Origin of the sequence: Veronia pacifica, assembly GCF_001707825.1 — a bacterium.
In the GTDB taxonomy this organism is placed as follows: domain Bacteria; phylum Pseudomonadota; class Gammaproteobacteria; order Enterobacterales; family Vibrionaceae; genus Veronia; species Veronia pacifica.
The window spans coordinates 1-57671 of record NZ_LYBM01000021.1; the positions used below are offsets into that span (position 1 = coordinate 1).

47 protein-coding genes and 3 pseudogenes (1 of these 50 running past the window's edge) are annotated in these 57671 nt (G+C 46.9%); 22 read left to right on the forward strand and 28 right to left on the reverse strand.

Going from position 1 to position 57671, the window contains the following annotated elements:
* Positions 1-304: 304 nt before the first annotated feature.
* On the reverse strand, positions 305-1057 hold the full coding sequence (locus A8L45_RS12215) for a metallophosphoesterase (protein ID WP_068902642.1): 753 nt from the start codon (positions 1055-1057) through the stop codon (positions 305-307).
* Positions 1058-1216: 159 nt separating this feature from the next.
* Here A8L45_RS12215 and A8L45_RS12220 point away from each other — a divergent pair, with 159 nt between their 5' ends.
* On the forward strand, positions 1217-1528 hold the full coding sequence (locus A8L45_RS12220; protein ID WP_068902644.1) for a hypothetical protein: 312 nt from the start codon (positions 1217-1219) through the stop codon (positions 1526-1528).
* A gap of 54 nt (positions 1529-1582) precedes the next feature.
* Here the strand turns inward: A8L45_RS12220 and dapD are convergent, their stop codons facing one another.
* Positions 1583-2614, reverse strand: a complete 1032-nt coding sequence (dapD, locus tag A8L45_RS12225; RefSeq protein ID WP_068902646.1) for a 2,3,4,5-tetrahydropyridine-2,6-dicarboxylate N-succinyltransferase — start codon at positions 2612-2614, stop codon at positions 1583-1585.
* 236 nt (positions 2615-2850) lie between these two features.
* Positions 2851-3156, reverse strand: a complete 306-nt coding sequence (locus A8L45_RS12230; RefSeq protein ID WP_068902648.1) for a YebG family protein — start codon at positions 3154-3156, stop codon at positions 2851-2853.
* 80 nt (positions 3157-3236) lie between these two features.
* Between A8L45_RS12230 and A8L45_RS12235 the strand changes: the two genes are divergently transcribed.
* The gene (locus tag A8L45_RS12235) at positions 3237-3923 is read left to right on the forward strand and encodes a DNA-3-methyladenine glycosylase I (protein ID WP_068902651.1); all 687 of its coding nucleotides are present in this window, start codon (positions 3237-3239) and stop codon (positions 3921-3923) included.
* Here the strand turns inward: A8L45_RS12235 and A8L45_RS12240 are convergent.
* Positions 3920-4828, reverse strand: coding sequence for a LysR substrate-binding domain-containing protein (locus A8L45_RS12240; protein ID WP_068902653.1), 909 nt, complete (start codon positions 4826-4828; stop codon positions 3920-3922). The two genes, A8L45_RS12235 and A8L45_RS12240, sit on opposite strands and share 4 nt — an antisense overlap.
* 94 nt (positions 4829-4922) lie before the next feature.
* Here A8L45_RS12240 and A8L45_RS12245 point away from each other — a divergent pair.
* Together A8L45_RS12245 and recC are read left to right on the forward strand one after the other, a co-directional pair.
* Positions 4923-5902: pseudogene (locus tag A8L45_RS12245) on the forward strand (TDT family transporter).
* Between the two features lie 167 nt (positions 5903-6069).
* Positions 6070-9464 (forward strand): annotated as a pseudogene (gene recC / locus A8L45_RS25725) (exodeoxyribonuclease V subunit gamma).
* A 48-nt stretch (positions 9465-9512) separates the two neighbouring features.
* On the opposite strand, the gene A8L45_RS12255 reads toward recC, so the two are convergent.
* Together A8L45_RS12255 and A8L45_RS12260 are read right to left on the reverse strand one after the other, a co-directional pair.
* Positions 9513-11120, reverse strand: coding sequence for a methyl-accepting chemotaxis protein (locus tag A8L45_RS12255; RefSeq protein WP_068902654.1), 1608 nt, complete (start codon positions 11118-11120; stop codon positions 9513-9515).
* Between the two features lie 517 nt (positions 11121-11637).
* Complete coding sequence (locus tag A8L45_RS12260; RefSeq protein WP_068902656.1) at positions 11638-13245, reverse strand: methyl-accepting chemotaxis protein; 1608 nt, start codon at positions 13243-13245, stop codon at positions 11638-11640.
* Between the two features lie 222 nt (positions 13246-13467).
* Here A8L45_RS12260 and recB point away from each other — a divergent pair, with 222 nt between their 5' ends.
* Both recB and recD read left to right on the forward strand, forming a co-directional pair.
* A complete protein-coding gene (recB, locus tag A8L45_RS12265) occupies positions 13468-17043 on the forward strand; it encodes an exodeoxyribonuclease V subunit beta (protein ID WP_068902658.1) in 3576 nt (1191 codons plus the stop codon).
* Positions 17036-19030 (forward strand): exodeoxyribonuclease V subunit alpha, encoded by a 1995-nt coding sequence (recD, locus tag A8L45_RS12270; RefSeq protein WP_068902660.1) that lies wholly within the window; start codon positions 17036-17038, stop codon positions 19028-19030. Before recB ends, recD begins: the two co-directional genes overlap by 8 nt.
* Here the strand turns inward: recD and argA are convergent.
* On the reverse strand, positions 18999-20348 hold the full coding sequence (argA, locus tag A8L45_RS12275) for an amino-acid N-acetyltransferase (RefSeq protein WP_068902662.1): 1350 nt from the start codon (positions 20346-20348) through the stop codon (positions 18999-19001). The genes recD and argA overlap by 32 nt on opposite strands.
* A 208-nt stretch (positions 20349-20556) precedes the next feature.
* On the opposite strand from argA, the gene A8L45_RS25515 reads away from it, so the two are divergent.
* Together A8L45_RS25515 and mltA are read left to right on the forward strand one after the other, a co-directional pair.
* Positions 20557-20685, forward strand: a complete 129-nt coding sequence (locus tag A8L45_RS25515) for a hypothetical protein (protein ID WP_281181515.1) — start codon at positions 20557-20559, stop codon at positions 20683-20685.
* A 50-nt stretch (positions 20686-20735) separates the two neighbouring features.
* Entirely contained in the window at positions 20736-21797 is a 1062-nt protein-coding gene (mltA, locus tag A8L45_RS12280) for a murein transglycosylase A (RefSeq protein WP_390336042.1), read from the forward strand.
* A gap of 73 nt (positions 21798-21870) precedes the next feature.
* Here the strand turns inward: mltA and A8L45_RS12285 are convergent, their stop codons facing one another.
* Positions 21871-22845: a TAXI family TRAP transporter solute-binding subunit gene (locus A8L45_RS12285; RefSeq protein ID WP_068902666.1), complete on the reverse strand. Its 975-nt coding sequence runs from the start codon at positions 22843-22845 to the stop codon at positions 21871-21873.
* Positions 22846-23075: 230 nt separating this feature from the next.
* Positions 23076-24407: an aspartate aminotransferase family protein gene (locus tag A8L45_RS12290; protein WP_068902668.1), complete on the reverse strand. Its 1332-nt coding sequence runs from the start codon at positions 24405-24407 to the stop codon at positions 23076-23078.
* A 130-nt stretch (positions 24408-24537) separates the two neighbouring features.
* On the opposite strand from A8L45_RS12290, the gene A8L45_RS12295 reads away from it, so the two are divergent.
* Both A8L45_RS12295 and tcdA read left to right on the forward strand, forming a co-directional pair.
* Positions 24538-25443, forward strand: coding sequence for a LysR family transcriptional regulator (locus A8L45_RS12295; RefSeq protein ID WP_068902670.1), 906 nt, complete (start codon positions 24538-24540; stop codon positions 25441-25443).
* 54 nt (positions 25444-25497) lie between these two features.
* Positions 25498-26301: a tRNA cyclic N6-threonylcarbamoyladenosine(37) synthase TcdA gene (tcdA, locus tag A8L45_RS12300; RefSeq protein WP_068902671.1), complete on the forward strand. Its 804-nt coding sequence runs from the start codon at positions 25498-25500 to the stop codon at positions 26299-26301.
* Between the two features lie 164 nt (positions 26302-26465).
* On the opposite strand, the gene phaC is transcribed toward tcdA, so the two are convergent.
* The 6 genes from phaC to A8L45_RS12330 form a co-directional block, all read right to left on the reverse strand.
* On the reverse strand, positions 26466-28268 hold the full coding sequence (phaC, locus tag A8L45_RS12305) for a class I poly(R)-hydroxyalkanoic acid synthase (RefSeq protein WP_068902673.1): 1803 nt from the start codon (positions 28266-28268) through the stop codon (positions 26466-26468).
* 61 nt (positions 28269-28329) lie between these two features.
* The gene (locus tag A8L45_RS12310) at positions 28330-28677 is read right to left on the reverse strand and encodes a phasin family protein (protein ID WP_068902675.1); all 348 of its coding nucleotides are present in this window, start codon (positions 28675-28677) and stop codon (positions 28330-28332) included.
* Between the two features lie 55 nt (positions 28678-28732).
* Positions 28733-29947, reverse strand: coding sequence for an acetyl-CoA C-acetyltransferase (locus A8L45_RS12315; protein ID WP_068902677.1), 1215 nt, complete (start codon positions 29945-29947; stop codon positions 28733-28735).
* 11 nt (positions 29948-29958) lie between these two features.
* A complete protein-coding gene (locus A8L45_RS12320) occupies positions 29959-30699 on the reverse strand; it encodes an SDR family oxidoreductase (RefSeq protein WP_068902679.1) in 741 nt (246 codons plus the stop codon).
* A gap of 539 nt (positions 30700-31238) precedes the next feature.
* Positions 31239-31694, reverse strand: coding sequence for a cysteine desulfurase sulfur acceptor subunit CsdE (csdE, locus tag A8L45_RS12325; protein WP_245680718.1), 456 nt, complete (start codon positions 31692-31694; stop codon positions 31239-31241).
* A complete protein-coding gene (locus A8L45_RS12330) occupies positions 31691-32911 on the reverse strand; it encodes an aminotransferase class V-fold PLP-dependent enzyme (protein ID WP_068902682.1) in 1221 nt (406 codons plus the stop codon). Before A8L45_RS12330 ends, csdE begins: the two co-directional genes overlap by 4 nt.
* Before the next feature lie 371 nt (positions 32912-33282).
* Here A8L45_RS12330 and A8L45_RS12335 point away from each other — a divergent pair.
* From A8L45_RS12335 to rlmM, 4 genes and pseudogenes are all read left to right on the forward strand, one after another.
* A pseudogene (locus tag A8L45_RS12335) lies at positions 33283-34184 on the forward strand (transcriptional regulator GcvA).
* Positions 34184-34807, forward strand: a complete 624-nt coding sequence (locus tag A8L45_RS12340; protein WP_068902684.1) for an alpha/beta fold hydrolase — start codon at positions 34184-34186, stop codon at positions 34805-34807. The pseudogene A8L45_RS12335 and the gene A8L45_RS12340 overlap by 1 nt, the downstream one beginning before the upstream one ends.
* Complete coding sequence (locus A8L45_RS12345) at positions 34804-35196, forward strand: DUF423 domain-containing protein (RefSeq protein WP_068902686.1); 393 nt, start codon at positions 34804-34806, stop codon at positions 35194-35196. The genes A8L45_RS12340 and A8L45_RS12345 overlap by 4 nt, the downstream gene beginning before the upstream one ends.
* A gap of 62 nt (positions 35197-35258) precedes the next feature.
* The gene (gene rlmM / locus A8L45_RS12350; RefSeq protein WP_068902688.1) at positions 35259-36326 is read left to right on the forward strand and encodes a 23S rRNA (cytidine(2498)-2'-O)-methyltransferase RlmM; all 1068 of its coding nucleotides are present in this window, start codon (positions 35259-35261) and stop codon (positions 36324-36326) included.
* A gap of 49 nt (positions 36327-36375) precedes the next feature.
* On the opposite strand, the gene A8L45_RS12355 is transcribed toward rlmM, so the two are convergent.
* The 8 genes from A8L45_RS12355 to A8L45_RS12390 all read right to left on the reverse strand — a co-directional run bounded on the left by A8L45_RS12355 (position 36376) and on the right by A8L45_RS12390 (position 44957).
* Positions 36376-36840: a hypothetical protein gene (locus tag A8L45_RS12355; protein ID WP_068902690.1), complete on the reverse strand. Its 465-nt coding sequence runs from the start codon at positions 36838-36840 to the stop codon at positions 36376-36378.
* Between the two features lie 44 nt (positions 36841-36884).
* Entirely contained in the window at positions 36885-37655 is a 771-nt protein-coding gene (gene xni, locus A8L45_RS12360) for a flap endonuclease Xni (RefSeq protein WP_068902692.1), read from the reverse strand.
* A 69-nt stretch (positions 37656-37724) separates the two neighbouring features.
* The gene (ppnN, locus tag A8L45_RS12365; protein ID WP_068902694.1) at positions 37725-39095 is read right to left on the reverse strand and encodes a nucleotide 5'-monophosphate nucleosidase PpnN; all 1371 of its coding nucleotides are present in this window, start codon (positions 39093-39095) and stop codon (positions 37725-37727) included.
* 317 nt (positions 39096-39412) lie between these two features.
* The gene (locus A8L45_RS12370; protein ID WP_068902696.1) at positions 39413-40981 is read right to left on the reverse strand and encodes a GGDEF domain-containing protein; all 1569 of its coding nucleotides are present in this window, start codon (positions 40979-40981) and stop codon (positions 39413-39415) included.
* Between the two features lie 108 nt (positions 40982-41089).
* Entirely contained in the window at positions 41090-43360 is a 2271-nt protein-coding gene (locus A8L45_RS12375; protein ID WP_068902698.1) for a tetratricopeptide repeat-containing diguanylate cyclase, read from the reverse strand.
* Between the two features lie 69 nt (positions 43361-43429).
* Entirely contained in the window at positions 43430-44275 is an 846-nt protein-coding gene (gene queF, locus A8L45_RS12380; RefSeq protein ID WP_068902700.1) for an NADPH-dependent 7-cyano-7-deazaguanine reductase QueF, read from the reverse strand.
* A 164-nt stretch (positions 44276-44439) separates the two neighbouring features.
* Positions 44440-44712: a hypothetical protein gene (locus tag A8L45_RS12385; RefSeq protein WP_068902702.1), complete on the reverse strand. Its 273-nt coding sequence runs from the start codon at positions 44710-44712 to the stop codon at positions 44440-44442.
* An 11-nt stretch (positions 44713-44723) separates the two neighbouring features.
* Entirely contained in the window at positions 44724-44957 is a 234-nt protein-coding gene (locus A8L45_RS12390) for a DUF2789 family protein (protein WP_068902704.1), read from the reverse strand.
* Between the two features lie 253 nt (positions 44958-45210).
* Between A8L45_RS12390 and A8L45_RS12395 the strand changes: the two genes are divergently transcribed.
* Positions 45211-45984 (forward strand): Zn-ribbon-containing protein, encoded by a 774-nt coding sequence (locus A8L45_RS12395; protein ID WP_068902706.1) that lies wholly within the window; start codon positions 45211-45213, stop codon positions 45982-45984.
* A 1312-nt stretch (positions 45985-47296) separates the two neighbouring features.
* Here A8L45_RS12395 and A8L45_RS12400 read toward each other — a convergent pair.
* Both A8L45_RS12400 and A8L45_RS12405 read right to left on the reverse strand, forming a co-directional pair.
* Positions 47297-47599, reverse strand: coding sequence for a DUF3301 domain-containing protein (locus tag A8L45_RS12400; RefSeq protein WP_083228325.1), 303 nt, complete (start codon positions 47597-47599; stop codon positions 47297-47299).
* On the reverse strand, positions 47592-48638 hold the full coding sequence (locus A8L45_RS12405; RefSeq protein WP_068902710.1) for a DUF3549 family protein: 1047 nt from the start codon (positions 48636-48638) through the stop codon (positions 47592-47594). The genes A8L45_RS12400 and A8L45_RS12405 overlap by 8 nt, the downstream gene beginning before the upstream one ends.
* Before the next feature lie 255 nt (positions 48639-48893).
* On the opposite strand from A8L45_RS12405, the gene A8L45_RS12410 reads away from it, so the two are divergent.
* Complete coding sequence (locus A8L45_RS12410) at positions 48894-49220, forward strand: YqcC family protein (RefSeq protein WP_068902712.1); 327 nt, start codon at positions 48894-48896, stop codon at positions 49218-49220.
* Complete coding sequence (gene truC / locus A8L45_RS12415) at positions 49217-49966, forward strand: tRNA pseudouridine(65) synthase TruC (protein WP_068902714.1); 750 nt, start codon at positions 49217-49219, stop codon at positions 49964-49966. Before A8L45_RS12410 ends, truC begins: the two co-directional genes overlap by 4 nt.
* Before the next feature lie 75 nt (positions 49967-50041).
* Here the strand turns inward: truC and A8L45_RS12420 are convergent, their stop codons facing one another.
* From A8L45_RS12420 to map, 3 genes are all read right to left on the reverse strand, one after another.
* Positions 50042-50419 carry a DUF3461 family protein gene (locus A8L45_RS12420; RefSeq protein ID WP_068902717.1) on the reverse strand — a complete coding sequence of 126 codons (378 nt, stop codon included), beginning with the start codon at positions 50417-50419 and terminating at the stop codon, positions 50042-50044.
* A 64-nt stretch (positions 50420-50483) separates the two neighbouring features.
* Positions 50484-53105 carry a bifunctional uridylyltransferase/uridylyl-removing protein GlnD gene (gene glnD, locus A8L45_RS12425; protein WP_068902719.1) on the reverse strand — a complete coding sequence of 874 codons (2622 nt, stop codon included), beginning with the start codon at positions 53103-53105 and terminating at the stop codon, positions 50484-50486.
* A gap of 68 nt (positions 53106-53173) precedes the next feature.
* Positions 53174-53971 carry a type I methionyl aminopeptidase gene (gene map / locus A8L45_RS12430; protein WP_068902721.1) on the reverse strand — a complete coding sequence of 266 codons (798 nt, stop codon included), beginning with the start codon at positions 53969-53971 and terminating at the stop codon, positions 53174-53176.
* A 315-nt stretch (positions 53972-54286) separates the two neighbouring features.
* Here map and rpsB point away from each other — a divergent pair, with 315 nt between their 5' ends.
* The 5 genes from rpsB to uppS form a co-directional block, all read left to right on the forward strand.
* On the forward strand, positions 54287-55015 hold the full coding sequence (gene rpsB, locus A8L45_RS12435) for a 30S ribosomal protein S2 (RefSeq protein ID WP_068902722.1): 729 nt from the start codon (positions 54287-54289) through the stop codon (positions 55013-55015).
* A 130-nt stretch (positions 55016-55145) separates the two neighbouring features.
* Positions 55146-55985, forward strand: a complete 840-nt coding sequence (gene tsf / locus A8L45_RS12440; RefSeq protein WP_068902724.1) for a translation elongation factor Ts — start codon at positions 55146-55148, stop codon at positions 55983-55985.
* Positions 55986-56072: 87 nt separating this feature from the next.
* The gene (gene pyrH / locus A8L45_RS12445) at positions 56073-56801 is read left to right on the forward strand and encodes a UMP kinase (protein ID WP_068902726.1); all 729 of its coding nucleotides are present in this window, start codon (positions 56073-56075) and stop codon (positions 56799-56801) included.
* Positions 56802-56857: 56 nt separating this feature from the next.
* Positions 56858-57415 (forward strand): ribosome recycling factor, encoded by a 558-nt coding sequence (gene frr, locus A8L45_RS12450; RefSeq protein ID WP_068902728.1) that lies wholly within the window; start codon positions 56858-56860, stop codon positions 57413-57415.
* Positions 57416-57489: 74 nt separating this feature from the next.
* Positions 57490-57671 carry the start of an undecaprenyl pyrophosphate synthase gene (uppS, locus tag A8L45_RS12455; RefSeq protein WP_068902730.1) on the forward strand. 589 nt of this gene lie beyond the right edge of the window, so only the first 182 of its 771 coding nucleotides appear in the window; its start codon is at positions 57490-57492; its stop codon lies beyond the right edge, outside the window.

Sequence of the window (57671 nt, forward strand, 5' to 3'; positions counted from 1 at the left end):
CTTATAAATAAGCCTCGCTAGAAATAGCGGGGCTTTTTTTCGTTTGTGTAATGTGTAAAGGACTCTTCCGAGCCTTGTGATCGAGTCCTTGTCTAGAACGTCATTCAAACTGAGTGTTCTTATTGTTCCGCCTTTTACAAAGATAACTCCATTCGGCTTACCTACTTATATGGTGTCGTCTTGAGAAAAGTTACCTGAACGGAGGAGAGTCAGTTTGGCGTATGCATTCTTCAGCGATATTAGCGTTCTTGAGGCTTGATTAGGGCATGAGAGGGGATATGGAATACCGACTGCTTTCCATCCTCTACTGAGTGATAGAAGAGGCTAAGTTTCTGAGAGTTGGGCCTCTATGGATCTGCATTGTGTTTGCTTCCAGTAGAACAAATGCGCCCTGATAATTATCAACAGAGGCTGTGTCGATGAAATAGCTATTTGATACCTGCTGCACGTCTTTGCTTCGGGTGTGGCCGTGAAACGTCATGTCTATGTGGTCAACGGGTGAGTCAGGTTCGCCCTTAAAACGTGTTCTACCCCAAATCCATCTAGGGTTACTCATTAAATCCCCCTGCCAGCTCTCCATTTCTCTCCAGTTTAGGCTGTGGGGTTGAGCGTGACTGATACCAATATTTTTTCCATTTTTTAATCGGCAAGTTATCACGCTGGGCATATCCAGAACAATATCCGCCATTTCTTTAAGCTGTTCGTAGGAATAGTTTTCAGCCCAAGCACCACCATTATTCAGCCAGTGCGTTTTATATCTACGCTCCTCGTCACTCAGTCTCTCTTTTTCCCAGACATTGAAGGCTTTGCTAAGCATGAGTTCGTGATTTCCGATAACAGAGAAAAGCGAGGGGTGTTGCGAGAAATAGCGGAGAGTGTCGGCAGACTCTGGACCACGATCGACAAGATCGCCAACAGCAATTAGGAGGTCCCGCTCATGATTAAATAAAACCTGTTGAAGAGTATTTTTTAGAAGCGACAGCTTACCGTGGATGTCACCTACGACAAAGACTCTCTCTTTATCTCTGGCATCAATAAAAAGATGACTGAACTGCACCGCTTTTCCCTATAAATACGCTGTCCTTGCACTTTAATAGTAACATTACGTAAATCTGGTTTGGGCATCAAATTTTTCGATCTGGGGCTCGCATATTTATTGAGTGTCGATAGCAGGTACGTATGATTAGCGGGTGATAACTGACTAGTGAGAGATGAAGTGAAGTACTTTTATGAGCGTAAAGAACAGGAAAATACGGTTGAGATTGAAATTAAGACAGGAGCTTTCTACCTGTTAATCGTTTTGATTGCGGGTTGGGTTGGACTCAGTTTTGTCTCTGACTCCTCTGAAATTGGTGCAACTGTCCTTCCTCTCATCGCTGCTTTTGTCGTGGTTAGGTTCATTGCCTTGTGGAAAGTACAAAAAGAGGTGTTGGTAGCGATGAGCAAAAAGACCTTAGTCACTCGAGGTAGTAAGTTCTCTTTTGCTAACCCTCTTACTTACATCATTGATAAAACAGAAAAAGAATAATAAAAAAGGGGCTACTCATGTAGCCCCTCTCTATTTTTTTAAACAGCCGTAGCATTAGTTATTGCTGTGAAGCTCGCTGTTTAGTTCGACAGCTGTTTTGTTAGTCAGGCACTCAATCTTACCTGTGACTGAATTACGGCGGAACAGCAAATCGGCTTTACCTGCCAAATCACGTGCCTTAATGGTTTCTACTTCGTTACCATCTGCATCAAGCATAGTTACCTTGGTGCCAGCAGTGACATACAGGCCAGATTCGATAGTACAGCGATCACCCATAGGGAAGCCTAAGCCCGCGTTAGCGCCGAGCAGACAGTTTTCGCCGATTGAGATAACCAGTTGGCCGCCGCCGCTCAATGTACCCATAATAGAAGCACCGCCGCCAACATCTGAGCCATTTCCAACAACAACACCTGCTGAGATACGGCCTTCGACCATGCTTACACCTGTTGTGCCAGCATTGAAGTTTATGAAGCCTTCATGCATGACGGTTGTACCTTCGCCAACGTGTGCACCAAGGCGGACACGTGATGTATCAGCAATACGCACACCAGCAGGGACAACGTAATCAACCATTTTCGGAAACTTGTCGACACAATCAACGGAAAGTACTTCACCATTCAGACGAGCTTCCATCTGGCGCTCAGCCAATTCAGGTAAGTCGATAGGGCCTTGGTTGGTCCATGCGATGTTGTGAAGAAGGCCAAAAATACCATCCAGCACGGTACCATGTGGTTTTACAAGACGGTTTGAAATCAGTTGCAGCTTAAGGAAACCTTCTGCAACAGACGCTGGTTTTTCGTCCGTTGCAAGAATAACAAGCACCAATGGCTGGCTTGACGAGGTTGCTTTTGATGCGAACGTTGCAGCTGCCTCTTCATTGGCTGCCTGAAATGCAGAAGCGAGAGCATCGCATTGGTTTGCAGTGACTTCGATCACCTCATTACCACCTTGATAATCAAGATGTGCACTCAGTGCTGCAACCAGTTCATCCGTTGGGTTCAGCAATGGTGTCGGGAAGAAGGCTTCGATGATCTTGCCGTCTTTGTTCTTTGTGGCTGTGCCAAGTGCTACTGCAAAACTGGCCATGGTATGGTGTTCTCCTTGTTTTGATGACTCTTCAGTGTATCACTGTTGCAGAGTCGAAAAATATCGTTTGAGAGACATCATAAAGTGAACATGACTGAGATTGAAGAGTCCGGAAAAGATAAAAAGTGTTTCTGATTGCGAAATAGAAACCATCGAACAAAATTGATGATTTCAGAAAGATAAAAACAAAAAAGCGCCTCATGAGAAGCGCCTTTTACAGCTAAAAAATGGTTCGGCTAGGCAGCTTCTTCATCGCTGTCTTTGCTTGGTTCCGCCTTTGATTCAGCTTTTTTGGCTGCCTTTGGGGTTGGCTTACGCTTGGCACCTAAGGCATACAAAACTTCTTCACGATGTTGTGCGAGGAACAAAGAAAGTTCTTCTCGCTGACTTTCATCACTGACAGCTTCACTGTTTCCGAGTAATGTAAACAGCTCATCAGCCATGTCGAGCATTTTGTCATAGGCGTCAGCTTCCGCTTTAGAGGTGAAAGTCATTTTCTCTTCTCCATTGCGTTCAACCACATATTTGACGATAACGGCCATGGTCACCCTCTCTAGATTAATTTACTGTCTTTTTATACAGTAGGTTTGTTTTTTCGTCTACCTCAACAGGGATTAGTGTGATGATATTTGAAGATTTCGATAAAATTTTTCATCGTGCAGCAGAAAGAAAGGGGAGTGTACGCGCCCTTGAACAAAGATTAGTACAGCCTAAATCGGTAGAAGAATTAAAAAGCATACCTGATCACAGGTGGTTATCTGCATTAACACTGAAGGTCTTTCAGTCTGGGATGAACTGGCAAATAGTCAGGAACAAATGGCCGGCTTTTGAGGAGGTTTTCTGGGAGTTTGATATTGAAAAAATGGGGCTGATACCGCCAGAGATGTGGGAGAAAAAAGCCAAAAACCCAGCGATTATCCGTCACCTTGGCCGGGTGATGACCATTCCGGAGAATGCGCTTATGATTCAGCGGATCGCCAGAGAGCATGGTAGTTTTTCCAACCTGATAGCTGAATGGCCAGTCGATGATATTGTGGGGCTATGGCGTTTTCTTAAAGCAAGAGGAAAAAGGCTGGGCGGACGGACAGCTCCGTATACGTTGCGTTTATTGGGTAAAGACACATTTGTTATCACCAACGATATTGATAGCTACCTCAGAGCCTACAAGATCATTGATGGCAGTGCCGATACGCAGAAAAGCCTCAAAGCGGCACAAAGTGTATTTAACACCTGGCATCAGCAAAGTGGGCGTCCTCTTTGTCAAATCAGCCAAATCATTGCATTGAGTATGGGGGACAACCGCGTTTAATCCTCTACATGCCAGCGACGACAGAATTCAACAAATAAAGAGAGTAAGGGAGTCTGATGTTTTTCCTGATGCATCGCCAGCCAATACTGGCGTTGAAGATCCAACGGAAGTGGCAGAAGCGCAATTCGGCCGGCCATAGCAGCATGACGAGCAGATAAGCGTGAAAGATAAGCGAAGCCCAGCCCAGCAGCTGCACAATTGATAATGGCCTCTGTATTACTGAGTTCGAAGGATATTGTCCAGTTACTGAGTCGTGGAGCAATTCGTGACATGAAATGCTCCCGGGTACCAGATCCCGGCTCCCTGACAATCCATTCCAATTGCTCAAGATCGAATAGAGACAGGCTCTGCTGTTTTACCAAGGGGTGATTGGGGGAACAGGCAATACACATCTCATCAGATAACCACGGGATCACGGTAAGCTGGGAGTAGTCATTGGACTGATGAGCGTCAAAGCGTCCCTCAACCAGTCCAATATCCAGCTCAAAGGCCAGTAATTTTTCAGCGATAGTTTGGCTGTTGCTGACAAAAAGGCGCTGGTCATAGTGGCCTGACTGACAACGAAAATCACTCAACAAGAAAGGAACCAACTGGTTGCCAATAGTGTCGCTGGCTCCCACCCGCAACGAGCCACTGAGTTGATCTGATTGCTCGAAAACATGCTGGATCTGCTGGCTACGTGCCAGCATCTCATCTGCTAACGGCAATAGCCGCTTACCATTTTCATTAATGATTAATCGATTATTCAACCGCTCAAACAGCTTTTTATCAAGCAGCTTTTCCATATCTGACAAAGCCATACTGACTGCTGGTTTAGACAGATATAGTTGCTCAGCGGCAGCCGTTATCGTTTTCTCCTGTGCCACGGTGACAAAGACTTTGAGCTGTCGCAGTGAGATCATCATGCTGGTTAAGAAAAATTGAACCTTACATTAAGAATATTCAGATATATTAAATGACACAATATAGCTAATATTGTTTTCAGAATTTTTGTTTGCAGTGTCTCAAATAATGAAAAATAAACTGTCGTTGTTACCCACCCCCTTAGCTGGTTTAGCATTAGCCATTGCAAGTCTGGGCTGGAGCTGGGAAAACATGGTTGACCTTGGAGGAGCCGCAAAGCTTGCCGGAGCGGCCGTCGGGGGGATTTTACTGGTTCTACTTGCGTTGAAATTTATCAGTGCACCCAAATCACTGGTGCAGGATTTATCGCATCCTGTTGTGGGCAGTGTGGTACCAACTTTTGCTATGGGTTTGATGGTTGTCTCACACGGGATTGGTCAATATAGCCCTCTGATCGGCGATACATTGTGGCTGCTGGCTATCGCTATGCATATCGTATTTCTTTGCCTATTTGTTTCGCATCGGGCAAAAACTTTGTGCTTAGTGACATGGTACCAAGCTGGTTTGTACCTCCTGTCGGTCTCATTGTGGCAGACGTAGCGTTTTCAGGTAATCCAGCGTTAGAGCCTGTTGCTGATGCTGTGCTTACATTCGGTTTGCTCTCTTACACTGTGCTGCTTCCACTGATGATGTATCGCTTGATTTTCTGCACAGGTATACCCGATGCTGCAAAACCTACCATCGCTATCCTTGCGGCTCCAGCCAGCTTGTCACTGGCGGGGTATTTGACGGTGACAGATCAGCCTTCACCCGTTTTGGTCTCTGTTTTATTGGGTATCGCAGTGTTAATGACATCCCTTGTCTACATGTCATTTATTCGTCTGTTGCGCCTTCCATTTTCACCCGGTTATGCGGCTTTTACCTTTCCAATGGTGATTGGTTCTACAGCCTTGTACAAGGTATCAGGATGGGCGGCAGAGCGTGGTTTGGATCAGTTGTATATCGATCAATTACGTAGACTGGCGGATTTTGAGTTGGTGGTTGCGACAATCGTGGTGGTGTACGTGGCCGTTCGTTATAGCTGTTTTATTACTGGTCAGTTCGCGCAGGACAGGATGAAAGCAACTCACGGCTAATAATGATGATGTTAAGGCTCTCGGAGGAGGGCCTTACGCCAACGTCGCAAATGGAACCTACACCAACGAACCTCACTTGAAACACCCACATATTCCTTCACTAAAATTGCACCGATACCCGGAATGGTAGACAATCGTTCCATCATCATTTTCCGGTGCGTTTTCCAGTGTTTACCATTTATCACTCCAACCAGCTTGATCTGCTGAAGAGCCTTCTTGTTGCGCTTATCCAACAAAAACCTTTATCGAATCCGTTACAAAAAGAACTGATCCTGGTGCAAAGCCCGGGGATGGCGCAGTGGCTAAAACTCTCGATGGCGAAAGAGCAGGGCATAGTGGCCAATGTCGAGTTTCCTCTGCCTGCCACCTTTATCTGGCAGATGTTTGTTAAAGTGCTGAACGATGTGCCAAAGCGCAGTTATTTCAACAAAGAGGCAATGACATGGAAGTTGATGAAGGTATTGCCCGAGAAGCTCGGCGATCCCGACTTTATTGAACTTTCACGGTACCTTGAGGGAGATGATGATCAACAACGCTGTTACCAGTTGGCAGAGAAAATTGCTGATATCTTTGACCAATATCTTGTGTATCGTCCGGAATGGGTGAAGTGCTGGGAGGAAGAGCAGCCAGTGAATGAGCTGCTTGACGAAAAAACCTGGCAGCCCAAACTTTGGCGCGCACTCTACGACTACACCCTTGAGCTTGGGCAATCGCCTTTTCACCGGGCCAACCTTTACGAAGAATTTATTGAAACTCTGGCCTCTCAAGCGACTAAGCCAAAAGGGTTGGCGCATATTGAGCGGGTATTTGTGTTTGGTATATCGGCCTTGCCACCGCGTTATCTTCATGCCCTGAAAGCACTCGGTGAGCATATTGATGTGCATTATATGTTTACCAACCCATGTCGATATTACTGGGGAGATATTCGTGATAAGCGATATCTGGCGCGTCTTTCTGCATCTCAGGAAGGTAAAGTCAGCCGTGTTACCGATGATGCTCAACCTGAGCAGTTAGGGTTATTCTTGGAAGACACCAATGAGCAAGTGGGTAACAGTCTGCTGGCTTCTATGGGTAAGCTGGGCCGCGATAATTTGTTGCTGTTCTCTGATTTGGCCTGTCACGAAGTTGATCAAGGCTTTGTTGATATCACCCGTGACTCCCTCCTTCACCAGATTCAGGCGGATATTCTCGATCTTGAAGAGCCGGGCGACATTCTGGAAACAGACAGCTCTGGCAGTAAAAAAGAGATCACCGATGAAGACCAATCTGTGATGATTGAGATCTGCCACAGCCCGATGCGGGAAGTTGAGGTGTTACACGATAGGTTGCTGTCGATGTTTGAGAAAGATAGCCAGCTGACTCCCAGAGATGTGATTGTCATGGTGGCAGATATCAATGCCTACAGTCCGGCGATTCAGGCGGTGTTTGGTAACGCACCGGGTGAACGTTATATTCCCTTTTCTATCTCTGACCGAAGTGTTGATCAGGAAAGCCCTGTACTGACCACCTTCCTGCAACTATTGGGTTTACCTGACAGTCGTTGTGGGGCGGGAGAGTTACTGGAGCTACTTGAAGTGCCAGCTGTGATGAGGCGATTCGGCCTCGATAACCGTCAGTTCGAAAAAGTGAAATTCTGGGTGGAAGAGTCGGGTATCCGTTGGGGTTAGATGACTCTACGTCTGCTCACTTTTCCCTGCCGCAGCAACACCAAAATACGTGGCTTTTCGGTTTGAATCGCATGTTACTGGGCTATGCGATGCCAGGAGAAGCGGGACTGTTTAATCATATGCTGGCGTATGACGAGGTTCAGGGGCTGGAAGCTGATTTGGCGGGTAAGCTGAGTCTGTTTGTCAGCAGCTTACTGTCCCTGCAGTCAGCATTGAAATCACCTAAATCTTGTGCGGATTGGGTGGTAACTCTGTCATCTATGCTGGATGAGCTCTTTTTGCTGGAAGGTGATGAAGAGCTGGCGGAGCGTCACATACGCGGTCAGCTTGAACAGTTATCAGAACAGTTGTCTGAAGCTGAATTTACTGGCGAATTGTCGCTGCCTATCATCAAAGACTACTTTAAAGGCAAGTTGAGTAATGAAAGGGTCAGTCAACGGTTTCTGGCGGGACAGGTTAATTTCTGTACCCTGATGCCAATGCGTTCTATTCCGTTTAATGTGGTTTGTCTGCTCGGCATGAATGATGGTGATTACCCAAGAACAATCGCGCCTGTTGGTTTTGATTTGATGGCTGGCAGGGCAAAGCCGGGTGACCGTTCACGTCGTGATGATGACAGATATCTGTTCCTCGAAGCCCTTCAGTCGGCACAGCAGCAGCTTTACATCAGCTATGTGGGCCGTTCTGTGCAGGATAATACTGAGCAAGTTCCCTCTGTGCTGATCAGTGAGCTGCTTGACTACTGCACTCAAGGCTATTGCATGGCGGGTGACCAGTCGTTAAGTGATCTCGAATCATCGAAGCAACTCCTCAAGCACCTATGTCATGAAAACCCTCTTGTGCCTTTCAGCCGTGACAGTTTCCGTGATAGCCGGGCCAGCTATGCCAGTGAATGGCTGCCTGCGGCGTTGGGTGAGGGCGAGAAGTGTGCTGAATTCATTACTGAAACCGGGTTGTCAGAGGCGGAAGAACAGTCCGATGTGGTCGAATTAGCTGAACTTCAGCGTTTCTGGCGAATGCCTGTTCAATACTTTTTCAACCGTAGATTGAAAGTGTTCTATGAAGCGCCAAGCGGCGCAATGGAAGAGCAGGAGCCTTTTTCATTCGACAACCTGTCCCGCTATCAAATGCGCGATAGCCTGATGCATCATCTAATGGAAAACGGTGACAGTGAGGCTTCGCTTGAAGCTTTCTATGCCCGCCAGCGTGCTGCTGGTGATTTACCGCTGAGTTTTTTTGGTGAGTTGACGTTGGACGAAGAGCAGGAAGCCGTTACCAGTCAGTATCATGCCATTGTTCCCTTTCTCACTGACCCGCGCCCGGCGCTGGAAGTGAATCTGAGTATTCCAACGTCGAGGGGAACTCTGCACCTTCAGGGTTGGTTGGGGCAGTGTTACCGGGATGGCAGAATTCTCCACCGCAGTGGAAAAATTCGTGGTCAGGACCGTCTCGCCAGCTGGATCGAGCACTTGTGTCTTTGTGCTGGAGGGTTGAGTATTCATACCCGTTTCTTTGGTATCGGTGAGGAGTTGGTGTACGCACCCGTTGAACAGCAGGAAGCTTATCAATCACTTCAGATTTATCTGGAGGCTTATTATGACGGTCAGCAGAAGCCATTGCTGTACTTGCCGTCTACTATCTTTGCCGGGCTGAGTAGCTGCATGGATAAAAAAGGGAATTTCCATGATGAAGAGGGAGGCAGAGAAAAGGCGTTTATCAAAATGCAGCAGGCTTATGTGGGAGGCTATCTGACTATCGGTGAAGGACAAAATGAATATGTTGCAAGGGTGTGGCCTGAGCTGACTGTCGACGCGCTCAGTGATTTATTTTCCTACGGAAAAACTATTTTGTTACCCGCTCTTCTTGCCAGTACAGCCGCAGAGGCCGATCAGTAAAACGAGTCAGCGGAGTAATACAAGGATTACTCCGCTGACCTGAAAACACTAAACCGTAAATCGTTCCAGCTTAGTTTTACTCTTGGCACTCAGTGATTTGATTCTGTCACTCAATGCCAACGTGTTCTCACAGGCACCGAGATTATCGTGTGATACGTCGTTGACATTTACCACATTTCTGGCGACATCCTGCGCAGCAATCACCTGCTGAGACGTCGACGCAGCAACTTCGCTGTTCATTTGCTCAAGCTCCGCGATCAAACTGGCGAGCGAGGCCAGTTGATTTTGGGTATCGCGCACCTGATCAAGACTCTGTGCCGTCTTTTCAGTACCGCGCATCATGATACGAGCCGCTGACTGTGCACGTTCCTGAAGCGTTTCTATGATTGCATTGATTTGTGTGGTCGATTCTTTGGTTGAATGCGCCAGCTTTCTCACCTCTGCAGCGACTACCGCGAAGCCACGTCCGGCATCGCCTGCGCGTGCAGCTTCGATGGCGGCGTTCAGTGCCAGCAAGTTAGTTTGCTCTGAAATATCGTTGATGACTGTTACTACATCACTGATCTGATCGCTCGAAGCAGCGAGTTGTCTGATATTTTCCTCAGCATCATTCACATCTGTGTTTATTTCTTCAAACTTGGTAACGGATTTCATCAGCGAGCGTTCAGCATCTCGAACTAATGTCGTTGAGCGCTGAGTGTTTTCAGAGGTCGTTTGGGTACTGGCCTCTACCACGGTGATCGCAGAGGACATCTCTTCCATTGCACTGGCAACTGAGTCCAACTCCTGACTCTGACTCTGAATGCCGTTTGTCGAGTAGTTTGCCAGTTCAGTCATGCTGTCGCTTTCAGAATCAAGCTGAGTGAGGGTGCGGTTGATAGAAAGAACGAGGTTTTTAAGCTCTGCGGTCGCATCGTTTAAATCGTTCGCCATCATCCCCAATTCATCTTTACTCATCACTTGCGCCTGTACAGTAAGATCGCCCCGCGCAACGCCAGCTATAGCCACTTGAATAGCACCGATAGAGTTGAGTAACCGTTGAGTCAGCCAAAGAGCAATTGCAACCAAGAGTGCGGTAACTAAAAAGGTGAAAAGTGCCAACTCTGCCGTATTAGCCCATACCGTCGAGACGATGTCGTCAACATAGATACCAGTGCCGAGCATAATGCTCCATGGACTGAAGTATTTTAGGGCGCTGATTTTTTCGCTATCGGTCTGGGTGGCTGGATTGAAGAAGGTGTAACTAGAAAACCCTTCTCCCGTTGCACGAACTGCCTCTCGAAAATCGGCAAGAACTGGCTTGTTGGCTGCATCTCTAAACGTTGAAAAATCACGGTTAAGCCACTTTTGGGAGCCTGCCAGCATAATGTTCTTGTCGTCTACCGCAAAGAAGTAACCGTTGTCGGAAAAGCGGATTTTGTGCAGTTTCGCCAGTGCTTTTTCTCTCTGCTCCTCTGACGATGATTCTCTGTATTCCTGTTCCAGCATACCTACCGCAACATCTAGCTTATCTTTTAGCTGTGCTTTACGCTCGGCAACGAGGTCGTGATACATGGTCATGCTGTTATAGCTCGTCAGTGTCACCATACTCAACACTGAAAGTAGAACCAGCAATAGTAATTTTTTCTTTACTGCAAGATTGTTGATGTATTGCATGTCTAACTTCTCACACTTTCTTTGTATATCTCAGATAAAATACGCAAGGTGTTTAATCAGCTTTTTGCCTTGAAACCAGCCTTACAAATACATCTTTTATTATCTTTGTTCCTCTACGGCGGTACGACTCTATGTTTGTGACGCCAATTCCATTACTGTTGTCAAAACAGGTTGATCTCTGTTTTGGATAGTGTTTTTAATGGTCAAAAAGAAAGTTATTGCGACTAACCTCAAAAATGTCTCATTGTTTGGACTCTTTTGAGTGTTTACTCATTGGATTAAGTTTGATTCATTTCTTCGATTTCTAAAGTGTCTGAGAAAGCTAACAATGCACCGATAACAAAAATGAAGTGTTGGTTAGGTAACTGTGCGAATGGGGTTGGATTGAAACCTTGAGATCTTGAGATCTTGAAGCCGGGGGATGTGCAGAGAGCGTAGATAAATTGAATCACAATCTGTTTTGGATAAGCGGGCTGCTGCAATATCAACTGGACCAGCCCGCGAGGTTTAACCGGATTTATACGGTAAAACGGCCAAGCTCTTCCCGGCTCCTTGAACTTAGCACCTTGATTTTATCGCTTAACGCTAACGTTTTTTCGCATGCGTCAAGATTGTCTTTCGACACATCGTGAACGATAACGACATTTTTTGCTGCATCTTTCGCTGCCGTTGCCTGTTGAGAGGCTGATGTGGCTACCTCAACATTCATTTTCTCCAATTCATCAATCAACGCGGTCACCGAACCCAGCAAATCTTGTGTTTCTCTTACCTGATAGAGACTGCTGGTGGTTTTATCTGCCCCGCGGGTCATGATTTTTGCTGCTGTCTGCGCTCGTTCCTGAAGAGTGTCAATAATGGCATTGATTTGAGTAGTGGACTCTTTGGTAGAGTGAGCAAGCTTTCTCACCTCCGCAGCAACGACAGCAAATCCACGGCCAGCATCGCCGGCTCGCGCAGCTTCAATCGCAGCATTCAAAGCCAATAGGTTAGTTTGTTCTGAGATATCGTTAATAACGGTTACCACATCGCTGATTTTGTCACTCGATGTCGCCAGAACCCTGATGTTTTCCTCAGCATGATGCACATCCTGATTAAGCTCTTCGAATTGAAGCACCGTTGCTTGTAAGGATTTCTCCGCTTCTCTCACCAGAGATGTTGAACGAAGGGTATTTTCTGACGTCGTCTGAGTGTTGGTTTCAACCAGACCAACAGCGCAAGACATTTCCTCCATCGCACTGGCAACTGCATCTAACTCAATACTCTGATGCTGAATCCCCTCATTCGATCGACTGGCAAGACTCGCCATACTGTCACTGTCGTTATCCAGTTCGGTCAAGGTGGTATTGATAGAGGTGATAAGTTCCCTTAACTTCCGGGTCGTTTGATTAAGGTCTACCGCCATCATTCCCAGTTCATCGTTGCCCGTTTTTTGTGCTTCAACGGCGAGATTTCCTTTTGCAACCTCACCCAGAGCTAGCTGCATGGAACGAATTGACTCAAGCAATGATCGAGTCAGTATCAGAGCAAAAGCCACTAAAAGTAACGTAACGATCCCAGCAACAAAGAAGGATTGTTGATTATTCTCCATGACTTTATCGTCAATATCGTCTACGTAAATACCCGTACCAATTAACACATTCCATGGCTCGTAATATTCGACAGCAGCAATTTTTTCAGCAATCCGATTCGACGCGGGATTCAGGAACTCATAACTCGTAAATCCCCGCCCCGTATTTCTTACTGCATCACGCATGTTGTAAAGCACGGGTTCGTTATTATTATCTCGGAACGCAGAGAAATCCCTGTTTATCCACGACTTGGCACCAAATATCACGATATTGTCGTCGCCAATCGCAAAGAAATAACCGTTATCGCCAAACGTCAATTGCTCCAGTTTTGCCAGAGCTACAGAGCGTTGTTCAGCTGAGCTGGATACCTTGTACTCCTGATCTAAGGTATCCACCGCCAGATCAAGAATATCCGTCAGTTTCTGCTTGCGCTCGTTGAGCAAATCTCTGTGCATTTTATTGCTATAGTCAGCAGCGAGCACCACCAAGCCCGCCACCGATAGAAAAACTAACAGTAATAGTTTCCTCTTTACCGCTAAGTTTGCAATCCATTTCATACCTAACCCTCATCTGATGTAAATCAAAAAACTCATTGCGACTATTTTTATTATTTGCCCGTATAAATGGACAATATTTCTAGCAAGTTACCTTTGCTTTATGCTTTTATTGTCGTGCTGTGCATCTTGATAAGATGAATACTGTTTTAACAGCGAAGTACTCATTACAAACTTTATCAGTGTTGGTAGTATGTTAGCATTGCCAAGCAACTGATTTATCCTATGAGTGTCCAGAAACTCGAACCCATCACATTCCCTCTGCACGGCCAGCGATTGATAGAAGCCTCAGCAGGTACGGGAAAAACCTTCACGATTGCAGGCCTTTATCTGCGTCTTCTGCTCGGACACGGTGACACAACCACTGCTCACCAAACGCCGCTGACTGTTGACAAGATTCTGGTAGTGACGTTTACAGAGGCGGCAACACAGGAATTGAGAGACAGGATCCGGTCTCGTATTCACAATGCCAGATTGGCTTTTAGTCGCGGGGAGAGCGACGATCCCATCATTCAACCGCTACTCAAGCAAATCAGTGACCATAAACTTGCTGCTTCACGCCTGTTACAGGCTGAAAGACAAATGGATGAAGCGGCGGTCTATACCATACATGGCTTTTGTCAGCGGATGCTGACGCAGAACGCGTTTGAGTCGGGCAGTCTGTTCAGTAATGAGTTTGTCACTGACGAAACCCGGCTCCGACAACACGCAGTATCGGACTTTTGGCGAAAAGAGTTTTATCCATTGGATAAAACCCTGGCTGGGGTGGTGAAAAGTTACTGGGCCTGTCCTGAAGTCTTGCTGAAAGCAATCAGTCCTTTTCTCTCCGGGCCTTTGGCGAATATTCAGGCGCAGTCTATTTCAGGTTCTCTGGCTGATTTACACGAGCAAAATATAGAGAAAATAAAGACACTCAAACAGAAATGGTCAGAGGCGACTGCCGATCTGGAATCCCTCATCTCGGGATCAGGAGTGGATAAGCGCAGTTACAGTAAAAGGAATCTTCCGAAGTGGATTGCTGAAGTTTCTGATTGGGCGATCAGTGGGACCGAAAACTATCGCCTGCCGAAAAACCTGGAAAAATTCTCTTCCTCGATATTGGCGGAGAAGACCAAAAAAGGCGAGGTGCCGACACATTCCCTGTTTGATGAAGTGGAACGTTTGCTATCCAAGCCGCCAATACTCAAAGACGCTTTGCTGGCTGAGGCAATTCGGCGAGTACGCAGTTTGCTGGCCACTGAAAAGCAGCGTCATGGCTGGCTGTCATTTGATGATTTACTCTCCCAGTTGGCAGCGGCACTGGACGCGGACCCTGATGGCATATTAGCGAGCCGAATACGTGAATTATATCCCGTGGCAATGATCGATGAGTTTCAGGACACCGACCCTCAGCAGTATCGGATATTTGAGAAGGTTTACCAGCCAGATCCACAAGCTGGTTTATTTATGATTGGCGACCCTAAACAGGCCATTTATGCTTTCCGTGGTGCAGACATATTTACCTATATTTATGCCCGCCGTCAGGTAGAGGATCATTACAATCTGGGTACCAACTGGCGTTCAACCAGTGATATGGTGCAGGCGGTTAACCGGATTTTTCAGCATGCCAGCACCCCCTTTATTTACGACACCGATATTCCATTCCATCCGGTCGCATCCGCCCCGGGTGCTGATACCCGATTTTGGCAACTTGGTGAGAAAAAACAGCCCGCAGTGACTTTCTGGCTTGACGCCAATGATGAACTGCGCACGAAGGCTGATTATGAATCTCAGATGGCTAATGCAACGGCCGCCACTATTCGTGGCGTACTCGAATCGTCAGACGCTGGAACTGCTCATTTTTGTAAAGGTGATGAACGAAAGAGTATTGAGGCGGGTAACATTGCTGTACTGGTGCGCACTGGCAGCGAGGCCGCCAAGGTGCGACAGGCACTCAGTCTTCAGGGAGTTGCGTCTGTTTACCTCTCCAACCGTAGCAGCGTCTTCAGCAGTCAGTTAGCCGTTGATGTTGAGCGGTTGTTGTTGGCTGTATTAGCACCGGATAATGAGCGTCACTTGAGAGCCAGCCTTGCCAGCGGGCTCTTTGCGCTATCGGCGACACAAATTGACGAACTTAACCGTGACGAACGAGTCTGGGAACAGGCTGTTGCTGAGTTTTCAGGTTATCGGGACACCTGGTTTGCCCGAGGTGTTCTGCCGATGTTACGTAAAGTAATGCAAAAGCGGCAAGTTGCTGAACGTTTACTTGTTGAAAACGATGGTGAACGCCAGTTGACTGACCTGATGCATTTGGGGGAGTTGCTTCAGCAGGCCAGTCAGACGCTGGACAGTCATCATGCCCTGATCCGTTGGCTGTCGGAACATATCGACGAACCTAATGGAAATAGTGAGGAGCAGCAGGTACGACTCGAGTCTGAACGCGATCTGGTGCAGATTGTTACCATCCATAAGTCCAAAGGTCTGGAATATGATCTGGTGTTTCTGCCCTTTGTCTGTCAACACCGGGAATCCGACCAGCCCTTGTACCATGATGAAAATAACCAGGCCATACTTGCTCTGGATGATCCAGAGGCTGCTATTGAGCTGGCGGACAGGGAACGGCTTGCTGAGGATTTGAGGCTCGTTTACGTCGCCTTAACCCGCGCCGTGTATGGCTGCTTTATTGGTTTGTCACCACTTAAAGATGGCCGAAAGTCCAGTGGAGACAGTGGCATACATAAATCGGCGATGGGGTATTTGATTCAGCAGGCAGAAGCTGGTGACGGAGCGGCTCTTCGAAGTGCCGTCGAAAAGCTTATTGCTGAGCAGCCTTCAATGGTGATGACTACGCCTCCAGCACTAAATGAAGGGGTGTATCAACCTATCGTGTCACATGAAGAGACACTTCTAGCCAGCCAGTTTAACGGTAAAATCCGTCGGAACTGGCGCTTGACCAGTTACACAGGTTTGGTAAAGCAGGGCAGCAGCAGTCATTCAGCGTTGCCCGAAATTGCGGCTTTTGACCATGACGCGAGTAACGAACAGGCATCGCCAGACGATGCACCTCCGTTGTCGGATATCCGTACTATTTTCACTTTTCCCCGTGGAGCCCGTCCGGGAACGTTTCTTCACACCTTGTTCGAGAATGTCGCCTTTGATGAGGACATGTACAGCAATGAGGTGGCAGAGATGATCCGTCAGGCGTTGGCTGTTGAAAATTACGATATTGAGTGGTTGCCTGTTCTGCAGAAGCTGTTGAGTGATGTGGTTTCACAGTCTTTGTCAGCGGAGGGAATGGCACTGACGCAAGTGACAGACAATGACAGATTGACAGAAATGGAATTCGTGATGCCAGTGGAACAGTTTCAGTCGACGGTGGTGAATAAGCTGATCAAGGAACATGATCCACTGTCTGCGCAGGCGGGAGACCTTGGCTTTGAAACAGCATCTGGCATGTTGAAAGGTTTCATCGACTTAGTTTTTTGCTGGCAAGGCAAATACTATGTTCTCGACTGGAAATCGAATTATCTTGGCGACAGTGCAGCGGACTACACCCAGCAGGCAATCGAAGCGGCGATGATTGATCACAGATATGATTTTCAGTACCAGATTTACAGCCTTGCACTACACCGTTTTCTGAAACAGCGTGTGCCTGATTATGATTATCACACCCATTTTGGTGGGGTGTATTACTTGTTTGTTCGAGGTATCGAAGCAGAGAGTGACGGAGGTAACAGACATGGTATCTTCCATTGCTTGCCGGAACAGGCATTGATTGAAGGGCTGGATATGGCAATGAGTCATGGGGGGCAGTATGCGTGAGATGTTAAAAAGCCTCTATCAGGAAAACGTTCTGAGGGCCATCGATTATCAGTTTTGTCAGTTTATCTCGGTACAGGAGCAGAGCGCATGCGGTGATTTTATTGCTGGCTGGGCGGCATTGGTCAGTTACGAGCTCGGCAAAGGCCATGTCTGTGTCGATATTGCCAGCCTTGATACGCAGTCAGTATTTGATTTGCCTTCCGCTCAATCTGCGTTGTTCTCCAGTGTGATGAAACCTGAGTCAGCCACTGCCATGCTTCATAAAGCGGATACGGTCAGTGATGGATCTTTGCCAACCCCTCTGGTCCTTCAAGGGACCAGACTGTACCTTAACCGTTACTGGCAGGCCGAACAGACAGTTGCTGACCAGATACGCCGTCGGTGCCAACCTGTAGAGGTATCAAACGCCTGTAAACCCTTACTGGATGAATTGTTTACTCCGGACATACGGTTGCTGAAAAAGTTGTTTACCAACTGGTCACCCGATCAGAGAGCAGTCAAAATCAGAGACTTTTTCGATATCAGTCCAGATGCGCATACGAATATCGACCAACTTATCGAAGCGGTGGAGACAGATCAGAATGCGGAGACTGTGCTGGCGTTGGTTAATCAGTCAGACTGTCTTAACTGGCAGAAGGTCGCAGCAGCTACAGCGCTCAGTTATCGCTTCTCAGTGATTTCAGGTGGGCCGGGAACGGGCAAAACCACCACAGTTGCGAAATTGCTTGCTGCTCTGGTTGCCAGCAGTGACCCTGCGAGTTACCCCGAAATCAAGCTGGTGGCCCCGACGGGTAAAGCGGCCAATCGTCTGACAGAGTCTATTGGTCGTGCTGTCGAAGCATTACCTGTCAGTAACGAAGTGAAAAATAATATTCCGGTACAGGCGTCGACCATACACCGTTTGCTGGGGGCAATTCCCAACCGCGTTGAATTCAGGCATCACAAGGGTAATCGTCTTCACCTAGATATATTGGTAGTGGATGAAGCATCTATGGTGGATTTACCCTTGATGGCCCGCCTGTTAGCTGCCTTGCCTGATCACGCCAGAGTGCTATTGCTGGGTGACAGAGACCAGCTGGCATCAGTAGAGGCTGGAGCCGTGCTGGGTGATATATGTCATGCTGCGGATGGACGGTACAGCCCTGTGAGAGCAGGGCTGTTATCAACAATGACTGGTTATCAGTTGGAGGAAACGGAAACCGCGACTGCAGTGAGCGATGCGGTCTGTCTACTGACCAAAAGTTACCGTTTTCATGCAGATTCGGGAGTTGGTCAGCTTGCTGGCGCGATAAACAAAGGGAGTATTCCCTTGGTACGCAAAGCACTGGCAAAGGGATATCAGGATATTGAGCTGCATGAATTGAACAACGATACCTATCTTCGGGCTGTCTCGCTGGCAACCAGTGGTTATCAGAACTATCTGTCACTGATGACATCAGATAGCTGTGATGCAAAGGCAATGCTCAGTGCGTTTGCAGATATCAGGGTGTTATGTGCACTGAAAGAGGGACCCTTTGGTGTTAGCGGTCTCAATCAGGCCATCGAAGATTCATTAGCCGGAAAAGGTCTACTCTCACCCGGTGACGAGCTGTTTTATCCCGGACGTCCCGTCATGATCACCCAAAATGACCATGGCTTGGGGCTTTATAACGGCGATATCGGAATTGTTATCGAACATGAAGATGCGTTAAGGGTTGTATTCGAAATGGCTGATGGCACGGTTCGCTATCTGCTGCCAAGTCGTTTACCAGAACACCAGACGGCATTTGCAATGACAGTGCACAAATCGCAGGGGTCTGAATTTGCTCACACCTTGTTGATCATGCCGCCAACGCCCTCACCAGTGATGAGTCGTGAGCTGGTTTACACCGGTGTGACCCGGGCAAAAGAGCGTTTGGATATCTTCACTACCCGCTTCAGTCTTGAGCGGGCAGTGAACAGCAAAACGCAGCGATTTAGCGGGCTATCTGAGTTGCTGGCCGGTTAGCCAGATTGAGAGTGAGAACTTTGGAGCGACGCTGCAAGTTGTAAAGCATCTGCTTGGAATCGGGCAGGGAATTGACATCAGATTCAGTGAATCCCTGCTCCCGGAACCAGTGAACACTACGAGTGGTGAGTACAAAGATCTTTTTAAGGCCTGTTTTTCGAGCCAAATGGCTGATGTGAGATAACAGCTGACGCCCACGCTGTCCGTCCCGATATTCAGGATGGACAGCGACACAGGCCATTTCACCAATGGCTTCGTCCGGGAAAGGGTAGAGTGCTGCACATCCAATGATCCTGCCGTCACGCTCGACGACGCTGAAACGGGCAATTTCCTGTTCAAGCTGCTCCCTTGAGCGCCTGACCAAACTTCCTTGTTGTTCAAGGGGCCTGATAAGGTCAAGGATACCGCCAATATCATCAATATCCGCCTGACGAATTTTCTCTGCGCTTTCGGTGACAATCTGTGTCCCGATACCCTCCATAGAAAACAGTTCCTGAATCAAAGAACCATCCACTTTGTAGCTCAATAGGTGGCAGCGGGGCACACCTGCATATGAGGCTGCGACGGCACAGCGTAAGAAACCAGCAGCTGCCGCTCCACAGCCCCCATGCTCTGTGGCAAGTAGCTCTTCAGCTTGCTGAGGGAACAGCTCGGAAACAACGCGCCCATTATGATCTGTCACACCCTGCTCAGCACTAAAGCCGATCAGCTTGTCAGCGTGAAGGCGGATAGCCAGCTGGGTAGCGACTTCCTCTGAACTCAGATTGAAGCACTCTCCGGTCACTGAGCTGGCAACTGGCCCGAGTAGGACGATCGAACCTTGATCGAGCTGCGAGCTTATTCCCTCAACATCAATCCGACGAATCCGTCCGCTATGGCAATAGTCAACACCGTCATCAACACCAAGCGGCTGGGCAATAATGAAGTTGCCACTAACAACGTTGATTTGAGCGCCAGCCATTGGTGTGTTGTTAAGACTCATTGATAAACGGGCTGTGATATCGAGCTGTAACTGACCAGCAGCCTGCTTGATTGTCTCCAGTGCATCTGAACCTGTGATTCTCACTCCCTTGTGATATTGCGGCTCCTGATGCTGGCGTAGCATCAGGTCTGTAATTTGAGGGCGGGCACCGTACACCAGAACCAGCCTGATCCCGAGGCTGTTTAACAGGGCAATATCATTGACGATGTTGGTAAAGTTACCATCGGCCAGCGTTTCACCACTCAGAAGAAAGACCATGGTCTTGTTGTGATGGGCATTCACATATGGTGCAGACTGTCGAAACCCTTTGACCAGTGCCGTGCTACGCAGTTTCAAATTCCATTCCTTTTGATTTTTTATGTAAGTATTCTGACTTTTTATTCCATTTTTCGCAAGTGTCAGGTTGAGAATACCTACGCTTTATGTCCAAGCGTTCGTTGAGTTGGGTCTGAGAATGGCAAAGGTCTTTGTATGCGATACCATGAGGAAGCCCTTTGGGAGAGTGAGCTGCTTTCATAAAAAAACAATAAAACCAGAGTGTTGAATGATAGACATTGTACTGAAAGAGAGCGCGCAGTGTTCACTGGTCGGCAAATCACAGCATGTTGCAGCACAAATGCCATGTCTTCAATTGATGAGAGTCATCCTGTTTATCCTCGCCCGTTGCAGTTAAATAGGTTTTCTGACACGCTTCTTGTATAACTCAGCATGCAAGAAGGCTAAATTTTGTACCGATTAGTGGGCGTTTTAAGCATCAGTCTCCTGATGACTGCATGTGCCCGACCTGTGGACCGTGGTCAGCAATATCTGGATGGCTCATTCGACGAAGTTCTCAACCCTATTGTGGTGGTGAACAGTGACAAACCAAGGGACTACTCAGGCTTTCGGCCTCAGCTTGAAAAGGTAGAGGAGGTATCTCCAAGCCTTACTGAAAAGCATAAGGCGTTATACTCCCGTCTTCAGCGCTGGCTTACTGACAGCGGTCAACCTGACGAATTGATCAATTACGGTATAGAGCCTCAGCAGATGGGCGGTGGGGATGGTTACGGTAATGTCTTATTTACCGGATATTTTTCCCCCGTGATTGAAATGCGACATAAGCCAGACGCTGAATATCGATATCCGGTTTACGGCTTGCCAAGCTGTGATGATACGTGCCCGACACGAGAGCAAATATATCAAGGCGCACTCGATGGAAAAGGACTGGAGCTGGGTTATAGTGCCTCACTAATTGATAATTTTATCATGGAAGTACAGGGCAGTGGTTTTGTCCATTATGGTGACACTGACGATCTTGAGTATTTTGCCTATGCCGGAAAAAATGGTCACCCTTATGTCAGTATTGGCAAGGTGTTGATTGAACGTGGCGAAGTACCGCGAGAGAAAATGTCGCTTAAAGCGATTCAGGAGTGGGTTGCTGCTCACGATAAAGATGAAGTGCTGGAGCTACTCAATCACAATACCTCTTTCGTTTTCTTTCAACCGAAAGATGCTCACCCTGTCACCGGCACTGCTGGGGTTCCTTTATTAGCGGGAGCGTCAGTAGCGGCTGATCGTGATTATCTGCCAATGGGATCAGTGATTCTGGCTGAAGTTCCTGAACTTAATGAGCAGGGTAACTGGAACGGAAAGCATACTCTTCGACTGCTCATGGCGCTTGATACAGGCGGAGTGGTGAAAGGAAACCATTTAGACCTTTATCACGGCATGGGTGAAGAGGCAGGTATCACTGCCGGGCATTACAAATATTTTGGCCGGGTCTGGAAGCTTGCAACCCTGAATTGACCGCGATGTGTAGAGGCGAAAAACGAAAAAGGCGAGCTGGATGCTCGCCTTTACTGTGTCAGACTGAGAATAGTTACTTGATCAGGCCGACTTCACGGTAGTATTTTTCAGCACCCGGGTGAAGTGGCGCAGACAGACCATCTTTGACCATCTCTTCTTTTTTCAGGTTCGCGAAAGCAGGGTGTAAACGGCGGAAGTCATCAAAGTTTTCAAATACTGCTTTTACTACGTTGTAAATCACTTCTTCTGGTACTTCTGTTGATGATACGAAAGTGGCACCAACACCAAAGGTGTTTACATCGCCATTATTACCACGGTACATGCCGCCTGGAATGGTCGCTGTGCGGTAGTAATCATTGCTCGAGACCAGTTTAGAAACAGATGCGTTGTCAACGGTGACAATTTTGCTGTCACAGGCAGTGGTGGCTTCCTGAATCGCACCACTTGGGTGACCAACGGTGTAAACCATTGCATCAATTTTGTTGTCGCACAATGCTTTTGACTGCTCAGCAGCTTTCAGTTCAGAGACTTGCTTATAGTCACTCATTGACCAGCCCATCTCATTCATCAGCACTTCGATAGTACCGCGCTGACCAGAACCTGGGTTGCCCACGTTAACGCGTTTGCCTTTCAGGTCTTCGAACGTTTTGATACCAGAGTCGGCACGCGCAACGACAGTAAAGGGTTCAGGGTGAACAGAGAAGACAGCGCGTAGCTTTTTGAAAGGGCCCTGTTTTTCAAATTTGCTTGAGCCATTGTAAGCGTGATATTGCCAGTCAGACTGGGCAATCCCCATGTCCAACTCACCCGCACGTATGGTGTTAATATTATAAATCGAGCCTCCGGTACTTTCGACGGAGCAACGGATGCCATGTTCCTTTTTCGACTTATTGACAAGGCGACAAATTGCACCACCTGTTGGGTAATAAACCCCGGTGACACCACCTGTGCCAATAGTAATGAACTGCCCGGCCTGAGCCGTAGTTGATACCGTACCCACGGCGGCGAAAATACTAGATGCGACGAGTAAAGGTTTAAGTGTTTTCATTATGGCTGTTCCTTGTCATTGATGTTATCTCTTTCACGCAGTCTCCACTGTAGCCTCACCTTGGAAAAAGTAAAAATGCGTGAACGCAGTTTGATACCTCATACAAGAATAGAGGTAAATCTATCCAAGTTTTCAGGCCAAAAAAAACTTAACATTGGCCTGACAAATCAAAATGTATGATGTTCGCCTACTGTGGTCTTACTACTTTGTTTCGACCGCATTAATTGGTCTTAAAGACTGACTGATGCTATTGCTTCATTAACGGATCGAGTAAGCCTTTCAGCCAGATGCTGTATTTCTTCCTCATTGATGATAAAGGGGGGAGCCAACAAAATATGGTGGCCTTGTTGACCATCTATCGTCCCTGCCATCGGATAGCACATCAACCCCTGCTGCATAGCAATATGCTTAATCCGTTTGTGTAACTGCGTTGCAGGTTTGAACGGCATTTTCGATGCCTTGTCTGCAACCAACTCAAGGCCCCAGAACAGACCTCGGCCACGGATATCCCCAACATGCTGATGATCTCCGAATGCTTCAACCAGACGCTGATAAAACGATTTACCTTTATCACTGACCTCATCAAGAAGACCGGATGCAAGTACGTCTAATGTGGCATTTGCGGCCGCACAGGCAATGGGGTGAGCGAGGAAGGTATGACCGTGCTGAAAGAATCCGCTGCCATCATTGATAGCATGATAAATGTGCTTGTTAAGCAGCACGGCCCCGATCGGTTGATACCCAGCGGCCAGTCCCTTTGCCAACGCAACAATATCAGGCACGATCCCCTCTTGTTCAAAAGCAAAAAATGTCCCAGTGCGACCTGTGCCACACATCACTTCGTCGAGTATCAACAAAATATCGTAATGATCACATATCTCACGGACCCTGCGGAAATAGCCATTTTCTGGTGGCAAGACACCGGCTGTTGCACCGACAAAAGTTTCGGCAACGAAACCGACGACCGACTCCGGCCCAAGGCGGAGGATTTCCTCTTCCAGTGCTTGTGCTGCCCGTTCGCCATACTCAATGCGAGTCTCTTCCGGCATTGCGTTTCGATAAAAATAACAGGGATCGATAAACGAGGATGGCGCGAGTAAGGGGGCAAAAGTGGCGCGTCGCCACTGATTTCCGCCGACACCTAATGCCCCAAGTGTGTTGCCATGGTAACTTTGTCGGCGGCCAATAAAATGAGTCCGCTTGGGTTGTTCACGCTCAATCCAGTACTGCCTTGCCAGTTTTAGTGCTGATTCGACAGCTTCTGAGCCACCACTGACAAAATAGGCATGGCTCAGTGATGCAGGGCTTAACTCAATCAACTTATCCGCCAACTGTTCAGCGGGTTGTGAAGTAAAAAAGCCAGTATGAGCAAATGGAATACGTTCGGCCTGTCGCTGAATTGCAGAGATAACATCAGGATGATTGTGCCCCAGACAGGATACTGCCGCTCCCCCACACGCATCAAGATAGCGTTTACCCTTGGTGTCGATAAGATAAACACCCTCACCAGTGTCGACGGTTGGTAATGATTCCCGGCAATGTCTGTGCAAAATATGCGTCATCTTTGATCCCTGAGATAAGTCGTTCCCTCTCTCAAGTATGTCTCGGTTGAAAATTAAACAACAAACGATAAAAATTCAAAGAGTATTCCATTTTTTCATGGCGAGCTGGGCCCATAGTAAGGGGATGATCATGAGCATACCGTACCCTCCACTTAAGACATTGAAAACCTTCATGGTTGCTGCCCAGTCCGATAGCTTTTCTCACGCTGCATTACAACTAAATATCAGTCAGAGTGCCGTCAGCAAGCAGATCTTACAGCTTGAAACTTTTCTGGGCTGTCCATTGTTTGAACGGATAGGCGGCGGCATTGAAATCACTAATGCAGGCAGACGCTATCTGCCGTGGGTGATCAAAGCAATGGAAACGCTACAACACGCAACGGCAGATGTAGTCCAGATGGCACAGGAACATGTGAGGCTTGAGATATCACTGCCGCCCTCAATGGCCAGCTTATGGTTAATCCCGAGGTTAAATGCATTGTCTGAAGCATTTCCTGATTTACACCTCGTGTTGCGGTCAACATCGACGGGAGCAGCCGTCAACGTGCTTGATTGTGATATTGCCATTCACTGTTTACCGATGTCTACGAACGATGAGCAATTGGAATGTTTGATTGAAGAAAATCTGTTGCTGGTGGCACCGCAAGATCATATCGATAACTGTAAAAATATCGACGATATATTCGCGAAAAATAAGGCGTTACTTCACGCCACTCGGCCACAGCTTTGGCAACAGTTCTGGCATCGTCACTCAGTCACCGAAGCTTTTGCTGAGGTGGGCACTGGCTTTGAGCATTTTTTTATGGCACTTGAGGCGGTAAAGCAGGGAGGTGGGGTCGCGCTAATCCCGGACTTTATGGCGGCAGACAGCCTTCAGCGCGGTGACATCACACATATCCCGGGACTTAACCTGGTCAGTGGCTATGGCTATTTTATGTTTTGCCCCAGTTATAAAAGACGAACAGCAACCGTTGAGCGATTAATTTTTTGGTTCAGGTCGACATTGGCAAATCACAAGCAGATAGACATTTTATGAGCAAGCGAGTATAAACCGCTTTCGCGTTTATCACGGAGTCACAGAGTCAAGATTATGTCCAGTTCAACTTCACCTGCATCTGAAAGTTACCAACAACGTTTTGGTGGAACCCGGCGACTATATGGAATGAGTGAGCTGGAGATATTACGTCAGGCACATATCTGTGTTATCGGTATTGGTGGTGTTGGCTCATGGGCTGTTGAGGCACTGGCTCGCAGCGGTGTCGGCTCACTGACACTGATTGATATGGACGATATCTGTGTCACTAATATAAACCGCCAGATACACGCTATGTCAGGAACAGTGGGGCAGAGCAAAATCGATGTTATGGCAGAAAGAGTAAAAGCGATTAACCCTGACTGTCAGGTGAATTTGGTCGATGACTTTATCGATGAGAAAAACATTCCAGAGTATATTACCTCTGACTTCGATTATGTCCTGGATGCCATCGACAGTATAAAACCCAAAACCGCTTTGTTGGCTTATTGTAAGCGCAATAAGATCAAAATCATTACCGTGGGCGGTGCGGGAGGGCAGGTTGATCCTACTCAGATCCAAGTTGCTGATCTGACCAAAACTATTCAGGATCCTTTGGCCGCCAAGCTAAGAAATAACCTACGCCGCTTCCACAACTTCACCAAAACCAAAGGTCGAAAATTTGGTATTGAATGTGTGTACTCAACTGAGCAGCTCAAGTATCCACAACCAGATGGCTCTGTCTGCGAGTCGAAGTCCAATGCTGAAGGGCCGAAAAGAATGGATTGTGCCAGTGGATTTGGTGCAGCAACCATGGTGACAGCGACTTTTGGGTTTGTAGCTGTATCTAGGATCATTCAAAAGTTGACGGTGAAAAAATAATTGTCATCCCTCATCTCTTTAACTTTTTCAGAGGGGTAATGAGAGAATTGCGGAGTGTCGTCAGAATACGATCAAAGGACAATATTCAACAAGCCATCTGGCTGAAGGAATAAAAAAGAGCCGCGAGTAGCGGCTCTTTCAGTTTATAACTGTTTGTCACAGAGTTAGGCAGCAGATTCTGTCTTTTCCTCTACCTTTTGCGTAACAGGCAGTACTTGTTTGACATAATCGCCCGGAGCAACGCCCAGCACTGGGAAGTTAGCTGAACCTTGTTGATAAGGAGCAACTTTTTCTTCTGTGTTGAACGTGGATAACCATGTGTTCCAGTGAGTCCACCATGAACCAAGATTATGCGATGCTCCCTCAAACCACTCTTCAGCCGTTTCAGCAAGTGCATCGTTGACCCAGAAGCCATACTTATTCTTGGCGGGGTGATTAACGATACCCGCGATATGGCCTGATTCACCCAGAACGAAAGTTTTGTTACCACCTAAGTTCTGTGCGCCTCGGTAAGTGCCTTGCCAAAGTGCGATATGGTCTTCTTTGGTAGAGATAAAGTAGCTCGGTACTTTAATCTTGTTCAGATCAATCCATACACCGCCAACCTTGACCCCTTTGTCCTGTACCAGTTTGTTTTGCAGGTACAGTTCACGGAGCAGGAAGTTGTGGCAGCTTGCAGTAACGTTTGTACTGTCGCTATTCCAATAGAGAAGATCGAAGTCTACCGGGCTGTTTCCTTTCAGGTAGTTATCGATGTAGTAGTTCCAGTACAAGCTGTTTTCACGCAGCAGGCTGAATGTCACGCTGAGAGAGCGGCCATCCATATACCCACGGGCTTCGTTTTGTAGCGTCATAGCATCAACAACACTTTCGTTGATGTAAGCGCCTACCTCACCCGGTTGACTGAAATCGAGCAGCGTCGTGAAGAAAGAGGCAGACTTGATCCGTGCTTTCATTCTTTTCGCTGCGTAGTATGCAATTGTTGTTGCCAGCAAGGTGCCGCCAATACAATAACCCGCTGCGTTTATCTGCTGCTGACCAGTGATATCTTCAATCGCGTTGACCGCTTTAACAACACCTTCGGTCACGTAATTTTCAAAGTCTACATGACGTTGTTCAACAGACGGGTTTCTCCATGACATCATAAATACGGTATGGCCTTGTTCAACAAGCCAACGCACCATGGAGTTCTTTTCTCTCAGGTCGAGGATGTAATATTTGTTGATGAATGGCGGAACGATCAACAGTGGTGTTGCGTTTACCTTTTTCGTCAATGGACGATATTGAATCAGCTCAAACAGCTCATTCTTGTAAACCACATCACCCGCTGAGTTCGCAACATCTTCACCAACTCGGAATGCATTATTATTGGTCATGCGAACTTTGAGAATATCCGCACTGGACTCTAAGTCTTCCTGAAGCTGTTCCAAGCCTGTCAGCAAGTTTTCGCCGTTTTTCTCCAGAGTCAGCTTAAGCAGTTCTGGGTTTGTCGCGATAAAGTTACTTGGCGACATCGCATTGATTGCCTGGCGGGAGAAAAACACAAGGCGTTCTTTGGCTTTGTCATCCATCCCTTCAACGGAATTGATTGTGTCTAGGAGGCTACGACCAAACAGTAGATAGGATTGCTTGATGAAATTATAGAATGCGTCATCCTGCCAGCTTTTATCCTGAAAACGCTTGTCGTCTCTCTCAGGCGTCACAACCGATTGTTGGTTGGCTTGCAGTGCCACGTTTTGCCAGATTTCGAGTTGTTTCTGCCACCACTGCATTTGAACTTCAAGCATTGCCGCAGGTTGCTTGGCAGCATTTTCCAGCAGTTGGGCAGTATCGTCGATACTGATCTCTTGCATTGCTTTATTCAAAGGTGAATTTACGGCTGCCTTGCCCTGCTCAAGATCTTGCCACCATTGCTGGTTACTCTCTTGGAGTTTTACAAGGTAGTCCGAGAAGAAGTTTTGTAACATGAGTTATCCCTCTTGATCGGAAACTACACTGCCCCGTAAAAAACAGGGCAGTGTACCTGAATTATGCTGGAGTAGCGGCTTTCAGGTTTTCGGTAGCCAGATGATCAAGCTCGTCTTTAAACTCTTTAGCAACGTTCTGAAGTTTGTTGCTGTCGTCGATCAGCTGCTGTGACAGGTGAGTCAGAGCATTCATTTGCTGGCCAGCAAAAGCGGTAAAAGAAGTCACATCTTTTACATCGCTCGCTGCTTTCATTTGAGCAAGACCCATTTCGCTGTAAGTGCGGATTGCATTCAGTTGCAGCTCAGTCAGAGTTTCAACATTTTTGGTAACCAGTTTGTTGAACTTAACAAACGGTGCCATGCTTTTTTCTGTTTGCTCTGAAACGGTCTTAAACATTTCTGTGTACATGGTGTTTCTCCTGAGTATTTGTATTGCGTGCAAGGGATATTAATAAATCAATTTATTACTGTTCAGTAACGCGTTTTATAACGACGGCCGTACCCATACCACCACCGATACAGAGAGACGCAACACCGTAAGTGTCCTGACGTTTTTCCAGTTCGTGAACGAGGGAAACAAGAATACGGTTGCCTGAAGCACCCAGAGGGTGACCCAGTGCAATTGCACCACCGTTTACGTTTGCTTTTTCCAGAATGCTGTCTTTTGACACGCCATGGTTATCAGCAAGTTGGTGAACAACACCAAGTGCTTGCGCTGCAAATGCTTCATTAAGCTCGAACAGATCCATGTCTTGGATAGACAGCTCTGCTTTTTCAAGCGCTTTTGTTACGGCACCAACAGGTCCCAGACCCATGATTTTTGGATCCAAGCCAACTTGTGCATAGCTTGAGATTTCAGCTACAGGAGTAAGACCAAGACGTTTAACTGCAGATTCAGAGGCAACAACAACAGCGCTCGCACCGTCATTCAGACCAGACGCATTACCTGCGGTGACTGTACCTTCACGGTCGAATGCAGGACGCAGTTTTGCCAGACCTTCAACTGTGCAATCTGCTTTTGGGTATTCGTCAGTATCGAAGACAAAAGACTTACGACGCTGCTTTACTTCTACTGGGATAATTTCATCGTTGAAACGACCTGCCTCAACCGCTGAAACCGCTTTTTGCTGGCTGGTGCGTGCGTATTCGTCTTGTTGTTCTCGGCTTAAGCCGACCAACTCTGCAACGTTTTCCGCAGTAACACCCATGTGGTACTCGTTGTAAACGTCAGTAAGACCGTCAGCAATCAGCAGGTCCTTCATGGCGATATCACCCATTTTCTGGCCCTGGCGCATTGCACCTGAAACAGCGAATGGAATCTGTGACATATTTTCAACGCCAGCTGCAACAATCACTTCTGCGTCACCGCTACGAATGTGTGAAACGGCATCCATTACCGCTTTCATACCACTACCGCAGACCATGTTGATGCTGTAGGCAGGAACAGTTTCTGGCAGGTCAGCGAAAATAGCAGCTTGACGACCTATGCCCATACCTTGACCAGCACTAACAACATTACCCAGAATGACTTCTTCTACGTCATTACCAGAAACATTGGCAGCTTCAAGTGCGCCTTTGATTGCAACAGCAGCCAATTTGCCTGCTGGCACGTCTTTTAAAGAACCTGTGAATGCGCCAATTGGGGTACGCTTAGCGGCAACGATATAAACCTTTTCCATTTCAATACTCCTTAGTTCATGTACAAGCCGCCGTTGACAGAAAGCGTCTCGCCTGAAATGTACGCGCCAGCGTCACTTGCCAGGTAAGACACCGCTGAAGCGATTTCATCTGGACGCGCCAGTCGCTTCATTGGGATTTCGCTTTTGATTGACTCTAGCACTTCAGGACGCATTGCTTCGACCATAGGCGTTGCAGTGTAGCCTGGCGCAACAACATTACAGGTAACGCCAGAGCGCGCGCCTTCAAATGCGAGGGCTTTGGTGAAGCCAATCATGCCTGCTTTGGCAGCTGAGTAGTTAGTTTGCCCGAATTGACCTTTAAGTCCATTCACTGAGGAGATGTTGATCACACGACAGTTGCCCTTCTCGCACATTGCTGCAAAAAGTGGCTGAGTTACGTTGAAAAGGCTGTTTAGGTTGGTATCGATAACCGCGCGCCAGTTTTCCGGCGCCATTTTCTTGAACTGGCCATCGCGGGTAATTCCAGCATTGTTAACCAATACGTCGATGGTTCCTTCTTCTTCAAGCAGCTTAGGCAGTTTCTCAATGCACTCTTCAGTATTCGTCACATCGAGTTCAAACAATCTGACCTGATTATGGTTGAAGTTTTTCTCATCGAACCATTGCTCAGCGCAAACTAGGTTACCAGTGAAATAGGTAGCAATGACTCGATAGCCGTCTTTGACCAGTTTTTCAGTAATTGCTGAACCGATTCCACCTTTAGAACCAGTGATAAGCGCGAGTTTTTTCATTTTTGACTCCATTCGTAGACAACAAGCGTAATTAGCCAACAAACCTTTCTTATCCAGAAAATAAGGCATTAAGAAATAAAAAAATTAAGATAACTTGATGTTAGTCACTGTCGTTATCGGTTTAGGGATAACTTAATTCTTTTCTGTTATGGTTGTGTGACTGATGCATAAAGATAATGAAATTTCTTTTCATGGCAAAAGGAATAGAGATTAATTGTCGTTAACAAGATCTAGATCGTTTTATAGCCTTACGCTGTTAACTGTTTGTTAAATATAAGATCTTTAAGGTTTTTTGGTGAGTTCTAAGATTAGGTATTTGATGTTTTTCACTTAATGAAGTGGCGTTTAAAGGGGGTTTCAGGGGAGTGGCTTATTCTTTTAAGGCTTAAATTGTTTTTTTATGTTTAAGTTCTTATTTTACGATGTTTTAGTGACTTTAAAAATAGGATGAAAAATATAAATACTACATTAATAATGTATCTATTATTAGTCATCCTAAAGTTTGTTATTTATCTGTAGAACGCTCAGGAATGCCGGATTTAAAGGCATTTAATAAAATTGACGATGGCTCGCAAACCGTTGCCACGTGATTCACTGAGATGACTGAGTAGTTCTAGTTGTTCGAAATATTTCTCATAGTCAAAGTCCTGAAGTTGAGACTTTTTTTTCCCTTCACTGACTGCGAGCACAACTGCCAGTAACCCTTTAACAATCCTTGCATCTGAGTCTGCACTGAAATGAAATGTTTCATTGTTCTTTTTACATAAAAGCCAGACTTGGCTCTCACAACCGGGGATAGGCACACTCGCCGTTTTTTCGGCATCAGAAAGTGATGGGAGTAGTTTTCCCCACTTTATGAGGGCTCTGTATCTGTTCTCCCATCCCTCGCAGGACGCTAGTGTGTCCTGAACATCTGTAGCCGTTATCTTTGTGCCAAAAGGGTGTGATGGCAGAGTTGTCATGGTTGAACCTCTTACGTTTTCAAAATCATTCATAGTATGTCGCAGGCGATCTCCATTGCTTCAATAAACTGTGAGATTTCCTGCTGAGTGTTATAAATAGCCAGAGAAACCCGCAGTGTCCCCGGAACGTTGAGTGCGTCCATCATTGGGTGCGCGCAATGGTGGCCTGATCGGGCTGCAATACCCTGTTGGTCGAGCAAGGTAGCAATATCAGATGGATGAACACCGTCTATGACAAAAGACACTATGCTGCTTCCAGGTTGATAGCCAACAACCCTAAGATCCGGAATCTGGCTGAGCCCTTGGTAGAGTGATTTTTGCAATGAGGCGATATGTTGCTCTGCACCAATAAGGTCAATATTATTAAACCAATGGATCGCGTCTGCCAGCGCGATCACTCCCGCTACATTTGGTGTACCTGCTTCAAATTTTGTTGGTGATTGTGAGAATTGTGTTCCTTCGAACGAGACCTTTTCAACCATCTTTCCGCCCCCGTGCCAAGGAGGCATAGCGTCCAACAACTGCGGTTTACCATAAAGCACGCCTATACCAGCAGGTGCAAAAAGTTTGTGACCCGAAAACGTGTAGAAATCTGCACCCAGTCGGGTTAGGTCTAGCCGCTCGTGCACAATCCCCTGTGCGCCATCGATTACTGTCACTGCGCAAATGCGATGGCTCGCCTCAATGATTTCCTCAATGGGATTTCGGGTACCAGTAACATTATTGATATGGCAGACGGCAACAATCTTGGTTCTTTCTGTAAGACGTTGATAAAAGGCATCCATGTCCAGTGTACACGTCTCTGGATCCACCGGAAGTTTGACTATCTTGGCTCCGGTTTGTTCAGCGACCAATTGCCATGGAACGATATTGGCATGATGCTCCATTTCACTTACCAGAATTTCGTCCCCTGGCGATAAATTGGTTCTGGCATAGCTTTGTGCAATGAGGTTGAGCGCTTCGGTTGCTCCTTTGGTCCAGACAATAGCGTCATGATTCACGCAAAGAAAGTCAGCCACTGTTCTCCGTGCGGCTTCGAAACGACGGGTAGAGGAGCCAGTCAGTGAATGGCTACCGCGATGAACATTGGCATTCCCTCCCGAATAATATTGGTTGAGTGAGTCAATGACACATTGTGGTTTTTGTGTTGTGGCGGCACTGTCAAAGTAGATCAGTGGTTTATCATTGACGACAAGATCCAGCGAGGGAAATTGAGAACGGATCAAATCAATATTAAACAGTTGGCTCATGATGATAACGCTATTCGGTGCACAATAAAAGGGTAGGCGATGATCGCTTTTATATAAAAGTAACTCAAGTAAATTGTAAGAGCAGATAGGAATTCAGCGGGTGTTGAAAAAGAAAAAAGCACTGAGCAAAGCTGCCCAGTGCCAAAAATAATCTATGGCATATCACGCCAAAAAATCAGGAAGTGTGATAGTAGAAAGGTACTATCGTCCGGCAAGCCGGAAAAATTGCAAACACAACATCGCTACCAGTCAGAATTTACGGCAGGGACCGCTATCTCTGTGGTGCGGTGCAACTATAGGTTGTAACGCACGCTGTAACAACGGACAATAAATAATGTTTCACATAAGAATATCTAATCCAAAGGAGCGGTATGGCCAGACGTTTACCACCTCTCAACTCCCTACGAGTTTTCGAGGCTGCAGCGAGACACTTGAGTTTTACCAGAGCGGCAGAAGAGTTGTTTGTCACACAAGCTGCAGTAAGTCATCAGATTAAAGCCCTTGAAGATTTTCTTGGCCTGAAATTATTCCGCCGTCGAAATCGCTCACTGTTACTGACAGAAGAGGGACAAAGTTACTTTCAGGATATCCGCGATATTTTCACCTCTATTTCAGATGCGACCAGTAAAGTACTTGAGCGCGGCAGTAAAGGTGCACTTACCATCAGTTTGCCGCCAAGCTTCGCTATTCAGTGGCTGGTACCAAGACTGGCTGACTTCAATCATCAGCACCCGGAAATTGATGTCAGGATCAAAGCGGTAGATCTTGAGGAAGGATCCTTGACCGAGGACGTTGACGTTGCGATTTACTACGGCCGAGCAACTGGCCGGGTCTGCGCTGCGACATGCTCTATCAGGAATGCCTCTTGCCGGTTTGTAGTCCGTCACTGATGACAGGAGATAAGGCGATTCACACGTTGGATGATCTGAAAAAGCATGTTCTGTTGCATGACGGTACGCGTAAGGATTGGAAAGCATTTGCCCGTTACCACAAGCTAAATCAGGTCAATGTGAACCAAGGGCCGATATTCAGTCACTCAGCAATGGTTTTGCAGGCCGCTGCTCTCGGACATGGTATTGCATTGGGCAACAATGTACTTGCTCAGCCAGAGCTTGAGTCAGGTAGGCTGGTAAGAGCTTTCGATGATGTGTTGATGAGTAATAACGCCTTTTATCTGGTCAGCCATGATAAAGATGCTGAATCCGGCCGTATTACTGCTTTTCGCGATTGGATACTCGCCAAAGCTATCTCAGAACAAGAGAGTTACACCTAATGACAGATGTATTAATCAATGGTCCTGATAATGATCAGGGTATGACGTTCATTTTTGCCCATGGTGCGGGTGCTGGTATGGATCATGAGTTCATGGAGGATATGGCGTCTCGTCTCAGTACGCTTGGAATACGCGTGCTCCGTTTTAATTTCCCTTATATGGAAAAGCGTAAGATTGATGGTAAGCGCCGTCCACCCGACAGGGCCCCCAAACTGCTTGACGCATTTAACGCTGTTCTTGACCAATATGCTGATGGCAATGTTGTGATTGGCGGAAAATCAATGGGGGGAAGAATGGCCAGTCACCTTACTGAGCGTCAGGATGTAGCTGCTGTTGCCTGCCTTGGCTTTCCCCTGCATCCGCCGGGTAAGCCCGAAAAAGATAAGGGCGAACATCTGAGTAGTATTAACAAACCGCTGCTGATTCTTCAGGGAGAGAGGGACACGTTCGGTAATCGTCAGGAACTGACTGACTATCCTTTATCTCCATCAGTCTTTCTTCATTTCCTGCCAGATGGCGACCACAGTTTCAAACCCCGAAAAGCGTCAGGCTTCAGTGATTCGGATAATCGTCAGCAGGCTGCTGAAAAGCTGGCCGAGTTTATAAAAAAGGCAATGTTATGAATGCGAATAAGACGCTGGCAATAGGCTGTATATTAGGCGCGTTGGCAGTAATGACCGGAGCCTTTGCCTCACATGGTCTGAAAGCGCACCTTTCATCCTATGCCCTATCCATTATTCATACAGGCGTTCAGTATCAATTTTGGCATGCACTTGCGCTTGTTGGCCTTGGCTCAGCAATGTTGAGATTTCCCTCCCGACGACTTGGTAGAGCGTCACTCCTGATGATTATTGGGACCATTTTCTTCAGCGGCAGCCTTTACGGTCTCGCAATTACCGGTATGAAATGGCTTGGACCTGTAACGCCAATTGGTGGGGTGTTGTTAATCCTTGGTTGGTTTACTGCTGCGTGGTCTTTTTGGCGACCGGATACAGACTCGGTTAAGGCTTGAGCTTATCGTTCTGCTCAAGGATAATGGCGCGTCGATTTTTCCTCTGCAAAAAGGCGTGAGTAGTGAACCAGATCTTATTGTATTGTCGTCCCGGCTTTGAAAAAGAATGTGCAGCCGAGATTCAGGATAAAGCCACAGGAATTGAAGTCTATGGCTTCCCACGTACAGAAAGGAACTCTGGTTACGTACTTTTTGAGTGTTATCAGAATGGAGATACAGAGAAGTTGCTCAGCGATCTTCCTCTGGACTCACTGCTGTTTGCACGTCAGATGATTGCTGTAGTGAGTCAGTTTAGCGACCTTGATCCGGGAGACAGGATCTCACCGCTCCTGACAGTGGCAGATGAAGTGCCAAAGTGTGGTGATATTCGCGTTGAAACACCGGATAACGACAGTGCTAAAGAGCTGTTGAAATTCTGCAGGAAATTTACGGTTCCACTGCGACAGGCGATGCGTAAGCGCGGTGTCATGCTGGCAAAAGACAATCCAAGAAAACCTGTTTTGCATGTCTGTTTTATTGCACCGGGCTGTTGTTTCGTCGGTTACTCGTTAACAACGAACAATTCGCCACATTACATGGGGATCCACCGCCTTAAGTTTCCTGCCGATGCACCCAGTCGATCTACCCTGAAGCTGGAAGAGGCCTTTCATGCGTTTATTCCCAAATCTGAGTGGGATGAGCGTTTGGCATCCGGAATGTGGGCGGTTGACCTTGGTGCCTGCCCTGGTGGATGGACCTATCAACTGGTGAAGCGTTCTATGTTTGTCCATGCCATTGATAATGGCTTGATGGCTGACAGCCTAATGGAGACAGGACAGGTCAAACACCATGCAGTTGATGGATTCAAGTTTGAGCCCCCACGTAAAAATGTGACCTGGTTGGTCTGCGACATGGTGGAAAAACCCGCCCGTGTTGCGCAGTTGATGGGAGAGTGGATCATTCAACGATGGGCGAAAGAGGCCATGTTTAACCTAAAGTTACCGATGAATCGACGCTATGAAGAGGTGAAAGAAGATATCGATAACCTGAGACGTTTTCTGATAGAAAATGGGGTTAAGTTTGAGCTTCAGGCGAAGCATCTTTATCACGACAGGGAAGAAGTAACGGTTCATCTCAGACGCCTGAACTGATCGAAGGTTATTTATTCAGGTATGTCACCCGCCTCGACGTTGGGGCGGGTTATTGCAAGTTCAGCCTGAGTCTCGCCATAAAAATGACAACGGCGTCTGCTTTTTGCCCGTAAGAGGGTAATGCCATCATACTGACACCGAGTCCGCCCATATATCCTTTAACATAGGGTGCGACATAGGGCATGACATCGGGATAACGCTCTATCCCCCCATAGCCATAAACAGCCCCCACTTTTAGGCCTACCCAGAGGTGGTCATTGACCAGGCTGTGTTGGATATTTAGATCACCAGCATAGCTCCGTACACCGAAGCTATTGATGAAGGTCATCACTTCTATATTTTTGTAACCAGCACCAAACGCATTGTGATGTTCAGTGAACTGAGCTGTAGCATTAACATGGTGCGACACGGCATCCAGCACCAGTTCTACTTCATTTGCCTGAAGACTGGTACTTATCAGCAGGCTGAAGAAAAGTGATATAACCTTGTATTTAATGATGTTTTTTATATTCATGTCTTAAATATAGGACATGAATATACTTTGCGAGTTATATCACTCTAATTTCTCGTGAATCTAATGTCTTGAAGATTAAAACCAAGTGCAATGTCGGTTTTTAATGTGGCTATCTGTTTACACTTTTCAGCTATTTCTTGATGGCCATCGAGTTTCTTTTGCCATTTCGCCGGTAAGTCAGTGGCTGAAAAAATCTCGCTGAGTGAGGGGTAGGTATCTAGCAGTGAAGCGGCCGTTTTGGGCCCCACTCCCGGCACACCGGACACGCTGCTTGAACTGATTCCAGTCAGTCCCCAGTAATCTGTCAGCTGCTCGGGACGGACAGAAAATTCCTTTTCGATGAAAGGCGCATCCAGCCAGCGTTGTTGAAAATAATCCCGGATCCTGATGCTGGGGTGAAGTAGCTGGCAGTAACCTTTATCCGTCGACACTATGGTCACCTGACCTTGACGGCTGGCGACTTTGTCGGCGAGTGTTGCAATCATATCGTCCGCTTCATCGCCGCTTGATAGCAAAGAATCTATCCCCAGTGACCAGAGGGCGTCTTGAATGGTATCTAATCCTTTTTCCAGAGATTCAGGCATGGGTTTACGACCCTGTTTATACTCAGGAATGAGTTCGGCGCGCCAGCCTCTGTCCTGACCAACGTGATCAAATACAGCAACCATATGGGTGGGCTGGGTGGATGAAATAATCTTGTTAAGTGCCTTGCCACAAACCTGTGCCACAGCAGAAATATCGTCAGGATTAGGTTGAGCGGCATGTACCCTGCGAATGAGGTTCATGGCATCGATGATCACGAGATTTATCGTCATAAGACTCTATGCAGTAAAAAGAATGGCCGATTAAGGCCATTCTAATAGGATCATTGGGAAATGAAAGGCTTAGCGTTTATTGCTGTCCTGCACGATCTCATAACAGGGAACATAGGCAGTGCCCGGTAGTTTCATTCTCTGTTGCTCGACAAATCCGCGTAGCAGTTTGTCCATTTTCTTCATTAACACGGTATCACCATTTATCTTAAACGGTCCGTTACGTTCTATTTCACGAATCCCCTCTTCCTTGACATTACCCGCGACAATTCCTGAAAACGCCTGACGTAAGGCTGACGCCAGCAATTCCGGTCTTTGGTTCATGTGTAGGTCGAGATTCGCCATGTTCTCATGGTTAGGCTCGAAGGGAAGTTGGAACTCTGGTGCGATTTTCAATGACCAGTTATAAGAGTAAGAGTCGCCTGTTGCTTTGCGGTGTTCTTTTACCGCAGGCATTGCTTCTTTGACCAATCTGGCTGCTTTCACCGGGTCGCCAATAACAATTTCATAGTACTTGGTTGCTTCTTCACCCAATACGTCACGAATAAATTCGTCAATAACACGGAAGTAATTGGCACTTTCCTCTGGCCCCGTCAAAACTACAGGCATCGGTTGGCTGGCGTTCTCTGGGTGCATCAGTATACCCAATAGATAGAGCAGCTCCTCCGCAGTGCCGGCACCGCCGGGGAAAATCACTATGCCATGTGCCATACGAACAAAAGCTTCAAGGCGTTTTTCTATATCAGGCAGGATCACCAATTCATTGACTATCGGGTTAGGTGGCTCGGCAGCGATGATTGATGGTTCTGTGAGTCCAAGAAAACGCGATTGTGTAATACGTTGTTTTGCATGGCCTATGGCAGCGCCTTTCATTGGGCCTTCCATCGCTCCTGGTCCACAGCCTGTGCAGATACAGAGTTCACGGAGTCCCATCTCATGTCCCACTTCCCGGGTGTACTGATATTCGATTTCGTTGATTGAGTGTCCACCCCAGCAAACCACTAAATCGGGGTCTCTGCCAGGCAGGAGGGTGTTGGCATTTCGCAGTATGTCAAAAATAAGGTTAGTAATATGGTTAGAGTTGGTCAGGTTAAACACACTGGCGTGTTCAAGCTGAACATTTACGTGAACGATATCCCGTAAAACAGAAAACATATGTTCCTGTATGCCGCGTATTATTTTGCCATCGACAAAAGCGTGTTCTGGTGCGTTAGTCAGTTCGAGTTTTACACCACGCTCACGTCTCATGACGCGGATATCAAAGGTATTGTACTGTTCGAGTAACTCTTTGGAGCTGTCTGTATGACTGCCTGAGTTGAGTACCGCCAGTGAACAGTTCCGATATAAACGGTAGAGATCACTTTTTGCGGTATTTTTTAGTCGATCCACTTCCAGCTGAGACAGTAGATCCATTGCCCCGACTGGGCTGATGTGAGTGATCATAGTCACCTCCTGTGAAGGTCAAACACACATTAAAGTTCAAAAACAGACTTTATTAAAAATCAGTGTGTTAATTAAACATACACAGTGAGAAACGCTTTGACCAGCTTAATGTGCGAGGTGTTAGACCAATCACAATATCCTTTGATGAAGGAAATAGGCATCGCTGGTGTAGACGAATTACCGTTTTAAATACAGTACAGGTCGGCTTTGTGTGTCTGTTGAGTATCGCGCCATTAATGGCGTGTGATTAACGTTGCCAGACGAACTTAATAAGACTTGAGATGATAAGCAGATTGTATGGAGTAGATGCTGAGAGATTATAACCAGATGACCTGATCACGACCGTAAGATTTTGCTGTAGATAGGGCTGTGCTGACTCTCTCCATGACAATCTCTGGATTATCTTTTTCCCGAAAATGGCTGACACCCACTGAAACCGTGACTTTTATTCTTTCGTTATTGCACTTGAGTGGTAGCCTGGATACGGTTTTGCATAAGTTCTGCAGGGTTTCCTGAATATCATTTTTATCAGTATCAGGGATCACCAGAACAAACTCCTCTCCGCCAAATCGAGCAATAAAGTCGGTTTTTTGTAGGCACTGATGAATGGTTCGGGCTACAACCTGTAAGATTTTGTCCCCGACAGTATGACCATAGCTCTCATTGATTTTACTGAAGTGATCGATATCAATCATGGCAGTTGTTAACGGAGTCTGGTAACGAAGCCAATTTCGATATTCGTGGTCGAGACGCCCATCGAGTGCGTGACGGTTGTACACTTTAGTCAGTGGATCGAGTAGGAGTTTACGTTCCTGTTCTCCGAGACGACGGCGATGCTCTGTTGTGTCTTTCGCTAGCTCTTCAAGCTTTCTCTCAGCATTTTTCAGCTGATTAATGAGGCGATCTTCGCGGTTATTCAGCTGGTGGTTGAGTTCTGATAAGGCTTCCAGCTTCTCTGTCAGCCTAAACAGCTCAGGTCTTGCCTCATCCATGGTTCTGAATCTATCTAAGCCATTGTTAATGGAATCAGCGGCACTTCTCAGCTCTCTTTGCATTACTTCCCGCTGTGCAATCAGGGTACCCGCCTCTTCAAGTGCAATATCGGTATGACTGGAAATATCTGACAGCTCATCACTGAAGCGGTTTAGCATAACTTTTGATGCATCTCTTTCCTGCTTGGTGCCAGACAGAATGAATTGCATTGCACTGAGGGTGAGCTCCATCAAGGCTTTTGGCTCAGGGCTCAGCATCAGTTGTTTTCGAATATCCAGCAATGCTTCGCCAGTCTCTCCTTCAAAATCGAGACCGCTTATCAGAGTTTGCAGTTCAGTCGATAATTGGTGAAATCGGTCAAGATCTTGCTGTTCCGATCCGCCCAGAGGGTGTCCGGGGACCGAAAGAAGTTTAACGGCTCTGTCGTAGAGCTTGAGCATTTCGGTAATAACCCGATGATGCGAGTAGCCAGTACTTTTTGCCTGCTCTTCAAGTTGGCGGACATCGCGTTTAAGTTGGGGGGGTAAGCTGAAAAGTGCTTTCAATTGTTCTGCACTGGCAGATATCTGCTCCGCAAGTGCTTTTTTGTGCATGTCACAGTCGTTGTTGTATTTAATAACTGCTCTTTCTGCTACCGCCAACTGCGGAATAAGCGAGCTGACATCTGCCTGTGTGTCTATTCGGTGTTTTATTTCCTTGAGAATATGCGCCTGAGAGGAGTTTTCTTTACTGTGGGATGCGATAAGACGTGATAAGAGACGTTTTAATATTGTCGTTTCCCGTCGGCACTTCAGCGATAAATCCCTGAAGGCAAGTTGTGCGTGTTCCAGCTGCCTTTCTGGAGGCTGCTTATCATCAATGGGATGAATTGAAGGAAATTTTGCTGAATGCATAACATAACCAAGGGAATTTACCCGTTCTGAGCGGACATAATGTTGCTTTCAGAACATTAACCAAATTCTCACCTGTGATAAAGGTGTACTGGTGCTTTTATCAATTAATCAAGGAAATATTTTCTCAGAACCGTGAACCGACTGCCAGTTAATACTGAGGTGTGATGACGTTCTTACCTTAACTAAGCCAGAGCTGATACATTCCAGACAGGCTTTACGAATGTCCGTATTAACAAAACTGGCTGCTGGCGCTGATTCAATAGCGCTGAGATGTACCCACTCGCTTTTGTTTGTTTCACGGCTGAGTTGTCGGGCCGCACTGGTCGCCATCAACAGTATATCCAGCAAATCCTGATCATTGATCGTCGTATATGCTCTGGGTACGAATGGATACTCCGCCATACCAATCCGTATATTGCTATTAATATTGTTGTCACCCAAGGTACGAAGAAACTCGTCAACCAAGGCTTGCACTTTATCGGCCAGTAAAGAAGGTTCCTGATTGCTATAGGCCTGAGGCTCAATCAATACAAACATGTTATCGGAGAAGTGATACATTCTTGAAGGCTCAACAATTTTCTTTTTGAAGAAATCTCCCAGACTTTTTTCAAGTTTTACCCCTTGCTGATAACCGTATTGCATGTGAATGGTTTTAAGGAAGGGCACCTCAAACATGGCAAAACGTAAGCGATCGCTCAGCGGCTCGTGGATCATTTCTCCCAGATACCACTGCTCAAAATGGGCGTTACTCTTTTCTATTGAATTTGGCAGACGATCATTGAGCATCCGGAGGTTTTTCAGCCCGCTATGAGGCTGAGTGTAATAATCTTTACGCAGTTCATTAAGCTGCTCGCGGCGGAAGTTCGCCGAACGGTGCCTGAGAATAAGCAGCAGCAAAAGAACGCAAAGGCTGCCGAACAGGAAATAGTTGATTTTCTTTTGTTCAAGCAACGTATGCTCGCTTTCTTCCTGCCGGCGCTCAAGATCATCGAATTGCAACTGGCGTTCTATAACTCTTTCCCGCTGCTTAAATGATTTTGCTTCCTGTAACTGCTTTCTGTCCTGATCTCTCTCTGCCAGCTGGTCATAACGGCGCTGAATCAGTAATGCCTGATAAAAGTCGCCCTTGACCTCGTAGCAGAATGATAGTTTTTTCAAGGCCCGGGACAGTAATGCTCTGTCATTGTTCTGTTCAACAATGTTCACCGCCTGATTGAGTACCTTTATAGCCTGATCGACTTTCTGAAGCTCCATCGACAGCTCACCCTGAAGGATATAGGCCTGAGCGAGCTTGGAAGGCTCGTCAGCAGCAATAGCCGCTGCAATAGCGTCAGAGACATACTGTTCTGCCAGCGGGTAATGCAGCAGCTCCAGATAAGTATTGGCGATAGCAACTTTTATCTCGGCTTGCTGACTCAGCCTACCTAAATCACGTTCAATATCCAGAGCATTGAAATAATGGACGAGAGCAAAATTATAACGACGCTGAAGCTCATAAATATTGGCTAGTAAGGTTTGAGCTCGTGACAGGCCACGCATTAGTTTGAAGTGTTCGTAAAATTCTGCTGCCTGATTGGCATGAAGCAGTGCTTTATGTAGAGCGCCGCGCTGTTTATACAGTTCTGCCAGACTGATATTTGTGGTTGCAATATCGGCAACAAATTCATTTTCACTGGCGATCCAGAAAGCACTAAGCAGCTCGGACAGTGCTTTCTCATATTGCTGTTGTGAGAGGAAATAGTTACCCAGCATGATCTGAAGACGAACTTTTAGCTGAAGATTAGGATCGGTGCCAAGTTCTTGTCGAGCGGCATCAAATTGAGCCAGTATCTCTTCTTCCGGTTCTTTCTTAGACAGGATATCGGCTTTGAGTAATGCCGCTTCGAATGCAAGCTCAGACTGACTCGGGGTTCGCGACACTTTTTCTGGAAATTGTTGAGCAAGCTCCTTCAGCAGACGCAGTGCTTCAGTGTGATTCCGGTTGAGCTGGTAATGAAGAAGGGCCTCTGTGTAGAGAATATCCATCTTTGTCATTGTCAGTTTGTTGGCATCTGACATTTCTTTGGCCTGCTCCAGAGCCTTCCACGCCTCTGTCGGGTTACTGAGTAAACTGTTCGCTTTGGCGATAATCAGGTACGCATAGGTAGTATTGAGGGGCGTTCTGACTGTACGGTCTGTTTCATTGGTCGTATGGGGGCGTTTGGGATTGAGGGACAATCTGCGTTGGTCGAGAAAGTTCTGTGTCATTTTTAATGACTTGTCCGGCGCCGTTGCAAGCATGCCTTCCGCTTCCGTCAATACGGGAGCAGAATAGAGTTTTGCTAACGTGTCGGTACTAAATACCAGCGAGAGTAGAAGAATAACTGTCCGTAAACGCATACTGGTTGTCTTTGAGCCCTAATGCTTGAAGATGATTATGGCACCGAAAGAGCACGGTGCCAGAAGCTGTTACTGTCTTGCCAGGCGGTTGTTTTCGCTGGGTGTCTTGCCCATGTTGGTTCTGTATGGATTAATGTCCAAGCCGCCACGTCGGGTGTAGCGGGCGTACACAGTCAGGAACTCCGGTTGGCAATATTTCATTAGGTCGCAGAACATGCGTTCCACACATTGCTCGTGAAATTCATTGTGACGCCTGAATGACACAATATAGCGGAGCAGTTTTTCCCTGTTGATTTGCTTCCCTGTGTAGGCAATACGAACTGAACCCCAGTCTGGTTGATTGGTGATCAGACAATTTGACTTCAGAAGATTACTGCTCAGTGTCTCAGTCACAACATCATCGCCCGTTGCTCCCTCAAGCAAAGAAGGATCAAGCTCGTAGCTGTCGATGCTGATATCCTGATTATCAATGTTTTCACCACCGATGCTAACAATAGGCTGATCGTCAAATTCGTCGAGTGGTAGTACAGTGACATCCACCTCTGCGCCTGCGCAGGCCGACAGATCCTTAGCCAGAGCTTCAACCACATCCTGCCATGATGAAAAACGGGTCTGGTTAAAGCTGTTCAGGTACAACTTGAATGATTTTGACTCAATAAGATTCGGACTCGAGGCTGGCAACCTGACTTCGCCCAGGGCGACCTGAGGCAGGCCTTTATCATTCAGCCACGACAGTTCATATAAACTCCAGATATCGTAACCAGTGAAAGGCAGAACGTCTTTCAGTTCTAGCTCTTCACGGTTAAGGCTACGGGGAACTGGCTGAAGCAGTTCCGGCGCGTATTGTTCCTTATATTCAGTCTGTTGACCAAGCGTCAGGTTTGCCAGCTCACTGGCATTGTCATAGTTGCTCATTACGATGTTGCCGAATTTGGATACTTGTTGCGCTGAGTGTACTTAAATTTATCAGCGCATGCTATTTGAAACCGTATCAATAAAGAACGTATGACTGATTCGAGTGAAAAAAAGCCAATGTTTTGGGTCATTTTCGGTCAGAAAGCCTATTAACCGTTTTCTGATCACTTAGACTCTAATAGCGCAATACGTGCCTCAAGTTTGCTTACCTGTTCCTCAAGGGCTCGAATGCGCTCTTTGTCACTTTGCTCGGCTGGCACTTTTTCCACTTTTGGGACAACACCATTTTTCTTCCATCGTTGTAATGCTGTGATGACCAATGGCATGGGTACTGTCACGCCCAGCCTGCTTTTTATTAGAGCAACACTGGGCTGTTTCCCATCGTTGACCAGTTGCGAAATCGCGTCTTCCAGTGCCTGAGTATAATTAGTTGTCATTGTTATTACTTCTATTCCTGACGAAGACGCGCATCCAGCAAGTCGATCTGCTCACTCCAGTCAGCATCTTGTAACAGGGCTTCTGATAAAAACTGTTTCTGCGATAGTGACCAGAATGCTGCTTCCTGAAGAGGCGTTGAGGCGGATAAAGAATGTTCTGAAAGAAAATGCTCTATTGACTCACTGTCTGATGCCAGACCCAATTGGCTGAAGAGATTTTCCAAATTATGTTTAAAAACTTCCATATCGATACCTTCCCCTGTCCCAAATATAGGCGCCTGATGTCATTACCTTTATCAGGTGCTTTAAGATTTGATTTAAGCATACGTTGAACGGCTTAATAACAGCAAGCATCATTATCAATGGAATTATCACTTTTGATTCATTGCTGAAAATGATGACCGAAATTGCCACTGAGCTTTGGCGACAAATTCGGTAAACTGCCCGTTTTGAAGAGTCCGGCAAGTACGTAAGCCGGGATTGACAGGGTAGCAAGATATGTTTGTCGTGGAGCTGACGTTCGAATGCTTCGATAATACCACCATCTCTGCCGTAGACCGCGCGGTTAACGGCCTGATGGATGCGCTGAGGTATAACGGCCAGGTATTGGGCCGCGAATTTCCAATGGTAATGGGCGATGGCCTTTTTCAGGTTCGTGCAGTTTGCCCGGAACAGGATAGCCTGAACCCGGTTCACCACAGTGGGCAGGTGATGGGGGCGATGAAAAAACTGTCTGAGGCATGTTTGTTGTCGCCTAAAGTACGTGTTCTTGGCAGAGATTTGAATTCTGAGGCTAGTGCGGATAACTCGGAGCGAAGCTGGCAGGTGCTCTACACGACTTATGTTCATACCTGTTCACCGCTGCGATGTGGTGATTCACTCTTACCCATTCCTCTCTATCATTTGCCAGCCACTTTCAATGGCGATCATAAAGCAGTGGTGAGGTGGCAGACTGAATGGCAAGCATGTGATGAAATTCAGATGGCTGGTGCCTTTAAAGCAGAGCATGCAGCGCTTGCCGAGATCACTGAGATTGACAGTTTATTATCAATTAAAGGTTGGGATATACGAGGCAGAATAGAATACCTTACAGGTATTCCAACTTACTATTACCTCTATCGGGTTGGCGGTAAAGATCGTGATTCAGAGGAAAGTCGTTGCTGCCCCAAGTGCGGTTCAGAGTGGCGTCTCCCACAATCTCTGCATGATATTTTTGACTTCAAATGCGACCGTTGCCGCATCGTTTCCAACCTATCGTGGGACTTTCAGTAACTCTGAAATTCATGAGCTTCCTTTTTACGGCTGCATATGTTGTAAGACAAAGCTGACAACATCGTAGGAAAAGTCAGTGATTGGTTTGAGAAACGGTCTGGTCCTGTCAGTTTCTTAATATATTTATCAACGACATGACCCTTAGTTGCCTTTTAGTGCTGCGTTTTGGGGAAAAATAAGCGGTAGGCTGGATTGTCTGAAAAGTTTCTTTAGGTAGAGTAGACAGTGTCAAAAGGAGAGGCGGCGAGGAAGGCTGCTGCTGGTATTGACAGAGAGATAATAGAATCGCATTTGTTGGCCATCAGGACGATAGCCCAAGTAGGAAGCGTAGTGGACACCCTCAGGAAGAGGACGGGATTCGTATAGGAATTGTCGTTGTCAGGATGACTGGTGCAAGGATGTGCCATTGAGGAATGAGTGAAAATATCATGGATGAAGCAAGGAGCATCGACTTGGCAGTGAAGCTGAATAGAGCCATATAGGCGTACCTCATAGTGGGTGCGCCTTTTTTTTATATTATTTTCAATATGTTGCTTGAAACACCATGATCTTGAGATCTTTATTCGTCTATCGGGCTTGTGAGAGATCTCTTACAAATGTGTGGGATAAGCATGATTCAATGTTGAGAAAATGATTTTTCTTAATTATTTTTTTATTAAAAACATGGCTTTACGAATTTTCGCAAAATAGCGACGTTAAACTGTGATCTAGATTCATTGTAGGCTGGTTGTTTATTTATGCTGTTCGCGTAGAGTGTGCGTTGTCGGTCAGGCATGACAGGCACAGGGACCTCACCAAGTATATTGGTTATCCGAAACAAAATTTGATTCAGGATGAAACAAAGATTGGTATCGGAAACATGGATTGGATGGAACCGTTGCAGTAGATAGGATATTTACTGGTCAGGATGACAAATGGAAACGCCCGGGAAGGGTAGCATGGACACCCTCAGGATGAGGATGAGAATCGAGGCAGGACGGCTCGATGGATCAGGAAGATCAAACGGACACCTCCAGGACGGAGAGTTAAGGACAGTGCCGAAGGATACGGCGACTAATCAAGGATGGTGCAGGGAGCACATTCAGTAGCAGGATAGCTGCAAGTAAGACCTCAGGGCGCGACGTATGTCGCGCCCGCTCTATCTTAGTGTGGCACTAATTTCTTAATAGTCCAGTTCAATATTCCGCACAACATACCCCGTTAAAGTTCATCACCTCACTGATTTACCAATAAAATTAGACGTTCTATCGCGATAGTCGTATCGGTTTCCTCAAAGCGATGATATACCGAATCTGAACGAACAGTTCTGTCTCTATTCGGGCATTGGGTGTGGTGGGATATAAACACTCTTTAACCTCAGACCGACCATAAGCGCATACCCTTGATAGCTATCGGCACCATTGACGGAAAACTCAAAAAAGTATCGGGTCTGAAAGTTAACGGGACCCTTTGGCCAGCCAAAAGAGTGCTCGCCACGGGCGATAGACAGCAGCTGTAAATCCAGCTGCTGACAACGCTGACGAATAAATCGCTGTGCATTCTCACTCTGACGCCGCTGCTGCCAAAAAAGAAAACAGAAGAGAGACACCGCCAGAATAGCAAGCAAATCAGTCATTATTCGATTTCACCGTTTTTTGTAATTCATTCACTGCATTCAGCAGGGTCGGACTGGCGTTGCCATGAAGTAAGCCCAGTAATTGTGGACGAAGTTCAGGGATCATCACTAAATCTGCAACGATTTGCCTGAAGAACTTTGCGTCGTCACAAGCGGCAACAGAAACCAGGAAGCGGTCGAGAAGTTCAGGTTCATCGAGAACATGCCAACACCGCCCAGCAATAGCAATAAGCAGCTCCTTATGGCCCAGTTCCACTTTGCTCAGCAAGTTTTGTATACGTACTGAGAGCCTGTTGCGGTCTGCACCGGATAATGCACGGACGTGTGCAGTAAGGAGAAACAGATCAATTTCTGTATCCGCAAGTAATGTATCAATCTGCTCATCGAGTCGACTTGCCAGACTATCGGGTAACTCGCAGTGCTCCAGACACCCTAAGAGAGCATATTTTGGTGTGTCTGGCATATTTGAAAGGGCTTTCTTTAGCCTTGGCAGGTTATCGTGTTTACCCATTCGGGCGCACAAATCCGCGAGCCCTTGCAGGCCAACACCTTGCCATTGCTCCCACCCCAATTCACCGCCTGTGTAGTGTTGAGCATGGTCATAGTACTGACTTGCAGGTTGTTGAAGGCATACGGTTAATCGGGCATGAAACATGGCCTTCTTGTCGTCCGATGGCGAGAAAGTATAAGGATTGTTTGCCAGTTTTTCCCTTTCTGCTTCAGACGGCGTTTTATCGAGTGTCGCACCCATTGCCTGAGCTACAAACTGAATAAAATCACCCAGTGCAGCCTGATTCAGTAAACCTCGCTCATCAAGCGGCATTTTCAGAAACCAAATCCAAGGCTCCTGTCCTGCTTGCCAAAAGGCGATCCCCAGTTGTGCTTGCTGCTGAATAGGGAAAGGGTATGGCTGGTGGTTATTTTCCACTGCTTCAAATTGTGCATTGGGGATTTCTGTGACTCGTCGGCTGAGGTCGTACACGAGGTAATTACAGCCAGCTTTATTCAGAATGGCACTCAGGGTCAGCGCATTTTCCATTGTCGTTTTACACATATTTCCAAATTAGATAAGCCAGTATATCAAAGTTGCCTGTGTTATCGCTTCCTTTGCTACTGGATGTCAGCACATTAAGATACATACTGGCTCCCAAAAAGGTCTAATTATTACTGTCATTAGAGGCTTTGCTGTCTTTTCTGCGACACTGTAGGAGGCGGCTGTGGCACGTGCTATTCTCTCTTCTATTTTTACCGCCGTTGCCCGCAGCATGCGTGATAACGTTCGCAGGACTTTACTATGGACACTCAACAACATGCCTTACAGCTCCTTGAGCAGTTGGAACAGGCACTAAAAACTCATCAACATTGGCAGCACACACTGCCAGCTGACAGTGCCTTAGCCAGCACTGAGCCCTTCGCCGTTGATACGCTAACCTGCGGGGAGTGGCTGCAGTGGATCTTTCTCCCGAAAATGCGCGTGATGCTCGAACAGGACGCACCGATCCCATCGAATATATCAATTGCGCCTTATGTTGAAGAGGCCATGAAACATAATATGGGACGTGACGATATTGCAGCGATTTTGGCTCAGTTCGATAGTCTTTTTCAGGCAGGTGCAAAGTGACAGTTGAGGAATCAGCACCTGAGCTGGAAATCATTTATCGAGACGAGTGGTTGGTTGCAGTCAATAAGCCGTCGGGAATGTTGGTGCACCGGTCTTGGTTAGACAAAGGTGAAACCCGCTTTGTGATGCAAACCCTGCGTGACCAGATTGGACAGCATGTTTTCCCTTTGCACCGTTTGGACAGACCCACGTCTGGCGTACTACTTTTTGCGCTCTCATCAGAGATAGCCTCACAGATGATGCCCATTTTTGCAGGTCGCGACGTCAAAAAAACTTACTACGCAGTGGTCAGAGGCTGGGTAAAAGAGTCGGCAATACTGGACTATCCGTTGAAGGAAGAGTTAGACAAAGTTGCTGATAAGTTTGCGACTGCCGAACCAGAGGCAAAGGAGGCTATTACTGAATATCGGCCAGTGTTAACAGCAGAATTACCCATTCCTCTCGGTCGCTATCAGAGCTGCCGATATTCGCTGGTGGAAATGAAACCTCAAACTGGCAGAAAGCATCAACTGCGCCGACATATGCACCATCTCAGTCATCATATTATTGGTGATGTCAATCATGGAGATGGCAGGCACAACCGTCTTTTCAGGCAGGAGTTTGATTGCCATCGATTACTGCTGCACGCTCAGCAGTTGACCTTCACCCATCCTGTGACAAAAGAAAATATTACCGTCACTGCTGGTGTTGATGAGGTCTGGCAGAGAGTGATGAGCGGTTTAGGGTGGTCTAATTATTCGATGTGACAATAAGGCCTGCTGGTTTGCAGGCCTTATTCCCGGGGACATTTACTGGGAACGACAGATAACGTCCCAGCGGCGTTATAATTTCTCTAAATCTGCCTCAATTTCAGCAATTTTCATTGCTACAACTTTTTCAAGGTGCCTCAGGTCAGAGAGGATTTTCTTCTTCACATCTGGTTCTGAGTACACTGGCTTCACTATCTTGTCGAGTTCATCAATCACAAGAGATAAACTGCGATTAATTTCCGTCACCTCCCGAAACAGACCACTACCGCTATCGACAACAACATTTTTGCGTTGTCTCGGATATTTGAACTTAATGCTTTTGGCAAAAAGCTCACCTTTTTGACGGGAAAAATAGATTTTTAAGGTGTCAGAGTGTGCTTCCTGACGGAGAGAATAGCGCTCTATTTCTTCCGGCTTTTTAATACCCAACTGGCTCAGATGTTCATACATTGTGTTACCTCCTGACTGATAGTGGAGGGGTGACACCTGTCTGTGGCAGGTGCCGTCACCACTTTTACTGAGGGATGTGTAAGGCTTTTATCAGTGCATCCCGAAGCTGTTGTTGTAAAGATTCATCCAGCGCCCGATTTTCCTGATCAGCAATAATGAAGAAATCCTCAGCTCGTTCACCTATTGTGGTGACCTTCGCTGACTGAACAGAAATACCAAGTCTCGCAAATACTGTTCCGACCCGCGCCAGTAGTCCCGGTGCATCCAAGGCAACTAACTCCAAAAGTGTTCTCTTGCCTGACTGAGCAGGAAGAAAGTGAACCTTGGTTTCCACTGTAAACGCCATCAGCTTTCGGGAAGCACGTCGGCGCGGCAATGAGGCAGGTTTTTCCTCTTTTAGTGCTTTTACCACGCCACGACGAATATGGTCATGTCTGTCCAATGCAATAGCTTTACCATTTGGGTCTAAAACCATAAAGGTATCCATCGCATGGCCGCTTTTACTGGTCATGATTTGTGCATCGTGAATGCTGAGATTATGTTTATCCAGTGTAGACACAACTCTGGCGAGCAGACTCGGCTTATCTTTGGTATACACAAAAATTTCAGTGCCGCCCCGTGTTGCCTTCTTACTGACCAGCACCAGTGGGCCATCATTGTGATGGAGTAAATGGTGGCTGTGCCATGCTATTTGCTTGTGCGTACTGCGAAGGAAGTAATCCGCCTTAAATCCTTGCCATAACGAGTTTATTGCATTTTGGCTGTGGTCTTTTTTTCTTAGGATCGCAGCGGCGAGGTGTTGGTTGTGCCTGATCCTTTCGCGGATATCAGGCGGGTTTTCCAGACCTCGGCGCAGTGCTTTCTGGGTCGCATAAAAAAGCTCGGACAATAAGGTTCTTTTCCAGCTATTCCATAGTTCTGGGTTAGTGGCGCAGATATCCGCCACGGTAAGACACACCAAAAACTCCAGACGTTCTTCATCTCGAACTGTTTTCGCAAATTCAGTGATCACATCAGGGTCATAGATATCTCGACGCTGAGCGGTTATCGACATTAATAAATGGTTTTCTACCAGCCAGCTCACCAGCTTAGATTCTGGTCGTGAAAAGCCGTGTTCGATACAAAAACTGTATGCTTCCTCAGCACCTATCTTGGAGTGATCGCCACCACGACCCTTACCAATATCATGGAAGATAGCGGCAAGAATCAGTAGCTCATGTTTTTTTATCCGCGGGAAAACATCACAACAAATCGGGTGTTTATCTTTATTTTCTTCATAACTGAAGCTTTCTATTTGCCGTAACAGGCGGAGTGTGTGCTCGTCTACCGTGTAGGTGTGGAATAAATCGAACTGCATCTGACCAACGATACGACTCCACTGCGGGAAGTAGGCTGCCATCACGCCATGTCTGTGCATCAAGGTGAATGCTTTGTATAACGCGTTAGGGTGACGGGTTAAAGAAACGAATTTTTCTTTCGCTGTGGGGGATTCGCAAAGGAACATGTTCAGCCTACGGCGGGCTGTTCTCAATTGTCGCAGGGTAGGGGCAGAGATAGCATCAATGGATTTGTCATCGGCAATATGGATGAACATATCAAGGATGGTATCGGGCCGTGCCTGAAAAAGAGCAGGCTTGCGGGCTTCAATCTTGTTGTCCCTGCGTTGAAAGTCTTCGCTGAGGATTTCGACTTTCTGTTTCTTGATATCGTCCGCGTGAATCGCTTGATCAAAAAGCTGTAACAGCATCTTATTGAGCTCAATGATTCTTCGGGTAGTGCGGAAAAAATCCCGCATCATCATCTCAACCGCTTGGTTTCCTTCTCCACTGTACCCCATTCTCTCCGCAACAGCGGGTTGGTGGGCAAAGGTCAGTCGGTTGTCGTAACGTTTAATTTCAAGGTGCAGGGCGAACCGAATCCGCCAGAGCAGTTCCTGACACTCCGTTAATTCTCTGAATTCGGCATCAGTCAAAAAGCCGAACTTACTCATTTCCCTCAAGCTGGTGGCACCGAAATGGCGTAAGGCAACCCAGCTCAAGGTATGAATATCACGTAAACCACCCGGGCTGGATTTAATGTCTGGTTCAAGCTTATAAGCGGTATCGTGATAGTGGCCATGCCGCTGCTTTTGCTCATTCACCTTGGCAGTAAAAAACGTTTCACTGGGCCAAAAGTTTTCGCTACGGATCTTACTGATTAGAGTGTCAAACAGTCTCTCACTACCGCAAAGTAAACGCGCTTCCTGCAAATTGGTCGCCACAGTCAGATCATTCATGCCAACGTCAATGCATTCATCCAGTGTTCTCACACTGTGGCCTATCTCCAGTCTGAGATCCCAGAGCAAGGTAATGAACTCACTGATCTTATCGCAATACGTCTTTTCTAGCGGGGCCTCACTCAGTAAGAGTAGGTCGATATCAGACAGCGGATGCAACTCACCGCGACCGTAACCGCCGACGGCGACAAGAGATAAGTTGGGGTGTCTTTCAAAGCCGTAGAAGGACCATAGCCTTGAGAGTAACTGATCCATAAAGAGGGAGCGTGCTGATACCAATTCATCGACTGGTACGTTGGAAGTAAAAGCGAGTCGCTGCTCTTCCGCATGCGCCTCTAACTGTTCTCTTATAAATGCTGCGTCCATCTGAGCATCTGTCAGTGAATCGGGTTGCAGCAGCATGTTAGTCATAACTGTCCTTAGCAACTAAACCGGGGCGGGAAATAAAAAAGCCGGCAAATCTGCCGGCTAATAATCAGTTATGCGTTGACCAAAATACGTGGCAGGTCTTCCTCACCGCGCAATGTCAGGACTTCACAACCGTTATCGGTTACCAGCAGTGTGTGTTCCCACTGAGCTGATTTCTTACCATCAATAGTATAAACCGTCCAGCCATCTTCCTCATCAAGCAGGGTGCCAAACTTACCTGCATTGATCATAGGCTCGATTGTGAAACACATACCCGGTTTAAGCAGAGTTCGGTCATTATTTTTATAATGAACAATTTGAGGCTCTTCATGAAATTCAGCGCCAATACCATGACCACAATAATCTTTGACTATTGAGTAGCGACCCGTACCGCCTTTAATAAATTTCTGTATCGCGGTGCCAATGTCACCAATGCGCGCGCCTGGCTTCACTTTCTTCATCGCATGATAAAGACTTTCCTGAGCAACACGGCATAGACGTTTGTCCTCAAGGGACACTTCTCCCACCATGAACATCTTAGATGTATCGCCGTGGTAGCCATCTTTTATCACGGTAATATCAATATTAACGACGTCACCATCTTTCAAAACATCGTCTTCATTCGGGATGCCATGGCATACAACGTGGTTGATCGATGTACAAATGGACTTGGGGAAACCGTGATAGTTCAACGGTGCTGGAACTGCTCCCTGAACTTCAGTGATATGTTTGTGGCAAATATCGTCCAGCTCTTTGGTCGTGACACCCGGCTTAACATAAGGTCCGATCATTTCCAGAACCTCAGCTGCCAGACGTCCGGCAACTCGCATTTTTTCAATTTCGTCGGCCGATTTTATTTTGGCGCTCATGGAATTCTCTCAAAAATAGCCTGTTGAACGACAGGCAAAAGTTAATCGATATCTTTTACATATTAACAATGGAGCGGCGAGTAGGGAACCATATACGGTAGCTAACAAAAAACTATACTGGATTAAAGCGTCCATTTTATGGTATAAAGCGCGCCGAATACGCCTGATTGATCAATCCTCATAATGAGGGTTTCGAACAGGTGTGTTTATTATTTTTGATTTTTAAACTCACACACATATCGTCACATGCGCCGGGGTGCCCTTAAGGGTCGGCGGTATGGGATATGTGGAGGCCTAACCCCAAGAGGATGTAAAATGGCTACTGTTTCAATGCGCGACATGCTTAAAGCTGGTGTTCACTTCGGTCACCAAACCCGTTACTGGAATCCAAAGATGAAGCCTTTCATCTTCGGTGCTCGTAACAAAGTGCACATCATCAACCTGGAAAAAACTGTTCCAATGTTCAACGACGTACTGGCTGAGCTGACCAAAGTAGGTGAGCGCAAAGGTAAAGTACTGTTCGTTGGTACAAAGCGTGCCGCTAGCGAATCTGTTAAAGCTGCTGCTCAAAGCTGTGACCAGTACTATGTGAACAACCGCTGGTTGGGCGGTATGCTGACTAACTGGAAAACTGTTCGTCAGTCAATCAAACGTCTGAAAGATCTGGAAACTCAGTCTACTGACGGTACTTTCGATAAGCTGACCAAAAAAGAAGCCCTGATGCGCACCCGTGAAATGGAGAAACTTGAAAAGTCTCTGGGCGGTATCAAAAACATGGGCGGTCTGCCTGACGCACTGTTCGTAATCGATGCAGATCACGAGCACATCGCAGTTAAAGAAGCAAACAACCTGGGTATCCCAGTATACGCAGTTGTTGATACTAACTCTGACCCAGATGGCGTTGATTTCGTTATCCCTGGTAACGACGATGCGATCCGTGCCGTTCAACTTTACCTGAACGCAGCAGCTCAAGCATACAGCGAAGGTCGTAGCCAAGACATCGTTGCTCAAGCTGAAGACGAGCTGGTTGAAGTCGCTGAATAAGACACTGCTCTTTGTGAGCGTTCTTAGCCATCAGTCTGTCATATACGGCACTGTAAGCTAAGTAGGTTAACAGGGGCCGAATATGGGCCCCTGATTTTTACCCAAATAGTTTCGAATCGAGGAATGAACAATGGCTGTTACCGCTGCCCTGGTAAAAGAACTGCGTGAGCGCACTGGCGCAGGCATGATGGAATGTAAAAAAGCACTGGTTGAAGCTAACGCTGATATCGAGCTTGCGATTGAAAACATGCGCAAGAGCGGTGCTGCTAAAGCTGCTAAGAAAGCTGGCCGTGTTGCTGCTGAAGGTCTGATCCTGGTTAAAGAAGACGGCGCGAAAGCGGCGATCGTTGAAGTTAACTGCGAAACTGACTTTGTTGCTAAAGATGCTTCTTTCGTTGCATTTGCTAACGAAGTTGCTGAAGCTGCACTGGAAGGAAGTCTGACAACTGAAGAGCTGCAAGCGAAGTTCGAAGAACAGCGTTCTACTCTGGTTGCTAAAATCGGTGAGAACATGAGCATCCGCCGTGTTGAATACATCGAAGGCGCAAAAGTAGGTTCTTACCGTCACGGCGACCGTATCGGTGTAGTTGTTGCTGCAGACGCTGACGCTGAAGTTATCAAGCACGTTGCAATGCACGTAGCTGCTTCTAAGCCTGAGTACGTTACTCCAGAAGATGTACCAGCAGACGTTGTTGAGAAAGAAAAACAAATCCAAATCGACATCGCGATGCAGTCTGGCAAGCCAGCAGAAATCGCTGAGAAAATGGTTGTTGGCCGTATGAAGAAATTCACCGGTGAAGTATCACTGACTGGTCAGGCGTTCATCATGGACCCATCTCAGACTGTTGGTCAGATGCTGAAAGAGAAAGGCGCAACTGTTTCTAACTTCATCCGTTTCGAAGTGGGTGAAGGTATCGAGAAAGAAGAAGTTGACTTCGCTGCTGAAGTTGCTGCAGTTCAGAAAGGTTAATCACCCTTTTGAACCCAAAAGGCCGCAGTTCCCTGCGGTCTTTTTACAACCCCATTCCCCCAAAAGTACGTGCCAAAGGTACTGATAATGACGACAAATCCAAAACCAGCTTATCAAAGAATTCTGTTAAAACTCAGTGGTGAAGCACTCCAAGGTGACGAAGGTTTCGGTATCGATCCTGCGGTTCTCGATCGCATGGCGCAAGAAATTAAAGAACTGATCGAACTGGGTGTTCAGGTTGGTCTGGTTATCGGTGGTGGTAACCTATTCCGTGGCGCAGGTCTGGCAGAAGCTGGAATGAACCGGGTTGTGGGCGACCACATGGGTATGCTTGCTACCGTGATGAACGGTCTGGCGATGCGAGATGCTTTGCACCGTGCCTATGTGAACGCTCGGGTTATGTCAGCTATCCCACTTAATGGTGTATGTGATAGCTACAACTGGGCTGAAGCTATCAGCCAGCTACGTAACGGGCGTGTGGTTATTTTCTCCGCCGGTACAGGTAACCCGTTCTTCACAACAGACTCTGCGGCGTGTTTACGTGGTATTGAGATCGAATCTGACGTAGTGATCAAAGCAACTAAGGTCGATGGTGTATATACTGACGATCCTGCAAAGAACCCTGATGCTGAATTGTATAGCCATCTTAACTACCAAGATGTGTTGGAAAAAGAGTTAAAAGTTATGGACTTGGCTGCCTTTACATTAGCTCGCGATCACAAGATGCCTATTCGTGTGTTCAATATGAACAAACCGGGCGCATTGAGAAAGGTAGTGATGGGTGAGCAGGAAGGCACACTAATTAATAACGGTTAATCAAATTTAGTGGCATAATTCCATTCGATAGAACAAGAATCTTCAAGGATATTCTCGTGATCAACGAAACTAAACTAGATGCGCAGACGCGCATGGAAAAAAGTGTTGAAGCACTAAAAAACCAGCTGGCAAAAATCCGTACAGGCCGTGCACACCCGAGCCTGCTCGACACTATTTATGTTGAGTATTACGGTGCTAATACGCCGCTTAATCAGGTGGCTAACGTCGTTGCAGAAGACGCTCGTACACTGGCTATCACGGTGTTCGACCGTGAACTGGCACCAAAAGTAGAAAAAGCAATCATGTCTTCTGACCTTGGTCTGAACCCAATGTCTGCTGGTACTGTGATTCGTGTTCCTCTGCCTCCATTGACTGAAGAGCGTCGGAAAGATCTGGTTAAGATTGTTCGTGCCGAAGCTGAGCAAGGCCGTGTTGCTGTTCGTAACATCCGTCGTGATGCCAACAGCGACCTGAAAGCACTGCTGAAAGACAAAGAAATTTCTGAAGACGAGGAGCGTCGTGGCCAGGACGACATTCAGAAGTTGACTGACTCAGCGGTAAAAGATATCGATCTAGTACTTGAAGCAAAAGAAAAAGAGTTGATGGAAGTCTAATTCTGTCTACACTCTGATTCATTTGCAAAGCGCTGTGCTGACAGGACAGCGCTTTTTATTTTCGAAGGAACACAATGAGTTCGCCAATACCTGACAATGAATTGTCCCGTGGGGCATTGCCTAAACATATCGCCATCATTATGGATGGGAATGGGCGCTGGGCTAAAGCGCGTGGTAAAGCCCGAATGTTTGGTCACAAAGCAGGTGTGGAATCGGTAAGAAAAACGGTATCAGCTGCAAATAGACTGGGTATACA

Bases quoted from the DNA above. Each gene is read 5' to 3' on its own strand.
- dapD (WP_068902646.1), bottom strand. From the start codon at position 2,614: ATGGCCAGTTTTGCAGTAGCACTTGGCACAGCCACAAAGAACAAAGAC.
- A8L45_RS12230 (WP_068902648.1), bottom strand. From the start codon at position 3,156: ATGGCCGTTATCGTCAAATATGTGGTTGAACGCAATGGAGAAGAGAAA.
- A8L45_RS12235 (WP_068902651.1), top strand. From the start codon at position 3,237: ATGATATTTGAAGATTTCGATAAAATTTTTCATCGTGCAGCAGAAAGA.
- A8L45_RS12240 (WP_068902653.1), bottom strand. From the start codon at position 4,828: ATGATGATCTCACTGCGACAGCTCAAAGTCTTTGTCACCGTGGCACAG.
- A8L45_RS12255 (WP_068902654.1), bottom strand. From the start codon at position 11,120: ATGCAATACATCAACAATCTTGCAGTAAAGAAAAAATTACTATTGCTG.
- A8L45_RS12260 (WP_068902656.1), bottom strand. From the start codon at position 13,245: ATGAAATGGATTGCAAACTTAGCGGTAAAGAGGAAACTATTACTGTTA.
- recB (WP_068902658.1), top strand. From the start codon at position 13,468: ATGAGTGTCCAGAAACTCGAACCCATCACATTCCCTCTGCACGGCCAG.
- recD (WP_068902660.1), top strand. From the start codon at position 17,036: ATGCGTGAGATGTTAAAAAGCCTCTATCAGGAAAACGTTCTGAGGGCC.
- A8L45_RS25515 (WP_281181515.1), top strand. From the start codon at position 20,557: ATGATAGACATTGTACTGAAAGAGAGCGCGCAGTGTTCACTGGTCGGC.
- A8L45_RS12285 (WP_068902666.1), bottom strand. From the start codon at position 22,845: ATGAAAACACTTAAACCTTTACTCGTCGCATCTAGTATTTTCGCCGCC.
- A8L45_RS12290 (WP_068902668.1), bottom strand. From the start codon at position 24,407: ATGACGCATATTTTGCACAGACATTGCCGGGAATCATTACCAACCGTC.
- A8L45_RS12295 (WP_068902670.1), top strand. From the start codon at position 24,538: ATGAGCATACCGTACCCTCCACTTAAGACATTGAAAACCTTCATGGTT.
- tcdA (WP_068902671.1), top strand. From the start codon at position 25,498: ATGTCCAGTTCAACTTCACCTGCATCTGAAAGTTACCAACAACGTTTT.
- phaC (WP_068902673.1), bottom strand. From the start codon at position 28,268: ATGTTACAAAACTTCTTCTCGGACTACCTTGTAAAACTCCAAGAGAGT.
- A8L45_RS12310 (WP_068902675.1), bottom strand. From the start codon at position 28,677: ATGTACACAGAAATGTTTAAGACCGTTTCAGAGCAAACAGAAAAAAGC.
- A8L45_RS12315 (WP_068902677.1), bottom strand. From the start codon at position 29,947: ATGGAAAAGGTTTATATCGTTGCCGCTAAGCGTACCCCAATTGGCGCA.
- A8L45_RS12320 (WP_068902679.1), bottom strand. From the start codon at position 30,699: ATGAAAAAACTCGCGCTTATCACTGGTTCTAAAGGTGGAATCGGTTCA.
- csdE (WP_245680718.1), bottom strand. From the start codon at position 31,694: ATGAATGATTTTGAAAACGTAAGAGGTTCAACCATGACAACTCTGCCA.
- A8L45_RS12330 (WP_068902682.1), bottom strand. From the start codon at position 32,911: ATGAGCCAACTGTTTAATATTGATTTGATCCGTTCTCAATTTCCCTCG.
- A8L45_RS12340 (WP_068902684.1), top strand. From the start codon at position 34,184: ATGACAGATGTATTAATCAATGGTCCTGATAATGATCAGGGTATGACG.
- A8L45_RS12345 (WP_068902686.1), top strand. From the start codon at position 34,804: ATGAATGCGAATAAGACGCTGGCAATAGGCTGTATATTAGGCGCGTTG.
- A8L45_RS12355 (WP_068902690.1), bottom strand. From the start codon at position 36,840: ATGAATATAAAAAACATCATTAAATACAAGGTTATATCACTTTTCTTC.
- xni (WP_068902692.1), bottom strand. From the start codon at position 37,655: ATGACGATAAATCTCGTGATCATCGATGCCATGAACCTCATTCGCAGG.
- ppnN (WP_068902694.1), bottom strand. From the start codon at position 39,095: ATGATCACTCACATCAGCCCAGTCGGGGCAATGGATCTACTGTCTCAG.
- A8L45_RS12370 (WP_068902696.1), bottom strand. From the start codon at position 40,981: ATGCATTCAGCAAAATTTCCTTCAATTCATCCCATTGATGATAAGCAG.
- A8L45_RS12375 (WP_068902698.1), bottom strand. From the start codon at position 43,360: ATGCGTTTACGGACAGTTATTCTTCTACTCTCGCTGGTATTTAGTACC.
- queF (WP_068902700.1), bottom strand. From the start codon at position 44,275: ATGAGCAACTATGACAATGCCAGTGAGCTGGCAAACCTGACGCTTGGT.
- A8L45_RS12385 (WP_068902702.1), bottom strand. From the start codon at position 44,712: ATGACAACTAATTATACTCAGGCACTGGAAGACGCGATTTCGCAACTG.
- A8L45_RS12390 (WP_068902704.1), bottom strand. From the start codon at position 44,957: ATGGAAGTTTTTAAACATAATTTGGAAAATCTCTTCAGCCAATTGGGT.
- A8L45_RS12395 (WP_068902706.1), top strand. From the start codon at position 45,211: ATGTTTGTCGTGGAGCTGACGTTCGAATGCTTCGATAATACCACCATC.
- A8L45_RS12400 (WP_083228325.1), bottom strand. From the start codon at position 47,599: ATGACTGATTTGCTTGCTATTCTGGCGGTGTCTCTCTTCTGTTTTCTT.
- A8L45_RS12405 (WP_068902710.1), bottom strand. From the start codon at position 48,638: ATGGAAAATGCGCTGACCCTGAGTGCCATTCTGAATAAAGCTGGCTGT.
- A8L45_RS12410 (WP_068902712.1), top strand. From the start codon at position 48,894: ATGGACACTCAACAACATGCCTTACAGCTCCTTGAGCAGTTGGAACAG.
- A8L45_RS12420 (WP_068902717.1), bottom strand. From the start codon at position 50,419: ATGTATGAACATCTGAGCCAGTTGGGTATTAAAAAGCCGGAAGAAATA.
- glnD (WP_068902719.1), bottom strand. From the start codon at position 53,105: ATGACTAACATGCTGCTGCAACCCGATTCACTGACAGATGCTCAGATG.
- map (WP_068902721.1), bottom strand. From the start codon at position 53,971: ATGAGCGCCAAAATAAAATCGGCCGACGAAATTGAAAAAATGCGAGTT.
- rpsB (WP_068902722.1), top strand. From the start codon at position 54,287: ATGGCTACTGTTTCAATGCGCGACATGCTTAAAGCTGGTGTTCACTTC.
- tsf (WP_068902724.1), top strand. From the start codon at position 55,146: ATGGCTGTTACCGCTGCCCTGGTAAAAGAACTGCGTGAGCGCACTGGC.
- pyrH (WP_068902726.1), top strand. From the start codon at position 56,073: ATGACGACAAATCCAAAACCAGCTTATCAAAGAATTCTGTTAAAACTC.